The sequence below is a fragment of the Zhongshania aliphaticivorans genome (genome assembly GCF_902705855.1).
Lineage (GTDB): Bacteria > Pseudomonadota > Gammaproteobacteria > Pseudomonadales > Spongiibacteraceae > Spongiibacter > Spongiibacter aliphaticivorans_B.
Genome location: NZ_CACSIJ010000012.1, coordinates 403,700 through 461,370 on the forward strand (window position 1 = coordinate 403,700; position 57,671 = coordinate 461,370).

The 57,671-nt window shown below is 47.2% G+C and carries 51 protein-coding genes and 1 pseudogene (1 of these 52 cut by a window edge); 19 read left to right on the forward strand and 33 right to left on the reverse strand.

Going from position 1 to position 57,671, the window contains the following annotated elements:
* Positions 1-69: 69 nt before the first annotated feature.
* From GVJ32_RS08875 to GVJ32_RS08885, 4 genes are all read left to right on the forward strand, one after another.
* Entirely contained in the window at positions 70-831 is a 762-nt protein-coding gene (locus tag GVJ32_RS08875) for a class II aldolase/adducin family protein (RefSeq protein ID WP_159239692.1), read from the forward strand.
* A gap of 12 nt (positions 832-843) precedes the next feature.
* Positions 844-1,167: a DUF962 domain-containing protein gene (locus GVJ32_RS08880; RefSeq protein ID WP_159239693.1), complete on the forward strand. Its 324-nt coding sequence runs from the start codon at positions 844-846 to the stop codon at positions 1,165-1,167.
* 88 nt (positions 1,168-1,255) lie between these two features.
* Positions 1,256-1,501 (forward strand): DUF6868 family protein, encoded by a 246-nt coding sequence (locus GVJ32_RS18475; protein WP_353652899.1) that lies wholly within the window; start codon positions 1,256-1,258, stop codon positions 1,499-1,501.
* A 70-nt stretch (positions 1,502-1,571) separates the two neighbouring features.
* Complete coding sequence (locus GVJ32_RS08885; protein WP_159239694.1) at positions 1,572-1,979, forward strand: hypothetical protein; 408 nt, start codon at positions 1,572-1,574, stop codon at positions 1,977-1,979.
* 107 nt (positions 1,980-2,086) lie between these two features.
* Here the strand turns inward: GVJ32_RS08885 and GVJ32_RS08890 are convergent, their stop codons facing one another.
* The 6 genes from GVJ32_RS08890 to GVJ32_RS08915 form a co-directional block, all read right to left on the reverse strand.
* Complete coding sequence (locus GVJ32_RS08890; RefSeq protein ID WP_159239695.1) at positions 2,087-2,833, reverse strand: cupredoxin domain-containing protein; 747 nt, start codon at positions 2,831-2,833, stop codon at positions 2,087-2,089.
* Positions 2,834-2,926: 93 nt separating this feature from the next.
* Entirely contained in the window at positions 2,927-3,820 is an 894-nt protein-coding gene (locus GVJ32_RS08895) for a PepSY domain-containing protein (protein ID WP_159239696.1), read from the reverse strand.
* Positions 3,821-3,841: 21 nt separating this feature from the next.
* A complete protein-coding gene (locus GVJ32_RS08900; protein WP_159239697.1) occupies positions 3,842-4,441 on the reverse strand; it encodes an FMN-binding protein in 600 nt (199 codons plus the stop codon).
* A 17-nt stretch (positions 4,442-4,458) separates the two neighbouring features.
* Complete coding sequence (locus tag GVJ32_RS08905; RefSeq protein WP_159239698.1) at positions 4,459-4,920, reverse strand: group I truncated hemoglobin; 462 nt, start codon at positions 4,918-4,920, stop codon at positions 4,459-4,461.
* A 39-nt stretch (positions 4,921-4,959) separates the two neighbouring features.
* A complete protein-coding gene (locus tag GVJ32_RS08910; protein ID WP_159239699.1) occupies positions 4,960-6,009 on the reverse strand; it encodes a DUF3034 family protein in 1,050 nt (349 codons plus the stop codon).
* Positions 6,010-6,434: 425 nt separating this feature from the next.
* Positions 6,435-6,638: a hypothetical protein gene (locus GVJ32_RS08915; RefSeq protein WP_123181916.1), complete on the reverse strand. Its 204-nt coding sequence runs from the start codon at positions 6,636-6,638 to the stop codon at positions 6,435-6,437.
* Positions 6,639-6,907: 269 nt separating this feature from the next.
* On the opposite strand from GVJ32_RS08915, the gene GVJ32_RS08920 reads away from it, so the two are divergent.
* Positions 6,908-7,351 carry a hypothetical protein gene (locus tag GVJ32_RS08920; RefSeq protein ID WP_123181915.1) on the forward strand — a complete coding sequence of 148 codons (444 nt, stop codon included), beginning with the start codon at positions 6,908-6,910 and terminating at the stop codon, positions 7,349-7,351.
* A gap of 116 nt (positions 7,352-7,467) precedes the next feature.
* On the opposite strand, the gene GVJ32_RS08925 is transcribed toward GVJ32_RS08920, so the two are convergent.
* The 11 genes from GVJ32_RS08925 to GVJ32_RS08975 all read right to left on the reverse strand — a co-directional run bounded on the left by GVJ32_RS08925 (position 7,468) and on the right by GVJ32_RS08975 (position 19,518).
* Positions 7,468-8,445: a TonB family protein gene (locus tag GVJ32_RS08925; protein ID WP_123181914.1), complete on the reverse strand. Its 978-nt coding sequence runs from the start codon at positions 8,443-8,445 to the stop codon at positions 7,468-7,470.
* Positions 8,442-8,951 (reverse strand): ExbD/TolR family protein, encoded by a 510-nt coding sequence (locus GVJ32_RS08930; RefSeq protein WP_123181913.1) that lies wholly within the window; start codon positions 8,949-8,951, stop codon positions 8,442-8,444. Before GVJ32_RS08930 ends, GVJ32_RS08925 begins: the two co-directional genes overlap by 4 nt.
* Positions 8,948-9,529, reverse strand: coding sequence for an ExbD/TolR family protein (locus tag GVJ32_RS08935; RefSeq protein ID WP_435808072.1), 582 nt, complete (start codon positions 9,527-9,529; stop codon positions 8,948-8,950). Before GVJ32_RS08935 ends, GVJ32_RS08930 begins: the two co-directional genes overlap by 4 nt.
* 3 nt (positions 9,530-9,532) lie before the next feature.
* Complete coding sequence (locus GVJ32_RS08940; RefSeq protein WP_200841377.1) at positions 9,533-10,183, reverse strand: MotA/TolQ/ExbB proton channel family protein; 651 nt, start codon at positions 10,181-10,183, stop codon at positions 9,533-9,535.
* 49 nt (positions 10,184-10,232) lie between these two features.
* Entirely contained in the window at positions 10,233-10,544 is a 312-nt protein-coding gene (locus tag GVJ32_RS08945) for a hypothetical protein (RefSeq protein WP_159239701.1), read from the reverse strand.
* Positions 10,541-11,137: a tetratricopeptide repeat protein gene (locus GVJ32_RS08950; RefSeq protein WP_159239702.1), complete on the reverse strand. Its 597-nt coding sequence runs from the start codon at positions 11,135-11,137 to the stop codon at positions 10,541-10,543. The genes GVJ32_RS08945 and GVJ32_RS08950 overlap by 4 nt, the downstream gene beginning before the upstream one ends.
* Positions 11,121-14,048, reverse strand: coding sequence for a tetratricopeptide repeat protein (locus GVJ32_RS08955; RefSeq protein WP_159239703.1), 2,928 nt, complete (start codon positions 14,046-14,048; stop codon positions 11,121-11,123). Before GVJ32_RS08955 ends, GVJ32_RS08950 begins: the two co-directional genes overlap by 17 nt.
* On the reverse strand, positions 14,045-15,346 hold the full coding sequence (locus GVJ32_RS08960; protein WP_159239704.1) for a hypothetical protein: 1,302 nt from the start codon (positions 15,344-15,346) through the stop codon (positions 14,045-14,047). Before GVJ32_RS08960 ends, GVJ32_RS08955 begins: the two co-directional genes overlap by 4 nt.
* A 50-nt stretch (positions 15,347-15,396) precedes the next feature.
* Complete coding sequence (locus GVJ32_RS08965) at positions 15,397-15,840, reverse strand: hypothetical protein (protein ID WP_159239705.1); 444 nt, start codon at positions 15,838-15,840, stop codon at positions 15,397-15,399.
* Positions 15,841-16,295: 455 nt separating this feature from the next.
* The gene (locus tag GVJ32_RS08970) at positions 16,296-18,008 is read right to left on the reverse strand and encodes a bifunctional protein-serine/threonine kinase/phosphatase (protein ID WP_159239706.1); all 1,713 of its coding nucleotides are present in this window, start codon (positions 18,006-18,008) and stop codon (positions 16,296-16,298) included.
* 37 nt (positions 18,009-18,045) lie between these two features.
* Entirely contained in the window at positions 18,046-19,518 is a 1,473-nt protein-coding gene (locus tag GVJ32_RS08975; protein WP_159239707.1) for a NarK family nitrate/nitrite MFS transporter, read from the reverse strand.
* Between the two features lie 421 nt (positions 19,519-19,939).
* On the opposite strand from GVJ32_RS08975, the gene nirB reads away from it, so the two are divergent.
* Positions 19,940-22,489, forward strand: coding sequence for a nitrite reductase large subunit NirB (nirB, locus tag GVJ32_RS08980; protein WP_159239708.1), 2,550 nt, complete (start codon positions 19,940-19,942; stop codon positions 22,487-22,489).
* A gap of 69 nt (positions 22,490-22,558) precedes the next feature.
* Entirely contained in the window at positions 22,559-22,882 is a 324-nt protein-coding gene (gene nirD / locus GVJ32_RS08985; protein ID WP_159239709.1) for a nitrite reductase small subunit NirD, read from the forward strand.
* Between the two features lie 99 nt (positions 22,883-22,981).
* On the opposite strand, the gene GVJ32_RS08990 is transcribed toward nirD, so the two are convergent.
* Positions 22,982-23,566: a TetR/AcrR family transcriptional regulator gene (locus GVJ32_RS08990; protein WP_159239710.1), complete on the reverse strand. Its 585-nt coding sequence runs from the start codon at positions 23,564-23,566 to the stop codon at positions 22,982-22,984.
* A 251-nt stretch (positions 23,567-23,817) separates the two neighbouring features.
* Here GVJ32_RS08990 and GVJ32_RS08995 point away from each other — a divergent pair, with 251 nt between their 5' ends.
* From GVJ32_RS08995 to GVJ32_RS09005, 3 genes are all read left to right on the forward strand, one after another.
* Positions 23,818-24,615, forward strand: a complete 798-nt coding sequence (locus tag GVJ32_RS08995; RefSeq protein ID WP_159239711.1) for a crotonase/enoyl-CoA hydratase family protein — start codon at positions 23,818-23,820, stop codon at positions 24,613-24,615.
* Between the two features lie 107 nt (positions 24,616-24,722).
* Positions 24,723-25,577, forward strand: a complete 855-nt coding sequence (locus GVJ32_RS09000) for an MlaA family lipoprotein (RefSeq protein WP_159239712.1) — start codon at positions 24,723-24,725, stop codon at positions 25,575-25,577.
* A 14-nt stretch (positions 25,578-25,591) separates the two neighbouring features.
* Positions 25,592-28,015 (forward strand): efflux RND transporter permease subunit, encoded by a 2,424-nt coding sequence (locus tag GVJ32_RS09005; RefSeq protein WP_159239713.1) that lies wholly within the window; start codon positions 25,592-25,594, stop codon positions 28,013-28,015.
* Between the two features lie 457 nt (positions 28,016-28,472).
* On the opposite strand, the pseudogene GVJ32_RS18540 reads toward GVJ32_RS09005, so the two are convergent.
* Together GVJ32_RS18540 and GVJ32_RS09015 are read right to left on the reverse strand one after the other, a co-directional pair.
* Positions 28,473-28,648: pseudogene (locus tag GVJ32_RS18540) on the reverse strand (IS5/IS1182 family transposase); the annotation flags it as partial.
* 2,181 nt (positions 28,649-30,829) lie between these two features.
* Positions 30,830-33,253, reverse strand: a complete 2,424-nt coding sequence (locus GVJ32_RS09015; protein ID WP_159239714.1) for an efflux RND transporter permease subunit — start codon at positions 33,251-33,253, stop codon at positions 30,830-30,832.
* A gap of 210 nt (positions 33,254-33,463) precedes the next feature.
* Between GVJ32_RS09015 and GVJ32_RS09020 the strand changes: the two genes are divergently transcribed.
* The 3 genes from GVJ32_RS09020 to GVJ32_RS09030 are packed head-to-tail and all read left to right on the forward strand — an operon-like array spanning position 33,464 to position 36,509.
* On the forward strand, positions 33,464-34,258 hold the full coding sequence (locus GVJ32_RS09020) for an outer membrane lipoprotein-sorting protein (protein ID WP_159239715.1): 795 nt from the start codon (positions 33,464-33,466) through the stop codon (positions 34,256-34,258).
* 14 nt (positions 34,259-34,272) lie between these two features.
* Positions 34,273-35,472, forward strand: a complete 1,200-nt coding sequence (locus GVJ32_RS09025; RefSeq protein ID WP_159239716.1) for a hypothetical protein — start codon at positions 34,273-34,275, stop codon at positions 35,470-35,472.
* Positions 35,473-35,531: 59 nt separating this feature from the next.
* Complete coding sequence (locus GVJ32_RS09030) at positions 35,532-36,509, forward strand: alpha/beta hydrolase family esterase (protein WP_159239717.1); 978 nt, start codon at positions 35,532-35,534, stop codon at positions 36,507-36,509.
* 31 nt (positions 36,510-36,540) lie between these two features.
* Here the strand turns inward: GVJ32_RS09030 and GVJ32_RS09035 are convergent, their stop codons facing one another.
* From GVJ32_RS09035 to GVJ32_RS09055, 5 genes are read right to left on the reverse strand one after another with little or no spacing between them, the layout of a single operon-like run.
* Positions 36,541-37,071, reverse strand: a complete 531-nt coding sequence (locus GVJ32_RS09035; protein ID WP_159239718.1) for an MOSC domain-containing protein — start codon at positions 37,069-37,071, stop codon at positions 36,541-36,543.
* A gap of 18 nt (positions 37,072-37,089) precedes the next feature.
* A complete protein-coding gene (locus tag GVJ32_RS09040) occupies positions 37,090-37,764 on the reverse strand; it encodes a TIGR04282 family arsenosugar biosynthesis glycosyltransferase (protein ID WP_159239719.1) in 675 nt (224 codons plus the stop codon).
* Positions 37,757-38,476, reverse strand: a complete 720-nt coding sequence (locus GVJ32_RS09045) for a TIGR04283 family arsenosugar biosynthesis glycosyltransferase (RefSeq protein WP_159239720.1) — start codon at positions 38,474-38,476, stop codon at positions 37,757-37,759. Before GVJ32_RS09045 ends, GVJ32_RS09040 begins: the two co-directional genes overlap by 8 nt.
* Entirely contained in the window at positions 38,460-39,317 is an 858-nt protein-coding gene (locus GVJ32_RS09050) for a DUF547 domain-containing protein (RefSeq protein ID WP_235035097.1), read from the reverse strand. Before GVJ32_RS09050 ends, GVJ32_RS09045 begins: the two co-directional genes overlap by 17 nt.
* 1 nt (position 39,318) lies before the next feature.
* Positions 39,319-41,472, reverse strand: coding sequence for an FAD-dependent oxidoreductase (locus GVJ32_RS09055; RefSeq protein ID WP_200841379.1), 2,154 nt, complete (start codon positions 41,470-41,472; stop codon positions 39,319-39,321).
* A gap of 183 nt (positions 41,473-41,655) precedes the next feature.
* On the opposite strand from GVJ32_RS09055, the gene GVJ32_RS09060 reads away from it, so the two are divergent.
* Positions 41,656-42,777 carry a diguanylate cyclase gene (locus GVJ32_RS09060; RefSeq protein WP_159239721.1) on the forward strand — a complete coding sequence of 374 codons (1,122 nt, stop codon included), beginning with the start codon at positions 41,656-41,658 and terminating at the stop codon, positions 42,775-42,777.
* Between the two features lie 35 nt (positions 42,778-42,812).
* On the opposite strand, the gene GVJ32_RS18215 is transcribed toward GVJ32_RS09060, so the two are convergent.
* Together GVJ32_RS18215 and GVJ32_RS09070 are read right to left on the reverse strand one after the other, a co-directional pair.
* The gene (locus GVJ32_RS18215) at positions 42,813-42,935 is read right to left on the reverse strand and encodes a DUF1223 domain-containing protein (protein WP_200841380.1); all 123 of its coding nucleotides are present in this window, start codon (positions 42,933-42,935) and stop codon (positions 42,813-42,815) included.
* Positions 42,936-43,185: 250 nt separating this feature from the next.
* The gene (locus GVJ32_RS09070; RefSeq protein WP_159239722.1) at positions 43,186-43,656 is read right to left on the reverse strand and encodes a Dps family protein; all 471 of its coding nucleotides are present in this window, start codon (positions 43,654-43,656) and stop codon (positions 43,186-43,188) included.
* A 251-nt stretch (positions 43,657-43,907) separates the two neighbouring features.
* On the opposite strand from GVJ32_RS09070, the gene GVJ32_RS09075 reads away from it, so the two are divergent.
* A complete protein-coding gene (locus GVJ32_RS09075; protein ID WP_159239723.1) occupies positions 43,908-44,249 on the forward strand; it encodes a hypothetical protein in 342 nt (113 codons plus the stop codon).
* A gap of 83 nt (positions 44,250-44,332) precedes the next feature.
* On the opposite strand, the gene GVJ32_RS09080 is transcribed toward GVJ32_RS09075, so the two are convergent.
* A complete protein-coding gene (locus GVJ32_RS09080; RefSeq protein WP_200841381.1) occupies positions 44,333-45,631 on the reverse strand; it encodes an acetyl-CoA C-acetyltransferase in 1,299 nt (432 codons plus the stop codon).
* Between the two features lie 218 nt (positions 45,632-45,849).
* Between GVJ32_RS09080 and GVJ32_RS09085 the strand changes: the two genes are divergently transcribed.
* Positions 45,850-47,235 carry a 3-oxoacyl-ACP reductase gene (locus GVJ32_RS09085; protein ID WP_159239724.1) on the forward strand — a complete coding sequence of 462 codons (1,386 nt, stop codon included), beginning with the start codon at positions 45,850-45,852 and terminating at the stop codon, positions 47,233-47,235.
* Positions 47,236-47,430: 195 nt separating this feature from the next.
* Here the strand turns inward: GVJ32_RS09085 and GVJ32_RS09090 are convergent, their stop codons facing one another.
* The 4 genes from GVJ32_RS09090 to GVJ32_RS09105 form a co-directional block, all read right to left on the reverse strand.
* Positions 47,431-49,695: a TonB-dependent receptor gene (locus GVJ32_RS09090; protein WP_435808073.1), complete on the reverse strand. Its 2,265-nt coding sequence runs from the start codon at positions 49,693-49,695 to the stop codon at positions 47,431-47,433.
* Between the two features lie 153 nt (positions 49,696-49,848).
* Positions 49,849-51,420: a carboxylesterase/lipase family protein gene (locus GVJ32_RS09095; RefSeq protein ID WP_159239726.1), complete on the reverse strand. Its 1,572-nt coding sequence runs from the start codon at positions 51,418-51,420 to the stop codon at positions 49,849-49,851.
* Positions 51,421-51,548: 128 nt separating this feature from the next.
* The gene (locus GVJ32_RS09100; protein ID WP_159239727.1) at positions 51,549-52,319 is read right to left on the reverse strand and encodes a crotonase/enoyl-CoA hydratase family protein; all 771 of its coding nucleotides are present in this window, start codon (positions 52,317-52,319) and stop codon (positions 51,549-51,551) included.
* Positions 52,320-52,425: 106 nt separating this feature from the next.
* A complete protein-coding gene (locus GVJ32_RS09105; protein WP_159239728.1) occupies positions 52,426-53,868 on the reverse strand; it encodes a serine hydrolase domain-containing protein in 1,443 nt (480 codons plus the stop codon).
* Positions 53,869-54,007: 139 nt separating this feature from the next.
* Here GVJ32_RS09105 and GVJ32_RS09110 point away from each other — a divergent pair, with 139 nt between their 5' ends.
* Entirely contained in the window at positions 54,008-54,784 is a 777-nt protein-coding gene (locus tag GVJ32_RS09110; RefSeq protein ID WP_159239729.1) for a Crp/Fnr family transcriptional regulator, read from the forward strand.
* 110 nt (positions 54,785-54,894) lie between these two features.
* Entirely contained in the window at positions 54,895-55,773 is an 879-nt protein-coding gene (locus GVJ32_RS09115; protein WP_159239730.1) for a DNA ligase, read from the forward strand.
* A 19-nt stretch (positions 55,774-55,792) separates the two neighbouring features.
* Here the strand turns inward: GVJ32_RS09115 and GVJ32_RS09120 are convergent, their stop codons facing one another.
* Positions 55,793-56,845, reverse strand: a complete 1,053-nt coding sequence (locus GVJ32_RS09120; RefSeq protein WP_159239731.1) for an AraC family transcriptional regulator — start codon at positions 56,843-56,845, stop codon at positions 55,793-55,795.
* Between the two features lie 172 nt (positions 56,846-57,017).
* On the opposite strand from GVJ32_RS09120, the gene GVJ32_RS09125 reads away from it, so the two are divergent.
* Positions 57,018-57,671, forward strand: the 5' portion of a protein-coding gene (locus GVJ32_RS09125; RefSeq protein ID WP_159239732.1) for a MaoC family dehydratase. It continues 216 nt past the right edge of the window; the window shows 654 of its 870 coding nt (coding positions 1-654); the start codon lies at positions 57,018-57,020; its stop codon lies beyond the right edge, outside the window.

Here is a 57,671-nt window from a genome sequence, read left to right on the forward strand (position 1 = left end):
AGCTACAGAGCGCCGACAATTAGACTATAGATTAAACTCAAATACGCAAAACAATAAGGATAACGTTCCATGACGGCAATCACTTCACTTAAAGATCGTGTGTCTGCACAAGAGTGGCAGCTTCGCGTAGACCTCGCCGCGGCTTACCGGCTAGTCGCCTTATACGGCTGGGATGACTTGGTTTTTACCCATATTTCAGCGCGAGTGCCCGGCCCCGAGCATCATTTTCTGATCAACCCCTACGGGATGATGTTCGAGGAAATTACCGCCTCATCGTTAGTAAAAATCGACCTCAACGGCGAGAAGGTCGAAGATTCGCCCTACCCCGTCAATCCTGCTGGTTTCACCATTCACAGTGCGATCCACCAAGCGCGAGAAGACGCCCATTGTGTAATGCACACCCACTCGCTTAACGGCGTTGCGGTGTCGGCCCAACGGGATGGCGTATTGCCACTGTCTCAACAAGCCACACTGATACTGGCAAGCCTCGGCTACCACGATTACGAAGGCATTGCCTTGAACGAAGACGAAAAGCCCCGCTTGGTTGCCAATCTCGCGGACAACACCTTCTTGATGCTCCGCAATCACGGTTTGCTAACCGTCGGCAACAACCCTGCAGACGCGTTTTTGGCCATGTACATCTTTGAGGCCAGCTGTATGATTCAGGTACGCGCACTGGCGGGCAACCGCGAATTAATTCCGATCAACCCCGCTATCGTTGAAGGTGTAAAAGAAGCGGCAAAAATTGTGACGCGCGGTATGTTCGGCGGCTTAGCCTGGCCGGGATTACTTCGTAAATTAGACCGCCAAAACCCCGGCTACGCAGAATAACAGGAGCACACTATGTCCACGACAAACAGCGAATTACAGCATTTCAATAGCTTTGCAGAGTTCTATCCTTTTTATTTAAATGAACACGTCAATAAAACCTGTCGCCGCCTGCATTTTGTTGGTAGCACTCTGGTTTTGAGCCTGCTAGTTAGCACCGTAATAAGCCAAAACTGGGCCTTGCTTTGGCTGCTGCCGATCATTGGCTACGGCTTTGCGTGGGTGGGGCACTTCTTTTTTGAACACAATAAGCCCGCCACCTTCAAACACCCGCTATATAGCTTTATCGGTGACTGGGTAATGGCAAAAGATATGCTGATTGGCCGAATTCCTTTTTAAGGGCTCCGGCCCTACCCTGACAAAACCCGACTTTGCGCTATGCTGTTACTGAACACCAAGCCCTAAATCTTCTATAACGAGGCGCAAAATGGACATTATCCTACTAAGCAGTTTCCTTAAATGGTGCTGCATTCTTAATTTCAGCATCCTATTAGTCAGTACACTAGCCTTATCACTGCGGCCCGATTTTGTTTATCGCGTACACGGCCAAATTTTCCAACTCTCAAGAGAAGCATTCAACACCCAAATCTATCAATTTTTGGCGCTATATAAACTATTGGTTCTAGTGTTTAACCTCACTCCTTTTTTGGCATTATGGATTATCCAAATGTAAGATGATTTCCGCTCTGCCGCCGGACTGCGCTAGAATCACCTACCTTGTACTTACATTATTTGGACCTCAAATGAAAAAAGTTAGTCTTCTACTCATCAGTCTTGTTTTAGCGGCCTGCTCAGGAAAACCCAGTGACCGACAAATAGAGCAACTCGTTTCAGAAGCTATTCTTAGCGATGGTGGCGCTGAAACTTACAGCATCTCAGACTTTGAGAAAACCAATGGGCTGGCCAAAACCGAACAACTTTATATTGCTGATGTTCGCTACCAACTTACCTTTAAGAAGGGCTTTGAGGAGTTAAGCGATCAAGTCATTAACACCCCCAGCGACTCGCCGTTCGAGACCGTAGGTGCCGGCTTCAAACTCATGACTATGCGTATGCAGTTTGGCGACTTTAAAGCCGGCGACTCAATTACCAAAGAAGATCGAGTACAGCTAGTAAAAACAGAACAAGGCTGGCGTTTAGACGATTACTAAACGCGGGAATGACCACCACTGCGTAGTGCGAGCATTTATGCTGGCACTACGACTAGGGATGCGAATAAATACACGCCACCACAAAAGATCGAGATAGCATTTAATTACTACATAACAATAACTTTACCAGTCATCTTCTCGCCGTGAATAGCGCATATATAGGTATATTCGCCCGGCTTATCAAAGGTGTGAGTAAAGGTAGAATCGTGCTTAAGCCTTGGGCTACGGACGCTCCCCATCAAAATAATATGATTAGAACCATCATAGTTAGTCCATGTCACCGTGGTACCAGCTTTCACTGTCAGTACTGCAGGTGAAAATCGCATAAAATCGACAATCGAAACCGTATTCTCGGCCTGCTTGCCTGATGCAGCGGCACTACCAATCACCTTAATAGGCGACCCCACCTTTTTAATACCGGCAGATTCAACACGTTTTACTGGCACCGGTGCCGATTGCTGCGTTGGCACTGAGGGACCATGCAATGCGATGCCCGCACTCGCCGCCGCAGAGCTTGCGGAGCCTGCAACAGTAATAACACCTTTCATTGATGGGTGAAGACCGCACTGATATTTGTGAACACCGGGTGCAGAAAACTCTTGGCTGTAATCAGCCCCTTTAGCAAGACGAGGACTTTCTTTACCGTCAATTAAAATGGTGTGACTAGCGCCATCTAAGTTTTCCCAAACTACACTTTGACCCGGCTGAACGTCCACTGATTCAGGGCCAAACTTATAATTCTTAATTTCAACCTTTACACTTTCAGAAGCCGCCAGCACATCTGATGATATTGCAGCCCCTAAAAACATGGTTAAAGCAGCAAGTAGGGTATAAAGACAATAATATTTCTTCACAGTAAAACTCCTTCGCAATAATATTTCTTCACAGTAAAACTCCTTCGCAATGCTCTTTTAACACCTTAAAAAAGCATTACGATAAACGAGAAATTATTTTTTCTGACGTGAATTCCGCATACGGTTAGTACGCCACGTCATCCAAACCCCAGATATCGATAGCAAAACCGCAGCAACACCTACCAAATTAATAAGAGTGGAGCCGAAGGATCCAAACAAACGCCCGCTGTGCAAGTCGATTAATACCTGCTCCAAAGCAACCGTTGGGTGCGCATAGGGCTCAACATCTGCCTTTGCGCCTTCTGATAAGGTTTCTAATGCCGACCACCTTACTTGATCAGGCTTGTCGAACTCATTCCACGTGAGCCCGTCTTCGGTTATATAGGTATTCTCACCTTGCAATGCGAGATAAGACTCGCCACCCTGCTCGTATAAGCCTAAATTACGAATATGGCCTACCGGCAACATGAAGCCACTTTGCTCTTCAATTACCACCCCTTCGGTAGACAGCAGGGTCAATTTGTCATTAGTGGCAACATAGAGTGTTTCACCAAGACCGTTCTTTACATCCACAAACCCCAAGGGCGAAGGTATATGCTGTTCCAATGCAATATCATCTAAAACGGTATTTTCTGTGGTAGTGACCAGCCAATGCTCGCCCGAGCGATAACCGTTCTCGGGGACCTCAGCGTGAAGCCCATATAAAGACATTAACGCTACCGAATTAACTCGAATCGCATCCAGACCCATGCTGACACTTTGATTTAACAAAACACCACTAAATCCAAGCCAGCCCATAAAAATAAATGCAAACAATCCTATACGCTGATGCCATTTCCGCAACAGCATCGACACATTCATTTTGGGTTTACCTGCCGACGGTTTAAGGGTATTAACAACCGCCTTACGCTTCACTGTGGAACCAACAGGCGTCGCGGTCTCAGGCCCACGTACATCAGCCGCACGGAGCGCATTTTGATCACGCATAGTACCTCCTAGAAACTAATTTCATTTATTGCGCAATGAATCCAGGGTGATCGCAGTACGCGCCATCCGTTTCATCATATTCACAGACAAGGTCGCGCCCGTGATATTATCTACCGGCTTATCTAAGCCATTTCCTGCTGCTTTCGAGCCATTAATTTGATTTAAAAACGATGGCTCCGCAACCTGCTCCCCTCGAGACTCTCGATAAACCAAAACTTTAGCTGAATCAACGACACCATTATTGATAACAAAACCACTTGTGGTTGGTACATAGCCTTCTTTACCAATGTCATCAAATATCCATACCGTTCTTTCACCGTCTTCCCAATAGCGCACTCGCTGCTGTGGAAAGGACCGATTAAATACTGCTGCTATTTCACGCTGATCATTACTGTCAAGAATCAGCATCTTTGGTGCCGGAACATTGTTTTTAAATACCTCCGCTAAAAACACCTCCGGGGTCTGGAAGGTTTTATAAATTTCAAATGCCTTTACTGTTGCAGCGCTAAACAAACACAAACCTAAAACAGCAAATAGCGCAATGAACTTGGATTTTGGGGCTGGTACTGCGGCATCTAAAACAGATGCCGCCCCGCCCGCTTTGTCAAATTGATAAAGCATGCGTACTCCAAAATATATTAACGAGTTACAATCGCGTGTTTATAAGGAGCCAATCCTGCTATGAGCTGATTACACGCTTCATAAGTCAATTGAATCCGCTCACAGGAATTATAAGCAGCTTCAACTACCGCATTAAATTGAGTCAGAGTAATACCCAAATCTGCATGCGCCGCCGCCATACTCGCCCCCTGATACTCGACATCACCGCCAAGTACCAACTGAACCAACTGCGTATTTAAATATATCTGCCTCTCGATATTACCGAACTCACGAAACACGTGGTTAATACGATTGTCTAGCATAATGTAATAGAAAAGACCCTCGACCCAGTTCCGCACCCCCTCAGGACCACCAAACTGTTCAACCGCATCACTGTCGATTGGAGGATAGGTCCCCGTTTTACCCGTCTGGGAAAAACTCGGTGACGCAGCCACACACAACATAAAAGTTATCGCAATAGTACGAAATAGTTGTTTCATAATTCTCTCCTGATATTCAAAAAGTATTTTTACTCAACATTAGAAGCTGGCTTGCAACGACAAATAAAAACCATGCTGGTCAGGAGTAAGCGTAATATTACCTAACATCGCATATGCCATGGTGATAGAGAGGTTTTTATTTGGAAAAAAGGCGACGAAAGCATCATACCAATCACTTTCATTCTGAGTTAGTGTTCCCGCCACGTTAGAAAGCCCCAAAGTTTCTAAAGTAGGTTGCAAGGATGTTAAATCTAAACCTGCAATTTCAACGCTTTGCCCATTTAGATTGTCACCATGCTTTGCCCACTCCACACCGATAACGGTATCTTTGCGAAGTAAATATGCCAAAGATATTTCTGGGCGAATTTCTTTATCACTGCCATCTGGACCACCAAAACCGACCAAACCAGTTTGGTTAGCAGCAGTGTATCTAGCAGTTATATTGATAAGCGTATTAATTGGGAAGAATATTTTTGTCGCTGATATGTATGCCTCCCAATCCTTCGTTTTGTCTGCTCCAAGGGTTGTCAACAATTCATCATTCTTGTTGGTCTTATAAAACGCACCAACTGCGACCTGGGGAATAAAATTATCAGAATCGTAAATCGCCTCACCAAACACACGAACTTTTGCGCCAATTACTTCCATATCAATTGTGGTATTAAAGGGCTCTATACCGGTACTAATAGGTAGGCCAGCCACAGAGTCAGTTAATCCACCCACCGTGTCAAAAACAAGACCTAATGTATCAAATGTCGAACCCGTTGTTAGTGAACTAGATGTGTAAGACAGCTCAAATCTATCCCAAAAACCAACCGCCGCACCCACAGAGTGCAAGGTATAGTTCGCCAACGGCGCGTAAGTATAGTGAAGATCTCCGTTAATCCCCTCTTTAGTTGCGTAGCCGGTAATTGTTGCCCAAGGTGTAATACCGCCACCACCAGCACCATCGATCATGCTAACACCGCCGGTAGCCAACACCTTACCTGAGTCAAATAAGTCTCCATGAGATATACTACTCGCGAGCATTGCTACGAATAACGCCGCACCTTTACTCAAAGGAAACTTGTTTCTTTTTGCTTCTTCCATTTTGATGCTCCTAATCAATAGACAAACCACAATGCATAAATAAATGCCCCGCGTTCTCGCGAACCTTCTCTGTTCTTAAATTGCCAATCGCAAAGTTGTTTAAACTTAAAAAACTCAAGCAACCTATCTAGCAACTCAAAACACGAAATCCGTCTTTTTAAGGGTGCATTACACAACTAGCAACGGGTGTGCCATATATGAAAATCTGAACAAAGAGAGTTATGCAGAAAATATCGAGGCGCGCATAATGTGCATAAACAAACACCGACACACGACAAAAATGCGCGATTTATGGGCGAAAAATGGAGGGGTATGTCAATTTAGTTACATAATGGAACCAGTAAATCTGCAATATGAATAAATACAGTGCACAAAAAATAATTTATCCCGCCACCGCAAAAATCATCAATTTTATAGCTGCACACTTATGTAGCCACATCATTCAATACAATAATAAGTAGATTCGCACCAAGACAGAGCAAGCCATGAAGACTAGCAATAAACAAAATTCCATCGGCGACTAAAAGGTTAGATAATAAATAATATTGGTCACTTACAAAGCCAACATCGCCGCCAATTAATACCCACCTATCAATTACCGGCACATCCTGTAAAAAAATTACCAACATGGTGCCAAATTAATACAATAGCACCACAACAAATCGCTTGATTACGCACAGCTTTTAACCACACGCACAATAGCAATGCATAAGATGCGATTACTGCAATAGAATTACTTACATTTGATCTTAAATATGACAAATTTTATTTATTTTTATGAAATTTATTACTTATTAGACATATTAAAAACAATATTCTTGCTTGGCACCCTAATTGCAGACTTTTGAAAACAATAAGTTCATTAACACATTTAACCCTTAATCATCCTGGAGTCAAAATGAAACCATTAAATGCATTATTACTCAGCACTGCACTCACAGTGGCAAGTCACGCACACTCTCAAGCCGATTTAGCCAGCCTACCTGCCGGCTTGCTCGGAGGTATACTTCCGGGAGTACTTGACCTAACCAATCAAGCACTCCCGTTAGTAAATGGTCTTCTAAGTAACGATCTCGTTGGCGGCTTGGTGGGCGATTTGGTTCTTCCCCTTACCAGCAACCTATTAGATCCAGTATTAGGGGGCACGTTGCTAGGCCTTGATTCATCACTACCCCTTGTGAATGGACTTATAAGTAACGATCTCGTTAACGGCTTAGTAGGTAGCGTAGTTTTCCCTCTTACCAGCGGCTTGCTCGACCCTGTTTTGAACGGTGTATTGCCTATCGTTAATACTGCTGTAATTCCTCTAGTCGGCGGAGTGGTCTCTGGAGGCGTTCTCTAGTATTTTTTGCGCATTGCGGAGTTAGCTATCAGCTGTTGTTTCCCCCCTGAAAAGCAACAAGTTAACTCCGCCTTTTTTAATTTATAATTACAAAAAACTAAAATACCTATAAAGTCCTAAGGCACATAGCTGATAGGGTAATTACCATAAACAAATACCGGCACCGCCTTACTATCAAACTTCATCTGCTTAACGCGTTGAACCAGCTTATTCTTTAACTCGGGATTAAAAAAGCTAGACGACACAATAGTACAATCACTCACACTGCCATCCGGCTGAATCGTTAAGGCCACCACCACCGTCCCCGCGCCAATCGTTGAGTCACTTCTCGCCGCGCGATTAAATATGGCATAAAAAGCACTTTTGCTGCGATCAAAGGCTAATTGAATCTCCTCTAAACTACGAGTCTTCTGCCCGCCGCCGCTGCCACCTTCTGCCACCGCGACCTTTGGTTTACCCGAAGACACAGCCACTTTTTGAGTACTATGTTTACTTAAGGCAAGCTTATTCGCATCATCGCTAATATTCTCACCATCAATAGCACCTACTTCACTGCCCCGCGTATTGGCACTCATCAAATTAGACGAAGGTGACGCCACATCATCTACAACACTACCTCGATCCCGCAGCGCCTTTACAGACGCTAGAGATCGCGTGTCGGTGTCTCGCAATATTGCCAGCTGCTCACTAAAGGCCATTACACCACTGCTCGCGGCGACCTTTTTTGCCGCTGCGGTATCTCGCTGCACATTTTTTGGCGATGACGCCGGTGGCTCAATGGCTTTTACCGGCTCTGGAATTATTTGCTTAGGCACCTCAACAGCCTTGATAGGCTCGGGCTTGGTATCTGGAATGTCTGGCGATTTGGCTTTCGGCTTTTCTAATACCGCCGGAGGCAGTATCTCTAGGTAATATTCCTCCTCGATTTCCTTTAATTCCTCTAGGGGTTCTATCACCCAAAAAGGTAAAACAATAAAAAAGAATAGCGTTATGGCTAGGACATTGGCCAATATTTGGCGGAATCGCCTATCGGCATCCTGATGAATTCCCCAATTGTCGAATCCCAGCTGTGTATTATTAAAGCCAACATTCATAGACTAGCTCCTTGCTCTAGCGCCCTAACCGCTAATGACACTTTGCCATACTTTGCATCTACGCAGGTCGCCAATACTTTCTTTAGCAGTTCATACGGTGTTTTATAGTCTGCAACAATATTGACATCGAGTATTTCAGGCTCACCGTCAATTAGCGGCTTTTCATCATCTTTCTGCCTGCTACTCAATACCTGCGCCAAACTTTGCAAAGTTCGCTCATTTACAAGCAGCGCCTCATCCACACTCATAACCACATGATCATCTACCAATATACTGTGATCACTTATGGCTACAGCGACCGTCCGTTTAGCCTTATCTTTAGATACTGAATCAGGCAGCTTTAGGTTCTGATACTCGGGAATAACCTCTACGACCAAGGCATTAACAAGTAAATAAAATACTAATATGGCAAATATATCGATCAAGGAAACGACATTAATACTGACCTGTCTTTTCGACTGCTTAATTTTGCGAATAATGCGTCTTTCGCTTGCTGAATAACTCACTTAGCACCCACCTCAGCATCANCCATTGAAATTGCAGGGAAAAGCGGCTTTGACTCGCCTCCCTCTACCAATCGGTATTCACGAATACTGTCCATCACACGAATAATTTGCTCGTAGGAAACAGTATCTGCCACGAGTAAACTTACCCGTTCTTCATTTGGGTGCTCTGCCTTAATAGACCGCAGTAAACTCGATAATGAATCTGTATCTACCTGAGCGTCGATGTGATTAACACTGGAACGTACACCTGACTCAGCCACCACTACTTTGCTTTCATACAAGCTGATCGCCAACTGAAAGTCAGATTGAGTTGGACTGGGTGCATTACTCGCAACAGGAATGGTGAGATTTAGAGTATGTAATTTGCTAGCAGAAATAGATGAACCGACCAGCAAGAAAAATACCATTACCGCAAACACATCGATCATCGATACGATATTTAATTCACCGTCGCCATACCCTTTAAGCTTCCGCTTTAATCGCCGAGTTCGTTTTGATCGGCGCTGCTCTACTTCTTCATATTCCGGTTCTGCTTGAAATAATGAGGTCACAGCAAACTCCTTGAACGCCCATTGCACAAATTACGATTTAAAGTGCACGGCACTGCTATTACTAACTAAAGAAACAAATCGAACACAGGCGGACTCCAAGGTATTCACCAGCTCTTCTGCCTGACTCTGTAAATACGCGTGGGCAAACAAAGACGGAATGGCGACCATCAAACCAAATGCGGTGCAGCTCATCGCCTCTGAGATTCCCGCCGAGAGCAAATTTGCCTTCTCGACCGGATCTGCACCACCTAAGGCGCCGAAAGCCGTAATCAAACCGAAAACCGTACCCAACAAGCCCAGCAAAGTTGCAGCATTAGAAAATGTCGCTAAGTAATGTGTTCTTCGCTCAATAGTTGGCAATATAGAAATCAAGCTATCTTCCGTCGCCATCTCTAGCTCACTGCGTCGTCTTGCACTTGCCGCCTTATCTAAACCTTCGTTCAGAATGCGCGCCACGGCAACTTTAGACGCTCCTACCAGGGCTTGAGCCTCAGCCAAATCATCAGCTCCGAGCATGGGCGACACCTTTGCCCACAACTTACGATTTTCCCGTAACGATTTACCCAAAAACACAAAACGCTCTATGCTTATCGCCAACGACAACGCAAGCACCAACGCTATCGGATACATAAAGTGTCCGCCATTATTAAAAAACACAACAAAACTATTCATGGCTTCCATGTAACATCCTCACCGATAATCATAAAATTACGTTTACTAAAAGTCGCAGCTACCAATTATTTCTTTGCAATCGCCAAATCTGATATTCACGACGCATTTCATCCCACTCGGCTTGACGCTTAAAATCGCTCGCATCGACCTCTGCAATCTCCTCCTTCAACAATCGCGGAGGTCGGTCGATATCGCTAACTTGCTCATTACTCCATGGCATAAGGTATAAGCCCACCGCTGCCGCCGCATCACCGTGAATCGTCATTCCCATTGCGGTGTCAGCCGCCTTGGTAGATGCATTCTCTTCGTTCGCCAATACGCCGCCAACAATAAACATCAAACTTATGGCCGCGACACCAAGAAATCTCATCTCACCACCTCACTATTCGTCGCAAGGTAATTCATACTTTCTTCAAGATTACGAATCCACGCAGATACCAGCATATTTTTTCCACCAGTCTGCGCTTGGTAAACTCGGTAGTGATCTAAAGCTTCTTTGGGTCTGTGCAAATTTGCCTCGTATAACATGGCAAGATTCAAATGGGCTTCGGCGTACGTTGGGTCTATGGCAATGGCCCGCGAATACCACATTGACGCAGAGGAATATTCCTTCTTAACACTGCTAAGGTAGCCCAACCAATTCATCGCCACGGTATTCTTGTCTTGGCACTTAAGCGCCTGATTAAAGTAATTTTCTGCTTGATCATATTGACGCTGACCGGCGCTAATAATCCCAAGATTAGTCCACGGCCCAGAGTAATTTGGTGCCTTCTCGGTAATTGCAATGAGTGCCGATTTTGCAGACTCAATATCTCCCGCCTGCATAGATGCCAGCGCACTTTTAAACTCAAATGCATATCGAGATTTGGCACCGTCATTTTTCACCACTTGGTTTGTGCTTGAGCACGCAAGCAAGATAGATGAAATAAAAATAGCGAATAGTATTTTAATAAAGTGAGTCATAAACTTTCTCAAGATGAGGTTGTTTTCCATACTTTGCCGGTGCCAATGCCGCCAGTGCGATTAAGCTCTTCCGCACCCCCGCGGTCCATACGCCCTCGCCAACTAGAGCCATATTCGATTCGTATTCAGCAATGGCCTTTTCCTCAAAGGGATATGCCTGCTCTTCTAATAAAATCATATATTGCTCTAGAACATCGCCGTCCAATTTAGTGGGTACTTCAGATTCCATTAAAGCGGTGGCGAATTTGCGATACAGCTCACCCAACTCATAATTAGCGAGGGTCGTAATATCTGAAAACCCAAAGGAGGAGGAATTCACAAGTGAACTGATGGCTTTTTCCATTGCCGCTCGTCTACGCGGCAAACTCTTCTCGATAGGCAATGACAGCGGAATTGCATTTGCCGAGGCCACATCCACCATCGCCAGTTTGTAACTGGCGTCCGCAGCCATTAACTGGGACTGCGCGTTATTTTCTCCCGAGAGCCGATCTGCTTCGACGATATTACGCAGCCACTTATAGTGATTTGTGGCGCTTTCAGGATATAAACCGGCAAGCATCAAACGTGTTTTCTGCGCCTCATCTAGCGGCTTCGGAAATGCCTGCAAATATCGCGTTAACACCCGAATACCATCACCTGAAGCACCAGCCGATAGGTAGTGCTTACCTGCTGCCAATTGCGCCGTTCTGCGCAGCTCACTAGAAGCCGACGGGTACAAGGCGATGCGCTCGTAAACCTTTGCCGACTTCTCTAATTGTGACGACTTCTGATATGCCGTCGCCAGCATTTTGTCAGCGTCTAGCGCCATACCATGCTCACTAAACTGAGCATTAAAGCGCGTCAACACCATCGCAGTTTGCAACCATTCTTTTACTTCAAATAATTGCCCTGCTGCATTAAACATAGCCTCAGCAATAAGCTCTTTATCCCTAGATAAATCTGCCGCACGCTGAAATAAATTTGCCGCTAAGCGCGCCTGCCCCTGCTCTCGAGCTGCCTCCGCCTGACGATATACCGATATCGCCAGCCGCCGCTCGGCGATATCCTTGCGCTCACTATTGTCTAAGCCCAAACGTGGCACTAAGGCCGCATAGTAGGTCTCTGAATTTCCAAAATCTTCTTTAGCGAAATACGCATCGGCAAGTAAACCCAATGCCTTGTCTTGCAGTGCGGTATCAGACCAGTTTTTAGCATCCACCAAGGGTTGGCAAATCGCGATAACATCGTCATAGCGATTTAAGACGTAGTAATCCTCTGCACCCGTGAGTAAGACAAACGAGCGTTGCGGATGATTGAGAAAGCTCGCTGCAAATTTAGCGATTGCGGAAAACACCGTCTCACCTGCGCTGCTAACTTCCGCATTTGCGGCGCCATCCAGTTTTAGACTTTCATGCCAGTGGCGATATGACTTCACCTGCGCGAGAGCAGCGTCGCCGGCAGCCTTGGTGCCCTCAAGCTCATAAGCTAATTTGCCATATTGAGCAGCAGCGTCCGCGAAGCGAGCAGCGTCATACAGTGCATCCGCATAAAGGCTTATCAGATCTTCCTGCTCTTTGTCCTCAGGAAACGCCGAAATAATCGCGAAGTATTTATCTGCCACTTTTGAAAATTGTGGCATTGCCTTCTCTACGTCACTCTCAGCAAGCGCCTGCGCCGCTGCGTGCCTAAACTTTACAACCTCGCCCATATACTGCCTGACTAGGGATTTATGGCTGTCGCTTATTTTGTCACCTAACCACACTTCACTTTCTGGCCCGTAGTTGGCAATGTACTGCTCCTGCCCTACTACCGCTAACTCCTCAAAGCCACCGTTTTGATAAGACTTCACTGCCTGCTCACTAAAGCCCTGCGCCAATTCATGCTGCGGATGCAATGACGCAAACGATTCATAAACATGGGCAGCATCGGTATAACGTTTTTCTTCCGAAAATATAGCGGCAAGACCACTATAGATGAGAGGGGAATAATATTGGCTATTACGTTGATTGAAGTAGGCGTTGATGTCATTCGCTGAGGGGTATTTTGAAAATACCCTGCTCATACCACGCACGGCGTCTCTAAGTATTTCTTTCTTATCCTGTGGCGCAGCAAGAAGCATGTCATCTACGCTGCTAATCTCAGGCTTCAATTCCAATTGATCTAAAATATTGGCAAAGCCTGCCACCGCAGCGGTGTAATCACTGAGCTGATAATATGTCCATGCCTGCTTGTATTGGGCAAGCCACCAAAACTGGACAGTAGATTCACGACCGCTAATACGCTGATACTCTACCGCTGCCTCGCTATAGCGCTTGCGTAAATACAGCATTTCCGCTGCTCTAAATGACGATTCATTTAACCGTGTTGACTGCGAATACTCGACAGCTAAACGCCGCAATGTATCTATCGATTTATCGCCTTGTTCACTTAAATCATAGGCTCTTGCCAATTGATAAAGAACGAAATCTCCCGCGCTATAAGTGGGATACTCCTTCAGTAATTGTCTATACAAAGTTATGGCAGTGCTTAAATCCTGCTGTAGAGAGGCCTGACTAACGCCCGTGCCTTGATCAGAACCAATATGTGAGTCGACAAATTCTAGTCGTAAATCCGCCGCGCGACGTATTGACTCCGCCCGAACAGCCGGCGCGGCTGCTAAGGCAATCACCCGCTCGTAATGTTGTATCGCTGCGCGTCTTGCCGCCTCCATCTCCTTTGTTGCATCGTCAATATCTAATTTCGGCGCTGGCCTTACAAAAAGACGATCTGGATTCTGGGCATTGCGGTCCAAAAGGCTGCCGATGGTTTGTTTATCGCCCTCTATTGCCGAATAGGCGTGACTGGCGCTAAACACTATGGCAATAAGTAGAGCCAATGTTGCTCGGCGCGCGACCGTCGAAGTGACTTTCTTAGCGTGATCATTTCGGCTCATGATTCACCCCCACTCCAAACCACACCGGATAATTGCAGGCGAAGTCGTTCGTAGTTTCTTGCTAGGGCAAACTCGGCTTCCGCAGAATAAGCTTCGGTGCGATGACGCCGTTCCACAATTCGCGTCAATGCCAGCTTTTCTAGCTCACTAGCTAAGGTCGCACGTGCGTCGTCCACCTCCGCCAACGCCGCCTCAATCCTGCCACCACCTAGGGTATTTAAACGCTTGTAGATAAGATCGAGCTGTCTAAGCTCTTGTAGTGTGTTGCGGAACTCGGCGCTATCTAGCAGTAGACTCAGATAACCGCCCAAACGATTTGCGGTTAATTCGCTAAGCCAAATATCCCAGCCGTTGCTGTCTATATCTGCTGCGCGAATACTGCTGATTAAGCCACCACTGCGAATAGCTTTTTCAATCTTCGCCAAGTCCTGACTAGCCTGCTTTAAGCGCGCCACCGCAGCCCCATAATATTGTTGCGCCCGCGCTTCTTGGCCGTTCCAGTGAAGCATCAAATAAGGAAGTATTAACATGACTTCCTGCACCGCTGGATCAAGGGGGTCGCGACTTATTAATTCCATCCACGGCACTATAGCCGCGCGCAGATCTTCTTCCTTCTCGCCCTTGGCTATCGCCCACGCTCGCCGAAAAGGTGCCTCTCTCCGCGACCATGCAATATCATCCTCAGATCCCGACCATAGATAGCCTTCAGAAGACAAATCACTCGCGTTTAATTTATCCAGCGTTGTCGCGCTTTCTTTCCCTGTATTTGGGCTCAGCAACGCCCAACCCAAGCCCACCAAAGCCTTGTTGGCATACATACTTAAACGTCGAACTTGCCGGAAATAATGAACAGCGGAGCGATTATCTCCAGACTCTAAAAAGTAATACCCGAGCGTTAAATTAGTTTTGTCTTGCAGCAATACGGTGTCATTTTCTACATACTCACCAACTGAAATTTCTTTGAGCACGCTCACACCATCAAGCGGTGTATTTGATTTAAGCAAGGAGACACCGCGATTATAATTCGCATAAATATCTGCGGCGCTGCTCTCTATATTTTGCGATCTATTTTGATGTGAAATTTTTATACCCAGTTCCGACAAACTCACGCCCAACTCATTCGCTGCAGCCAGAAACGCCGCATTCATCTCAGAGGTGGCATCTATAGTTTGACCGCGTTTACTTGCCGCCATCGCCAACTCTATTAGGGCATCAAATGGCTTATGGGTACGTGCATTAAAATACGCCACTCGCAGTCGAGGGTCACGCCCTGTTCCCTGGGTGTACGTATCTGCCATTACATTTGATGCTATTGAAGACAGCATTAATGAAAGAACGATGAAGACTCTCATAATGTTGTGCGCCATTCATGTAACAAAACGTCTGCCTTACCGAGCACTTTCTTCATGCCATCGCTAAATAATTGCAACTCAATATGGCTTTCTTCGCTGACAGTCACCTGTTGATCTATGCTAGGAAATACCCTGTCGGTATTAGGACCTCCGTCACCTGCCATCGCAACAAATTCAGCACGAATTCTATGTTCACCAGATGCCAAACCCGCGCTACTTATAGCATGTAAACCACCCTCTAACAGAACCCGAGATTCCATTTCACTGTAGATATAACGAATAGGCTCAGCATCATCTATTTGAACTTTTGCTGCTTGAATAACAAAGCTCTCTGCACTCTGGCCTATATAAATATAAACATTATGTTGGCCCATAGTTGACGACTGAGAATACTCAGACGACAGATAGTTTTGCATGGCCTTAGTTTTAATATCAGCCATTTTTGTGTCGTTAGAGAATGAATTCATTGCGTTAAACATCAACAAAATCACTATCGAAATTTGTATTTTGTTCAAGTAAAAATGCGCCATGACTTAACCGCCTGAATTTGCACTCGTCGTCAACAACAAGAAATGTTCCAATTTACTTGCTCTCAACCATGACTTTGCAAGAGGCGCGCCAAAGAAATTTAGTCTTGGCATTTTTTTGAGATTCAGAGGGGGTTCTGTTTGGTAAAACAGGAAAAATGTGGCCTAGGCCACAAAATCGGTCTGGTCGCCTGTGCGTAAAACCAATAAGAGGAGAAGCATTCCGCCCAAATAGCTAGCAAACGCACCAGCCTAGAACACAAAATAATCGCACACTGATTTAGGAGCGCACCACAAAGACACGAATTTTAGAATTTGCGCACGCGATACCTGCCTGAAAATTAAGGCGCTACGAATTGATAGCGGCGCTAGCGCATCAAGCTCCACAGCAAGCATACGAACAGGAGTAGCGATATCCCCTGCCACGTTCGCACTGGATTGCGAGTTAATAGCGGCTGGAATTCATTCTTCATATATTCTGGATTGGGATGTTCCAGATTGTAAACAAACTCCGACACGTCGTTGTAACGCAGCTCGGGGCTTATGCTAAGTGCGCGACTCAATGCAGCATCCAGCCACAATGGCACATGGGGATTGTAGTGGCAGGCAGACACATACTCTAAGCGAGAAAACGCCGCCGTGGTTGTGCAATTTTCTAATCGACCTTGATAGGGCTGCTGCCCCGTCAGCATTTCGAAGACAATCACCGCCAGCGAAAATTGATCTACCTTACCGCTAGGGCGGCGCCCCAGCACATGCTCGGGCGCGGAGTATTGCGCTGTACCAAGCACCTTATCCCGCTCAATAGGCACGGCTATTTCGGCTAGACCAGCAACATAGCAAGAACCAAAATCGATTATTTTAACCCCACCGTCATCGCCGACTAAAATATTGTCTGGCTTCACGTCTTGATGAAAAGTGTCTCGTCGATGCATAGCCTGCAAACCCTTGGCAGCAGGTAAAATCACCTCCAGCATCGCCTGGGTTGCCGGTTTGGGATTTTTAAGCATCCACTGCCCCAGCGTTAAACCAGCGCAGTAATCAGACAAATAATATAAGCAACTTGGCACTTTCGGCGGTTCAACAACGTCGATTACGTATTCACTATTAATACGCCGACCAATCCAGCTCTCTAAGATGAAGCGTTCGATATAGGCTGGATCGTCATTAAAATTTTGCGATGGTGTCTTCATCACATAATGGCGATCTGCGCTTGCGTCATAAACTTTATAAAGCTGACTGCGGGGGCTGGCGTGAATCTCAGCCTCAATCACCAAGCCGTCCAACACCATGCCCACGCTCAGCGGCGGCGGGAATGGCAGCGCGGTTAATTTTCTGTAAACATCACCTGCGTCTTCAAGTGGCAGTGCGTCTACCCTGAGTAACTGACAGCTTACATTGTCATCACTGCCGGCCGCCAAGGCTTCGTCCAGCAAACATTGCGCTGCATGATCTAGCTCATTGTCGCTGATGATGGCCTGCATATGAGCACTGTTCAGCACGTCGTGAATGCCGTCCGTGCTTAATAAAAACACGTCGCCAACGGCGACATCGGCGGCGCGATAATCCACATCTAAATTAATATCTAAACCCATTGCGCGGGTGAGATAGGACTGCCCACGACCAATCGGCATGGCGTGATCGCGGGTGAGTTGCTCAAGAAATCCATCTCGTAAACGATATATTCTGCTATCGCCAACATGGAATATATGCGCGGTTTGAGACTTGAAAATGGCAATACTTAAGGTGGAAACATAGCCTTTTTCGGCTTGCAGATAATGCTGCCCCTGACCATACAACCAACGGTTCAAGGCATTTAATACCTGCTGAGCGGAACGCTTTACCGACCAAGAATCTGGCGTCGAAAAATAATCACTCAAGAATCCCGTTACACAGGTTTCTGCAGCTTCCTTCCCCGCCTCCGCGGCGGACACGCCATCGGCAATAACCGCCACCGCGCCCTTGGTGGTGAGCTGCTCGTCATCTGGCACCCGAATGCCAAGACTGTCTTCGTTAACCGATTTTTGCCCAGCACTGCTGTGCTGGGCAATCGACAATTTTAAGCCGCCATCAAAGTGCATCGGATAAATTCCAGAAACGAGTTTTTATTAATGCACTTTAACTTACTTCTATCAGGGCGACACTGCCGTCGTCATTCAATTCAGCAGTGTGACCTTGAGGCTCTTCCATAAACTGCACCGCAGCAAACACCACCGCAGCACAGGCCGCAATCACCATGAAGAAGTCTGCTGTACTAACAAAAGACAACACGGTTAGAAATATGACCGCCCCAACATTACCGTAAGCACCGGTCATACCAGCAATCTGCCCGGTCATGCTGCGCTTAACTAAGGGCACAATGGCAAATACTGCACCTTCACCAGCCTGCACAAAGAATGAACAGCACATAGTAGCAAGCACCGCCAAACCTACTGGCCATGCTGAATCTATCTGACTCAATACCATGTATCCGACTGCCAAACCTGCTACCAAAATAGACAGCGATTTACGACGCCCAAACTTATCAGATAAATAGCCGCCGCCCGGACGTGCCGCCAAGTTCATAAAGGCGAAACCAGACGCCAACATACCCGCTGAAACCGCACTTAAGGTAAAGGTTTCCATAAAGAATAATGGCAGCATCGACACCACCGCCAGCTCTGAACCAAAGGTGACAAAGTAAGCAACATTCAAAATAGCAACTTGTTTGAACTTGTATTGTTGCATCGGCGGGGTCGGCACATTATTCAGCACGTCACTATTTACCCGAAGGATCTGACTCACCTGCACCACAAATAACACGACCAAAACCACATACAGTGAAATAGAGGCAAACTCACTCAACAAACCTAAATTGACCGGCGACAATTTCCAAGTCAGTACCGCTAAGGCCAAATACATTGGCACACACATGGCGATATAAAAGACGAGGTCGCGCTTGCTGCTCACCACTAAACCACCAGATTTTTTCGGCTTAAAATACGTAGAGCCCTTTGGAGTATTACGAGCGCGCCAATAAAAGAAAAAGCCGTAGGCAAATGCCATGACGCCTGTTGTAGCAACAGCATAGCGCCAACCGTCATCGCCACCGTAAAACAGCGCAAGCGTAGGTAAAGTCATCGCTGCCGCGGCGGAGCCAAAGTTACCCCAGCCACCATACACACCCTCTGCTAGGCCAACTTGGCGAGCGGGAAACCACTCACCAACCAATCGAATACCGATAACAAAGCCGGCACCAATAAAGCCCATTAAGAATCGAAGTAGTGCGATCATCTCGTAGCTATTTGCCATCGCGAAGGCCACACACACTAAACCGCCCGAAATTAACAATGCACTAAAGACGATACGCGGCCCAAAGCGGTCAACCAGCATCCCCACAATGACTCGTGCCGGAATGGTCAGAGCCACGTTCAATATCATCAGCGCCTTGACCTGCTGCGTACTCAGATCAAAGGCTTCTTTAATTGCCGACAGCATCGGCGCAAAGTTAAACCACACAACAAATGTCAGAAAAAAGGCAAACCAACTAAGGTGTAGTAATCGAATTTTATCTTGCTTGAGATCAAGCACATTCAAGGTTGAGGAAGACATCAACAGCTCCAATAGCAACGTAAAGGTATCTACCATGCCCTGAGCAATCCCTGTGCCAAGCGCGAAATCACACCAACCAAAGACCTATTAACTTATTGTTTTTTATAACTTATTTTTATAATCGTGCCGCAATGCAAATTTATACGCACCGAAATGGGTCATAGCAACCCCGCTATCACCAGGAGATTCGTGCACTATTTTATTCCACTGCGCCCCACCAAACCCCAGCGCCTTCCCTGTTTTAACCCAAACCCCGCCCCAACAAAGCGCAAAACAAAATTTTTTCACTTAAAAATCAACATCTTAAATCATGAACCAAACAGTGGCACAGCTTTTGCTTTTACCGCTACAGATAGTATCCACACCCGCTAAACTGCTGCGGTAAAGACCAAAGCACGCGCAAGTATTAAAGGATGTAAACATGACTGACAAACAACGCCTGCTTATCGTTGGTAACGGCCCTGTAGGCCATCAATTTATCGAATCTATTGTCGAGAGCGGTCAGTCTGATCAATTCGACATTACCGTGATTGGCGAAGAACCTCGCCATGCCTACGACCGGGTACACCTAACCGCGTGGTTCGAAACCCGCGAAGCGGCATCGTTGAATATGGTAAAAGAAGGCTTTTATCAAGATAACGGCATTACTGCGCTAAGCAATGAAAAAGTCATCACGATTGATCGCGATGCAAAAATTGCCAGCACCGACAAAGGCCAACAATACGCCTACGACAAACTTATACTCTCCACTGGCTCATTCCCCTTTGTGCCGCCAGTTCCAGGGCATGACCGTAAAAACTGCTTTGTTTATCGCACCATCGAAGACCTCGAGGCAATTACCGCAGCGGCAGCAAATGCCAAAGTCGGCGCCGTCGTCGGCGGCGGCCTCCTCGGCCTTGAAGCGGCCAAGGCAATAAAGGATCTGGGTTTGAAAACCCACGTTATTGAGTTCGCGCCGCGCCTCATGGCTGTACAGGTCGACGAAGGCGGTGGTGCGCTACTGCGCCGTAAAATTGAAGATCTGGGCGTATCAGTACACACCCAGAAGAATACTCAACAAATTATTGATGGCGACGAATGCGTTCATAAACTGCAGTTTGCCGATGGCGCCGAACTAGAAACCGATATTTTGGTGTTTTCGGCCGGTATTCGCCCACAAGACGCGCTGGCCCGCCAATGTGAACTCGATGTTGGCGAGCGCGGCGGTATTGTCATTAACGATAGCTGCCAAACCTCTGACCCTGCCATTTACGCTATTGGTGAATGCGCCCTGTGGGGCGGTCGCATTTACGGTCTTATCGCACCGGGCTGGGATATGGCTCGCGTTGCTGCCGACCACGTATTGGGCGGCATTGAGCAAAAAACCTTCACCGGCGCTGACATGAGCACCAAACTTAAGCTGATGGGCGTTGATGTCGCCTCTATTGGCGATGCCCACGCCACCACCGCCGGCGCCAAGTGCTATACCTTTATCGACGAAAAGGCCGAAGTGTACAAAAAGATCGTTGTCACCAACGACGGTCAACACCTGTTGGGCGCGGTATTAATTGGCGAAGCCAATGACTATGGCACCCTGCTGCAATTTGCACTGAATAAAATCACCCTGCCCGAGCAACCCGAAGGCATGATTCTGCCGAGCTTAGATGGCAGCGCAGGCGTTGGTCTTGGGGTTGATGCCCTGCCCGATGTTGCCCAAATTTGCTCATGCAATAATGTCAGCAAAGGTGATTTATGCGCGGCCGTACAAGGCGGCGCCATGACCGTTGGCGATCTAAAAGCCTGCACTAAAGCCGCAACCACCTGTGGTGGCTGCACCGCACTAGTTGGCCAAGTGTTAAACGCCGAGCTGACCAAAATGGGCGTCGAGGTCAACACCGACCTCTGCGAGCATTTTCCCTACACCCGCCAAGAAATTTATCATTTGGTGCGGGTTGGTGAGATCAAGTCCTTTGACGAATTATTAGAAAAGCACGGCAGCGGCCACGGCTGTGAAATCTGTAAGCCCACCGCCGCGTCTATCCTTGCCTCGTGTTGGAACGACTACATTCTGGAGCCAAAACACGCCAGCCTGCAGGACACCAACGACCGCTTCTTAGCAAATATGCAAAAGAACGGCACCTACTCTGTCGTACCGCGTATGGCGGGTGGCGAAGTCACCCCCGATGGTTTAATTGCCGTCGGCCAAGTCGCGAAAAAATACAATCTCTACACCAAAATCACCGGCGGTCAGCGGGTCGATTTATTCGGCGCCACACTTGACCAACTGCCGCGCATTTGGGAAGAGTTGATCAGCGCTGGCTTTGAGTCTGGTCACGCCTACGGCAAGTCCCTGCGTACCGTTAAATCCTGTGTCGGCTCAACATGGTGTCGCTACGGCGTGCAAGACAGCGTCGGCAAAGCCATCGACCTAGAAAACCGCTACAAGGGTTTACGCTCACCGCACAAACTTAAAATGGCCGTGTCTGGCTGCACCCGTGAATGTGCAGAGGCACAGAGCAAAGACGTGGGTGTTATCGCCACCGAAAAAGGCTGGAATCTGTACTTGTGTGGCAACGGCGGCATGAAACCGCGTCACGCAGATTTGTTTGCCTCCGACATCGACACCGACACCATGATCAAGTACATCGACCGTTTCCTAATGTTCTATGTTCGCACCGCAGACCGGCTACAACGCACCTCGGTATGGATGGAAAACCTAGAGGGTGGCTTGAACTACTTGCGCAAAGTCATCATCGACGACTCACTGGGAATTTGTGCTGATCTTGAGGCCGAAATGGAACACGTGGTAGACACCTACCAGTGCGAATGGAAAACCACGGTTGAAAACCCAGAGAAGGTGAAGCAATTCCGCAGTTTTGTGAATGCCGACAAGAGCGACAAGGAAATTGTATTCATTCAAGAGCGCGGTCAAATTCGCCCGGCCTCTGAGGCCGAAAAAATCGCCGACACCGATTTGATTGCGGTCGCATAAGACACTTAATTAATAGACTGATCAATCCCGATTGATCGGTCAGTATTAAATTTATATGAGGATTACCCCATGTCGTGGACAACCATTTGCAAGCTCGATGACATACTACCAAATACCGGCGTCGCCGCCTTAATTGACGAAACCCAAGTGGCCATATTCCGCGTTAATGACGCCATTTATGCCCTTGCCAACAAAGATCCGTTCAGCAATGCCAACGTTTTATCTAGAGGCATTGTGTGCAGCATTCAAGGCACACTCGTCGTCGCGTCACCAATATACAAACAACACTTTAGTCTTGAAGCAGGCAAATGCTTGGAAGACGACAGCGTATCTATCGCCTCCTACGAGGCGCGCACCGAAGGCGATTCGGTACAGATCCGCATAAGCCATTAAACCAAATACAACGACGCGAAACGTCGGGTTTAAACCTAGTATCCCCCTCGTCCGGCTACCACTTCGGTGGTGCCGGCTTTTTTCAGCCCAACACTCTTACTAATTTGCAGTCGCAAATAACGGCAACAAACTCGCCACAATGCGCTCAGACCTTTCTGCGACCTTATCATTTAGAGCAACACTACCGTGCGCAACCACATTAAAACTACTATGCAAAGCGGCACCTAATAGAATGATTGCCAGCACCTTGGCATCAAGACGCGGCGCCAGTATGCCATCACGTTGAAACTCAAGCAGACGGGCCATAACCAATCCATGTAAGGGGTGGCGCTCACTTGCCATAGCACTATCGACCAGCTGCTCTCGCCCCCAAAGTGGTGCAGTCAGTGGAATAATAGCGCTATAAAATAACTCAGCGTGCTCATATACACTTTGCAGCCACACCGTTATATCGCCTTGCAACTCAGCATTAATTGCTGACTTCACCGCCTGTACTTCCGGCAGACGCTCGCCAATCAGGGCGTAAAGCAAACGCGCTTTATCGCCAAAATTATTAAACACACTCGCTTCAGTTGTGCCCGCACAAACCGCAATATGCCGCGTGGTCATTGCAGAAGCGCCTTCGCTCTGCAATAAGCTGTAAGCCGCGTCTAATATTTTCTCTCTCACTCTGGGTCTAGCCATACCTATGTCCCTTGCTGCATCGATTTTTGCACTAGGCTGAAAATCGATGAAAAATCCGTTTAATTATCTCGTCGTATACATAGCCACTACTATGAGGGCGAGGGTATCGCACACTGAGACTAACACTATCCCATTTAGTGCGATGCGCAATGGTATACCCTAAATAGCAATATAAGACATAAGCACCAAAAAGGTGCCACACTTAATGCTACTCAATAAACCTAGCATCCAAAAACAGAAGGTGAAATTTTATGTCTGCCTCCATAACAATAACAATCGAGCGGCATCCGCCCCTATTATGGATAACGATTAACCGCCCCGCTGTTCGCAATGCCGTCGACGGTAAGACTGCACAGGCACTCGCCAAGGCTTTCAGCGATTTCGACGCCGATCCAGACCTTGCCGTCGCCATTTTAAGCGGCGCAGAACACAATTTCTGCGCAGGTGCAGACTTAAAAGCCGTTGCCACCGAAGATCCCGCACGCCGCAACCCTTTAACGAGTGACGGTATCGGCCCAATGGGCCCAAGCCGAATGGAGTTAAGCAAACCCGTTATTGCCGCCATCGACGGCTACTGCGTTGCCGGAGGCTTAGAACTCGCACTGTGGTGCGATATGCGCGTTGCCACCGACCGCGCCATCTTCGGGGTATTCTGCCGTCGCTTTGGCGTACCACTTATCGATGGCGGCACCGTGCGCCTACCGCGTCTTATCGGCATGAGCCGAGCGATGGACATGATACTCACCGGCCGCCCCGTCGAAGCCTCGGAAGCATTTGCTATCGGCTTGGCAAACCGCCTAGTGTCGCCAGAACAACTTCGCAGCAGCACCGAAGCACTCGCACTGCAGATTGCCTCTCAGCCGCAACAATGCCTGCGCAACGACCGCCGCAGCGCCTATCAGCAGTGGGGAATGGACGAAATGACAGCTATTAGCAATGAATTCAATTGGGGAATGGAAACCTTATCCAGCGGCGAAACCCTCAGTGGCGCCAAGCGCTTTGAGCAAGGCGCAGGCCGTCACGGCAGCAGTGAAAACCAAGGCACATAACATCCGAACAAAACGAAGCAGGGGAACGAATACCACCACACCCCTTCTAAACATTGGCGCTAGCAAACCGAGATTGCCGGTAAAAACGACATAAATTAGGTGAATGGATGCCATTTATACTTCAACACTCAGCACAGCCGTCACGTCTTAGCGGCGTATATCATTTACCCGTACAGGTATTACTACGCGTATTTTTTTTACTAGCAATACTCAGTAATAATGCCTGCGCAGCAAACCAAGACAGTGAAACCGCCACGCCAGTTACCCGCGCTGAAAACACCCTCAGCGACGACGAAATCACCGTCGTCAGCTACGAAGAGAGCGAATACAAAGACCCCTTAATGGGCTTTAATCGCGCCATGTTTGCATTTAATGATTTCAGCTACCGCTACGTCCTGATTCCCGTTGCTAAAACCTATAACTACATCGCACCACAGCCCGTACGAACGGGGGTGAGTAATGTGTTTGCGAATATTAAGGCGCCCATTCACATCATCAATCACCTCCTCCAGTGGGAACCAAGCAAAGCCGGCACCACCACCGCCCGCTTCCTGATAAACACCACCGTTGGCATCGCCGGTATTTTTGACCCAGCCAACGATTGGTTTGATTTAAAAAAAGATGAAACCGGATTTTCTGACACGCTAGCCGATTACGGCAGCGGCTACGGCAGCTATTTAGTACTGCCCTTCATTGGCCCCTCTGACCTACGCAGCGGCACTGGCGTAGTCGCAGACTATTTTTTAAATCCCATTCCCTATATTACCGAACAGCCAGATACCACCTACATAATGGCCGCCGACGCGGCACAGGGTTTTGCACCTAAAGCAGAAACTTACGAAACCTTACGCGCCAAAAGCGACGACCCCTATTTATTTTTTCGCAATATGTATTTGCAGGGTTTGCTGCGGGACCAGCAGTTTAAAACCGACGACGCAAAAACCAATACCACAGAAAAATAACCGGGATCCAAGCCATGCTAGAAGCCCTATTCTCACGTCACAAATTAATACTGCTGGTTTTTGCGCTAATCGTCGGATTTTTCGCATGGCATAGCCGCAGTTTTGAAATAAATGCCTCTGCAGACACGCTAATCTCAGAAGACAACCGCGACTTCATAGAAAGCCAAAAGGTGAATCAAAAATTCTCGCCAGAGGAATTTCTGATTATTGCCTATAGCCCCAAAGAGGGAGATATATTCTCAAAGCAAAGTCTACAAAACATCGCTGAAATTAGCGCCAAAATACAGAAAATAAACCGTGTTAAATCTGTTCGCTCGGTAATGAATGTGCCGCTATTATCCAAAGCAGGGCAGGGTCTTAGCGCAGACATGAATCCGAATGACTTTACCCAAAGCAAACTACAGCTACCAGCCGCAGAATTGCGTAGCCTCTTCAAAGATCACCCAATTTATGACGGACTGCTAATCAATCACGAACAGACGGCCACCGGCATTCAAATACTCTTCAAAACCAATCTCATTCTACAAAACCTAGACGCAGCTATTCTCGCCATTCAAGCCAAGCGTTTAGACGGCCCGCTGTCAAAAGAAGATAAAGCTGAACTCAAACGCCTGAAAGCCAAAACTGCGCCATTGGAGAAAGCGCTACGAGAAACCCGCAATCAAGAAATTGAAAGCTTACGTAACATCATAAAAGACTATAGCGATGAGGCAGACCTTTACCTTGGCGGCGCTCATGTACTCGGCTACCAACTTATTAATATTATTCAGAATGATTTAAGTATATTTGGCAGCGCTATCGCGCTAGTAATTTGCTTATTAGTGTTTTTGGTGTTTCGGCGCTTTAGCTGGGTATTTATCACCGTGGTTTGCTGCGCGAGTAATTTGCTTATCACCGTCGGCGCGTTCGGCCTCCTAGGTTTAAAAGCAACTGTCATTTCATCTAACTTTATATCGCTTCAGCTTATTCTCAGCCTCGCTATCGTTATTCACCTCATTGTCCAATACCGAGAAGATGCCAAAGCCAACCCTGATCTCGAGCAGCGAGACTTAGTACTGCGTGCCTTAAAAAACAAAATAGCGCCCTGCTTCTTCGCGGGATTCACCACCTCCCTAGGTTTTGCATCCTTGTTACTCAGCGAAATTGAGCCCGTGATGGCTTTCGGCTGGATGATGATTGTTGCGATGGCCGTTACTATTTTATGCACGCTACTGCTGTTTCCGGCCTTGCTACTGCTATTCCCAAAGGGCAAGAACAGCCACGAGAATTCCACTCTTTTAAAACCCGTTAACGCCCTGCAACACAGCTGCATTAAACACGGTTCCGCCATTATCATTATTAGTATTTTATTCTTTATCGGCAGCGTATTCGGCTCACTGCAACTGAATGTTGAAAATAGCTTTATCAACTACTTTAGCGATGACACCGAGGTATACAAAGAACTGAGTTTTATCGACAAGGAGTTTGGCGGCTCAACACCACTGGATATTATTTACACCCCGCCCGAAGAACCCAGACCAGACAACGACCTAGTATTGCGTGCCAAAGACGTTCAAAACGTACAGCGTATTCAGAAAGCGTTGGGGGAATTCGAAGCAATGGGCACTCGTCTATCGGTGCTTAACTTTACCCAATTAGCCAAGCAAATTAACAATAACAAACCTTTAACCGAGTACGAGTTAACCGCCATTTATTGGACTTTAGACAAGAGTATTCGCGAAGATTTGCTGAATAGCTTCTTTATAGAACCACCCGCACAGCTGCGAATTAGCGCAAGAATAATAGACAGCACCGAAGGCCTAGACCGCGGTGCCATGCTTGCTGATATTCACAAAAAAATTCAAGCCTTAGGCATCTCTGCAGAAAACTACCAACTCAGCAATTTATTTGTGCTTTATCAGGCCATGCTAGAGCAATTATTTACCTCGCAAATACTGACCTTAGGCGCAGTCTTTATCGCCCTAGGCATCGCATTTTGCGTGATATTTCGCTCGCTTAAAATTGCCGCCATCGCCATTGTTCCCAATATTATTTCCGCCATTGCGGTACTGGGCGTTATGGGCTGGCTAAGAATTCCGCTAGATTTCATGACCATGACGATTGCCGCTATTGCAATGGGCATCGCCGTGGACGACACCATCCACTACACCCACCGCTATTTACAGGAACTCAAAAGCAATAGCGCAGAAAAGGCAATTGAACGCAGCCACCACAGCGTGGGCTACGCACTAATTTACACCTCCGTTATTATTGCAATCGGCTTTGCCCTGCTCGGCTTCTCTGATTTTGTACCCAGCGTATTATTCGGCTTACTCACCGGCCTGGCCATTATTATTGCGCTAATCGCCGATCTCACGCTGCTACCCGTGCTGCTGCACAAATTTGTGCGGGGCAGTATTCACGACCATGCAGCCACGCAGGATGAAATGAGCAAGTAGTTTACGTGAAGCACAAGTGGCGATTTATCTGGAAGATATTCGCTTTGCTCGTGCCGATGATAAAAGTTAACACTGGGCACCTTAAGATCTGAGCGTGCTCAGAGTGATCAACTGACGGCCGGTGTTGGTAAAAATTCGTCATCGAGTTAACTCGAGGCGTCCTGCCCCTCGGCCTAAAGGGCCGCCCGCCAGCGTTCAAAACGACTATCCCGCCGTTTTGTCTTCCGCGCGTCGCAAGTAACCGCGCGAGAAAAACTCGCCTGCGGCTCAAACAGTTTCCCGCTTAACCCGTTATTTACTGCAGTGCTCAGCGGTGCTGAAGGGATTGGTGGCCGCGGGGATTATTTTGGTAAAAGCTATCTCAACCGTAAGAGGAAAATTCTTTAGTACCTCGTCATACCCGACCCCGATCGGGTATCCAGGTGAACGGAGTGAATGCCTTTGTTTAGATACCTGATCCTGGACGACCAGTTGCTTTGCGGTGACGCTCTCAAAACCTAGGCTCAATAAATCAAGCTGGTCGACAAAAAAATCAATGACTCGAACTGGGTTGTCTTCAGTAACAAAGTTATCAATCACTTCTGGAAAAAATGTGGATTGGTGTCTTGATTGGCCTTTGATATGGTGAGTCATCGCAGATTACCTCTGGTTTGGCTTACCAATTTATTATACTAAATACGACCTTAAATTTGGATCGCCGGCTAAGACTGATTCTTCATAAGCAAGGGGTATCTAGATCAACCAGTGATCAGTAGTTTTCACACTGCCTGGGTAATAAGCGGACGCTCAGAAATCCCAAACCGGATAGAAGTTGGTAGGTTTTTTACAGCCTCAACGCCTTAAATAAGTCGCTGTTCGGTTCACTTGCTATCTTGCTAGGTTGATGCAAGAGGTTTTCTATACAACACCCTTTTTCTACTTCAGCTACACGCAACGCATATAATTTATGAGTATCAGGAGGTGTCCATATCCAGGGCACTGATACCGGCCTCAAAAGTAGGACAATACGGCGCAGCCTATCTACTAATAAAAATTTTAGAATAGCGCGGAGTCGTCTACTTTACCCAGGGAAGCCCAGTCCGCGCACTTTAGCTTGTAAGCTACTCCAGTGTTGGAATGATTTTTTCAATAGCTAAATCAGCAACCATCTGAGCTCCTTTTTCATTTAGATGAATAGTTTCAGCTGTCAACTGAAGATTATTCCTTGCCGCAATCTCATTCCAGCTATGACAGTGCCAGCCAATCCCAACGCAGATAGCAGCTGACGTCGTTTCATTATTGCAAGCCAGTGAGAATCAGAGCAAACCTAGCAATTTGAAGCCTAGCACGACAGGAAGGTCTAAGGTGGGCGGTAATTAGCCTGCGGCTTACTGCAATAATGTTTCGCATAATGGCAATTTCATAAATAGGATTAGGATATTGTCGAATTATAGGGAAACGGTCTCTGCCGTTCTTGACTCAAGCGTCACTGAATTTGACCGCAGCGCCTCTGCAGGTAAATTTGAGTATTTTGAAAATTGAATGGCCACGATTTGGGCACAGCCAAATTTCAGGCATATGAAATCCAGATCAAAGATCTATTTTTTATATAACTCAAATGCTTATGCTCGGTGGGCCCAGCACAAGACCTAACTCTAATTGAATCGCTAAGCAAAAGCCTGGGTGGAAATTCTTACTGGACTATCCCTGGAAAATTTATAGAGAAAAGCAGTAAATTCCTGACACATCAGGTATGTCGTGGGTAGATATTCTTCCGCAACGCGTATATATAATGAATGAAGGGAATCCAGATCTGCCTGTACATAATGACGCGCGTCGACGCCCCAGCTGATATGGGAGGAATACTCATCACAACAAATGAAATTTACTGAAGAATATAATAAATTAGATTACGGGGCTGCTTGTCCATCTGGCACACAAAAGAGCTGTGGGCTGGATAGGTTATTAGAATAACTGAATTAACTTGGCGACTTTCCACTAANTCCATATACACCTTCTAGTTAGGTAAACTAACTAGAAGGTGTAATTTCGACGCCCATGCCAGCGGCNGCCATCTACAGTTTAATCGAAACAGCAAAGTGAATTGCTTGGAGCCTTAAGGGCATTTTCGCACCACATGCTTATCCTAACCACAACTACTTAAAACCAGCTGTGTAGGTCTGTTCATGGTACAGACTGTGTGAAAACTACAAACGCACTGCCAAACGCCGTCACGAGCTTCGCTCATCTACCAAATGATATAACCACCGATTACGTACAGCGGGGGATTTGGTGTTTTAACCGGCCATATTCATAGCGTTTCCGCTTCGCTTTATCCAGTTAACCCGGCGCCTCCATTGCAGTGCCTCCAACAAAATCGATTGACGATCCGTTTTTTCACCTTGTCTTTTGGCAAAGCTATATATCGGGTACTGTTACTGGTCGTGGATTACTTTTGAACACGGGCGATTATGATTTCCATTGGGTGATCCTCCTATTGGCTATCAAACTCATAACCAAGTTAAATTAAGAAGCCAGCCTCGGCTCACTGCGGACGACGGGCCTGATGAAATGTCCGCTAATGTGAGAGGCTGTGTGAAAACTCCTATAACCAAATTAATCAAGCGATCCTGCGTGAAATGTGTATACGATTGGCTACAAAACTTGGTCAGATTTTGATGTAAAACACATATTCACATCAATCCTTGTCAAAATTATGACTTGAAAATAGTTTTCACACAGTCTGGTGACAACTGCGCCAATTTTAAGATGAATCAAAATACGCCCAAATTGTATTATGCTAGCAACCTACCTCAGCAATTTTAGGCATCAAGCCTACGAGCCAGTCTTACTCGCAGGCGTAAACTCCGGACCAAACGGCTTTGTTATCAAGAGCAAGGCTGGCATAAACAACATGTCGGCCAGTAATGCGACGCTAATGGCAACACCCAACAATACCCCAAAGCTAGAAATTATCGCGAGCTGAGAAAGTAAATAACATGAGAATGCACCTAGCAGAATAATCGTGGTAATCACCAGCGCTGGCCCCACATCGCGCATAGAGTCAGCCAAAGCCGTACGATAATTACCGCTAGCCATAAAGCAGCGCCGGAATCGAATAACCAAGTGCAAGGTGTCATCCACCGCGATACCGATGGCAATGGTTGCCAGCAGTAATTTCATATAGTCCAGATGAATTCCCAGCCATCCCATTAAACCTAGCACGACAACAACCGGCGCGAGGTTTGGAATCATTGCCAACATTCCGACCTTAACCGAACCGAACGCCAAGCATAGAAACCCCGCCACCATCACAAATATCAAGCTGTAACCAATCAACTGGGTGTCTGCAATATACTCCCCCATTTTGACCCACATTAAGCCTATGCCGGTTTTGCGTACCGTCGCATTGGGAATCGGGTTCTCGGCGATATAGTCGTCGATTGTGGAAAGCAGTTTAGTAATATCAGCCGAGCCGCTCATTTCAACTCGCATTTCCAGCACGGTGCGGCTATAGCCTTGTCCTACAAACTCCGCAAGCTCCTCGCCCCCAGAAATTTCATAGACCAAGAAATATTGCGCGGTCAGGTTTCTGTCGTCAGGCAGGCGATACCACGCCGGATCATCGCCGTGAAAACTGCGATTGAGATCTTTTTGAATATCCACCACGGAATAAGTTTTCTTAACCAAGGGCTGTGATTCGGCAAACTGCTGAATGCGGTCAATCGCGTGCAATATTTCAGGGTTTTTAACCCCTTCCGGCTCGTCGGTGTCAATAATATAAGTGACATTCAAAATACCGCCCATCACACTCTCCGCAAGCTCGGTGTGCTGACGCCACTCTACATCGGGTTTAAAGTCTTCTAGGAAATTAAAATCCACCTTAACAAGACTCAGCCCAGCCAAAAAGAACAGCAAGATCACGGTACCGGCACCAAGCAGTGCCTTGGGGTGATTTAAATTAAGCGCAATACAGCGCTCAACAAACCAGATAATACTTGGCTGAACCGCCGGCCCTTTCCTTTTAGTGGCCTTGGCCGTTCCTGACTTACCCGACGCTAAGGCAACCACCAATAAGGTCATCGATAAAATAAAGGTAAACATAACCCCAGAGGCCGCGTACAAGGCCATTTCGCTCAGTACTTTTAACTGCGATACGGTCATCACCAAAAAGCCAACCGCGGTGGTGATCGACGCCAACATACAAGCACCACCTACTTTTGAGATCGCGGTTTTCACCGACTCTTTACGGTCGCCGGTTTCCCCAAATGCGCGCTGGAATTCCAATAAAATATGCACGGACTGCGCCACCCCCACCGCACACAATAAGGTGGGGACAATGCCAAAGAACAATCCCAGTACCCAGCCAAAGGCGCCCATCACACCGAGCACCATAACAATGCTCAGCACTACCACCGCCAACGGCCCAAATAGCCCGAGCAAACTCACGCGGAAAAGTAAAAACGACAAGACCGCCAACATGACCAAGGTAATTAAGGTACCAATTGCGGAGTCTTCCATGAAAACATGGTTGTAGGCCGAGTTCATCGGCACATCGCCGGTAATAAAGAAATCGATACCAGCGTATTCTGGGCGCGCCATAATCTCGCGCAATTTATTATCACTGACCTGCGGGTAAAGGTTTTCTAGCTGATTGCCCTTGGCTTCGTCGTAAATAATGTCTTCGAGGGGATCAACGCTGCTGCGCTCCATTTCTAAAATAATGGCAGCGTAATCGGCTTTTGCATTTATAAGATAATCGACATACAGCGGACGACTTAACACTTCGTCCCGTAGCTTTAGCAGAGCCTCTTGATCTGCGGGGAAGTCCAACATCAATTCATCGACGTTGATTGAATCGCCGTCGGCGCGAATAAACTCCACCGTTGGTAAACTTATCACGTCGCGCACGTACGGCACTTCATCCTCAAAGGCCTGGGCTAATTTAGCAATCTGGCCCATTGCCTCGTAATTAAACGGCCCGTGTGGACGATCGGGTACACGATAAATAATGTAGGTCACTTCGTCTGACAAAAACTCATCCAAGTATTCGGTGTAAGACACATACACCGGATCGCTTTTATCAAAATACGCATCCAAACTATTGTCAGCCTGCACCTTGCCGGCAAAGTAGGTGCCCAAGCCCAGCATCAAAAGTGACAATAACAAGACAATGAGGCGATGATTCACCGCCCAGTTGGCGACACTGCCAAATACCGCGTCTACGCGATCTACAAATTTATTTTCCGTAACGGCCATTAGCGCTAGCACTCCCTATTATGCTTATTATCAAATATGTAAACTCGGTGTTCAGCTGCGCCACAAAATCTATAGCGCACCCTCTTACCGATACCATCACGCAATTTTCGACAAGAGGATTTGATTTATCAGGCAATTATGCTTTAACTTGGCGCACATAAACAATAAGCATTAGATTTAAGCAAACACCGACACTATGGAGCACCTAGCGTGACAATAAGAACATTTACCGCGAGTATCTTATGCTCACTGAGCTTACTTATTTCACCTCTGCTCAGCGCCGATGAGGCACAAGACAAGGGGCTAGTAATCGCCAAAGAAATGAAGAGCCGAGACCGCGGCTGGGTAGATAGCAGCGCGGAAATGGAAATGGTGCTACATAGCCGCGGCGGGCGGGAAACCCGTCGAGAGATGCGAATTTTGGCTTTAGAAGTTCAAAACGACGGCGACAAGTCGATGACCATCTTCGACAGCCCCAACGACGTTAAGGGCACCGCCTTTCTCAGCTTTACCCATAACAATGCCGACGATGATCAATGGCTGTATTTGCCGGCCTTAAAACGCGTAAAGCGCATCGCCTCTAAAAACAAATCTGGCCAGTTTATGGGCAGCGAATTCTCCTATGAAGACCTTAGCTCCTTTGAGGTAGAAGAGTACGACTACCGCTGGCTACGTGACGAAGAACTAAACGGCGCGCTGTGCTTTGTAGTAGAAATTATTCCCCGCGACAAATACTCCGGCTACACACGAGAAATTGTGTGGATAGATCAAGAGCACTATCGCGCCATGAAAATAGAGTTTTATGACCGTAAAGATGGCGTGCTAAAGACCCTTACCCTAAGCGACTACCAGCTGCATTTAGACAAATTCTGGCGGCCGGCGAAACAGACTATGGTTAACGAGCGCAACGGTAAAAGCACCGAAGTGCTTCTGCGCAATTATCAGTTCCGCAGCGGTTTAGACGAGCAAGATTTCACAGAAAATAGCTTAAAACGCGCACGTTAACACTGGCCTAAATGATGAACAGCAAACAACTCACGGCCATTTTGTTCGCCGGTCTAATCGCGCCGCCAAGTCACGCCGAATTTCTTGGCTACGTCGGCCTACAAGCACGCGCTTTTCCAAGCACGGCGGCTGACCCAGCACAGGGCTCAGAGACTATTTCGGGAGTGCTCGCTCCCGAGTGGTATCAGCAGTGGAATGACGGTGACGACAGTCTTAATGTAAAGGCATTTTATCGCTACGACAGCCAAGACGACGAGCGCAGCCACGCCGACCTGCGTGAGTTCTACTGGCAGCACGTGGGCAACAACTGGGAGCTAACAGTTGGCGTAAACACTATTTTCTGGGGCGTGACAGAATCCCAGCACCTAGTCGACATTATCAATCAAACCGATTTTATTGAAGCGCCAGATGGTGAAGATAAACTCGGTCAACCCATGATTCACTACGCCAGCATTCAAGACTGGGGCGTGGTAGATGTGTTTGTACTGCCCGCCTTCCGGCCTCGACAATTTGCTGGCGAAGAAGGACGCCTGCGCTCAATTCCTATTACCCAGAACGACACCGAGCAATACCAATCAGACAAAGAAGACAAGCACATCGACTACGCACTGCGCTGGAGTCATTATCTTGGCGATTGGAATCTCGGACTGTCGTGGTTTCAGGGCACATCGAGAGAACCTATTTACCTACCGCAGATTAGCACTACAAGCGTCACCCTGCTGCCTTATTACGCACTCATCGAACAGAGTGGCTTGGACGCTCAGTATGTGAGTGGTGATTGGCTGTGGAAACTAGAAGCTATTTACCGACGTGGTATCGGCCATTCGATTGCCGAGGACTTTGCTGCCAGCACCGCCGGTTTTGAATACACCTTAACGAGCATCAACAGCCTGTATTGGGATTTGGGTCTATTGTTAGAATATTCCCACGACACCAGAGACAGAATAAATGCAGGGCCATTCCAAAACGATGTGTTTGTCGGCGGTCGGCTCAGCCTGAATGATATTGCATCCAGCGAATTACTGTTTGGCTACAGCCAAGATATAGACGAACAAGCAAGCCGCTCTGCCTTTATGGAAGCCAGCACTCGGCTAGGGGACAGCACACGCATCACGGCTGAAATTTATCACTTTCACAGCGATAGCAATAATGATCCTATCTACTCGCTTCGCAGAGACAGTTATGTTGAATTAGGATTAGAGTTTTATTACTGAGCTATAATTAAACCTATGATCAAGCTCACAACCTCAATCCACCAATACAGAAGCACGCCGTGCGTATAACTCGCCTAAGTTTAATCGTCATTGCCAGTCTCGCCGTTATCGGCGCCGCGCTGTTTATCTACTATGGCTACAGCTCAGCGCCACCGCGACCTAAACTAAGCGGCGCACTCGGTGAGGACACTATCGTCATCGACGGTATAGAGCGCAGCTATACATTTTATATACCGACTGCACTGAACAAAGATACCGCATTGGTATTTATGCTACACGGCTCTTTACAATCCGTGGCCGACATACGGAAATTTACCGCCTACCAGTTTGAACAACTGGCCGATCAAAACGGCTTTATCGTGGTATACCCTGCGGGATACAAAAATAATTGGAATGATTGCCGGAGCGCAGCACGCTACCCCGCACGCGCAGAAAACATCGACGACCTGAAATTTATCACGTCGCTCATTACCCGCTTTCAGCAACGCTACGGCAGCGACACCGCTAAATCATTTATTGCAGGATATTCAAATGGCGGCCACCTGGGCTTTCGCTTTGCTTTAGAACAGCCCGACGCGGTTGCGGGTATCGCGGCGATCAGTGCCAGCTTGCCAACACCAGACAATCTCGCCTGCACTGATGTCGGCTTAGCCGTGCCGGTGCTAATAATGAATGGCACCGAAGACCCTATAAATCCCTATTACGGTGGCCAAGTTACCTTGTTTGGTTTTGGTGATCGCGGCGACGTTTTGTCATCTGTTGCTAGTGCAGAGCACTTTGCACACAAAGCCGGCTACCAAGGCGCACCTAGCGAAACCAAGCATTTTTCAAACAATCACGCAGATGATCCAACCGCAACAAAATATTATGCTTGGCGCGACGGTGCACATGCAGAAGTGATTTTATATACCATTACCGATGGCGGCCACACCATTCCGCAAGGGTATTTTCGGCCGCCACGCATCCTTGGCGCCACAAGCAAAGAGATCAACGGCCCCGCTGAAATATGGGCATTTTTCTCACGACAGATAAACTGATCGCAGGCATAAAAATTAAACACGCCAATTATTAATACAGGCTTAGCTGCCGTTCCTGAAATTTATCTGGCGGTATATAAACCACCTCATCGCCACACTTTATTTCGCCAGACTCTACAATTTTTGCGCATAAGCCACCATAGCCCAGCATGGCCACCAAACCACCCTTGCCCAGTGCGGTTTCCATACGCGAGCAAGGGTGGCATTGCGCGGTCGCTTGAAAGATCGCCGAACCAATTTGAAAATATTGATGCCGCAATGCATTTAGGTTGATTCCCGACACCAATAAATTACGCCTAAGGATATCTGCGGGAATATTCTCAATACCCAAATTATCGGCAATAGCGCGAATAAACTCGACGCTGATAAGACTCACCTGCCGCGCTGAGCCCTTGCTGCCCTCGATACGTCGATCACCCTGCAAACCACGATCGGCAATGGCGATGGTTTTTTCCACCGAAGTCATTGCAACTTTTCTAGCGGGACGCACGCCAATCCACTCCAGCTTCCCCGACGGTAGATCATTAAGAAAACGCGAGATTAAGCGGCCTTGTGCATTCATTGTTATTCCTAGATCCTCTTAAACGGCGGTGTTGCCAAACTTAGATTCTGGCCATTCTGATGGCAAATGAATAAGATCTTCCGCTTCATCGATATCATGAACGAAATAAAATTCACTGAAAGTCATTCCGCATTCCAGCAAGCGCTGCCGCGTTAACTCCGCGACCTTATTCGTACTCCACGGAATATCGGCAAATAATCGCGGCTCATGACGGCGCAAACCCAATAAAGCATAACCTCCGTCTGCGCTCGGTATTAGACAAGCATCATAGTCATACAGAGCCATCGCCGCCTGATGCAAAACTGTAGCATTAATTTCCGGACAATCGCTGCCAACGAGAATGATGGCATCGGCATTAGTTAAACCTTGCGCTGCGGCATAACTCATACGCTCGCCTAAATCGTCGCCCCGCTGCGAATGTAAGTTGATGCCAGTTGGTATATTCACTGACAGCCAACTGGGTGAGTCTGGCGATGGCGTCATCCATAAATTCACCGAAAACAGATAGCTTTCCTGCACGTCTGTTATTAACGCCACACTGTCTTGCAGTATTTTCCCGAGCATTTTTTTTGCTAAGCGCGCAGCGCCTTCAGCGCCTAAAGCGGGAATCAAACGAGTTTTCGCCAACCCCGCCACGGGGGCTTTAGCCATAATTTGAATACTTACCTTTAGTGGCGAAAGATCTTTACTCATAACGTCTCGCCAAGCTTTGCGGCGACACACCAAGCCAGTACAACAAGCGTAAACGCCACATAAGTAGAATGGTTGACCATATACCGCGACGCTCCCAGCGACGCCCTGAAGTCGTTATTTTTAAACGCAAACATACTGGCGCCGATATTTTACGAAGCATCGCTGACATGGCAATATCTTCCATCAGCGCTTGATCCGGAAAGCCACCTACTCTTTCAAAAGCAGCGCGCCGAACAAAAATACCTTGGTCACCTGTAGCAATACCGCTAAGACGAGATCGCGAATTTATAAAAAAGGCAATCACGGCAAACATCTTAGCCTTGCCACTTATACGAATATCAAAACGTCCCCAAAGCCGCGCATCAAGTGCAGTAATCACTGCATCCATTCCGGTATCAGGTAATTCACTATCGGCATGTAAGAATAATATTGCCGGCCCTGCTGCCACGGCAGCGCCGGCGTTCATTTGCCTTGCTCGTCCACACTCGCTAGATACGCAGCGAAAGCCCTGCGCCATGATAAGCTCTGGCGATCCATCCACACTGCCGCCATCAACAAAGATGACTTCAACACTATGTACTGTATTGGCAATTTCTTTGTGTAAATCCTCACACAACTGGGGCAACTCAAGCGCTTCATTCCGTACCGGAACGACCACTGACAGCGCGAGAGGGCGCGCCTTTTCTGGCTCAACATTATTCACCGATATCATTTAATTCCCAGTCATAGTCGGTGTAACTGATTCCCAAACTTCCATCCTTTAAATGAGTAGCTACGGGTTTGCCGTTCAGAATAATGCCGCCGCTCGAGCCACCCAAACCTAAGGCATCGGCATACTGCGACAAGAAAGCAGATACCGAATTTGCCCCACCCCAACCCTGCTCAAAATCGGTTTTATACCAATCAAAAATAGGCGACACATGTAATTCGCCATTCAAAAAATAATTGCGGCTGCGGTCACTTAAAAATTTTTCAGTAACCAACTCCAATTGCTGATTAAGTTTGGCGCCGGTAAAAGCCCGATTCAGCAAAGCGGGACAGCCAATGCTGGCGCAGTTCACGGCAAAATGAATACGAGGTTCATTATAACGACCAGAGCCACGAATCAAGGTGTGCTCGATGTTGTCGAGGCTGCGTGTTTCACCCAATAATTTAATAAATTCTTTCTTCCAAGGCGAGCCAAAGAATGAGCCTAGATCTTTTATTGAATCGATATCGGGATAACGTGTTAATACAAATTCTACTGTCCATGCGTTATAGGCATTAATCAAAAATGCCAGCTGCTGATCCTTTGGCCACGCATCAAAATCACTTTCAGTAACTCCAGACAAACTGGCCAAATATGCCTTAAGTATTTGTCGGTCATCTTTCATCCCAGCGTAATCTACCTGACTGGCCTGACCGTCCTGAATCATAACAACATGTTGCTGAAGCAATTTATCCCATGCTTTATGCGAGAACTCTGCCGCCATCGAAGGTATCGCCACACACAATAGAAATACGCCAATCCATACCCTTGATAATATTTTTATTATTTGAGATTTCACTGTCACTCTACCCTCTTCGCCATGCATGAAATTTCACCAACCATGCCAATGCCCACTGCGGCGTATGGGCCTTTTGCCACTCACCCGCCACATATTTATTGGCTTCCGACATGCTCGGATAACTATGAATTGTGCCCAATATTTTTTTCAAACCGATACCGTGCTTCATTGCCAACACATATTCTGCGAGCAATTCTCCCGCCTGCGCGCCAACAATAGTTACGCCTAAAATGCGATCTTTGCCCGGCTCGGTAAGCACTTTAATAAAGCCCTCAGCTTGGCTGTCACAGATAGCGCGGTCAAGATCATCAATACCATAGCGAGTGACTTCGTAGCTGACATTCTTCTCGTCTGCCTCTATCTCGCTTAAACCGACACTGGCAACCTCGGGATCGACATAGGTCACTCGTGGAATAAGCCTGTAGTCGACTTTAAATTTTTTAAAGCCACCAAACAAACCATTTACCGCGGCGTACCACGCTTGATGCGCCGCAACGTGGGTAAACTGATACGGCCCAACAACATCTCCGGCCAGCAATATATGCGGAAAGCTTGTTTCTAGGTATTCATTGCCTTTCAGGGCTGAGGTCTCAATGCCTAGATCTTCCAGACCGTAACCTTTGGTCCGAGGCTTACGACCCACTGCACACAATAGCGTATCAAATTCGATAGTCCGCTCTACGCCATCTGATCCACACACGATAATACGTTTCTGCTCACCATCTTGCTCACAGCGAATCGCCCGTGTGCTCGTCATAACCTTAACACCATCGTCGCTCAGTGACTTCGCCACCGCCGCCGCCACATCCTCGTCGTCACGCACCATAATTCTAGGCAGCATTTCCAGCTGCGTAACCTCAGACCCTAATCTGGCAAAACATTGCGCTAACTCGCAACCTATTGGCCCGCCACCCAATACCAATAAGCGACGTGGGGGCGACTCATTCTCGGCCAACGACTCCCATAGTGTGTCACTAGTAAGATAGCCGACCTCATCTAAGCCTGGTAATGGCGGTACCGCTGGCTCTGCGCCCGCAGCAATAACAATGGCTCGCGATGTTAAGCGCTGCACACCGCCGCTATTGAGTTTGATTTCAACTGTCCACGGATCAACTAGCCGCGCATAGCCCTGCAATACTTCAACGCCAAGTTCGGTGTAGCGCTCTACACTGTCGTGGGGTTCAATACGTGCAATCACATCCTTTATCCGAGCCATGATGCGCCGGAAATCGATTACAGATTCCGACGGACCGAGACCATAGCGCTCGCCGTGCCGCTGCTGCGCCGCCAGCTTGGCCGTTTTAATTAATGCCTTGCTGGGCACGCAGCCATAATTAAGGCAGTCACCGCCCATTTTATGCGCTTCAATTAAGGTGACCTTAGCCTTAACCGCCGCCGCGATATAGGCGCTGACCAAACCTGCGGCGCCGCCGCCAATGACAATTAAATTGCGATCAAACTGCTTGGGTCGAGACCACTTAGCGTTGGCTTTTTTCACACTTAGCCAAGCCAAGGCCTTCTTTGCGATCAAAGGAAATACCCCAAGTAACACAAAAGAAAACAGCAACGATGGCGAGAGGATTCCAGACAAACTTGTTAATTCACTCAGCTGGCTGCCCGCATTTACATATACCAACGTACCCGGCAGCATACCGAGCTGACTTACCCAATAGAACTGCCGCAGCTTAATGGGCGTTAATGCCATTAACATATTGATTAAGAAGAAAGGAAATACCGGCACAAGCCTAAGACTGAAAAGATAAAAACCACCTTCACGTCGCACACCATCGTTTATTGCTTTAAGGCGATCCCCAAATCGACGCTGCACTGACTCTTTTAAAATAAACCTGGTTATTAAGAATGCCAGCGTGGCACCAAGACTAGACGCAAAGGACGCAATCAACAGCCCCCATCCCAAACCAAAAACACCTCCTAGCAATAATGTCATTACTGCTGCGCCAGGCAGGGACAAGGCTGCAATTAAAACATAAGACGAAAACAATATTACTGCCAATATTAGCGGCTTCTCAAGTCGCCACACGGCCAAATCTAACTGTAATTGCTTCGCTCCCTCAAGGCTGAGATATTGATTCAGCCCCATAGTAAAAAAGCCGGCAATGGCTACCACAATGATTACTAAAAACCCTAACTTCTTTATCATCCCAATCCCTTATAAAGGTCGTGTTGCTTAGCACATCCAACTCAAATACTACGTCCAAAATACGCTTATTGGACTCATCCCAATACCATTTTATAATTCGCCTAAATTAAGCTACACTCAATACCGACGCCATATAACAATAAACTCTACGTCTACACTACTCATGCCAAGAAATGGATTCCGATGACCAATAGACGAGCTTCCCTTAAAAAGGCATTAATCGACCCGTGGCTACCGCGCAGACCTGGATCTACCAATATCCAGAAGTACCGCGACCAATTTGTTATCAGCACATTACTTAGCACTTTCTTATTTATTGTCATTGCCACCGCTCTCAACCACTTTCTTTTTAATTTTTCCGCAAGCGGTAAAACCTTATTCGGTATATTTTCAGTCCTTACTTCCGTCGGCACTGTGTCGGCCATGATGATACTTAAATTAACAGGGCGCCGCAGTTTGGCCTTAAACTTATTTATATGCACCCTAGGCGCGGCATTGTTACTCATCACGCTACAATCAGGCGGCCTACACTCTCCGGCAAATCCCAGCGCCATTATTTTTCCGGTACTGGCTACAATGGGTATTAGTGCTCGCGCCGGATTAATATGGACGCTACTGATTTTTATAACTGGCTGCTTACTGTTCTACGCAGATCTGCAGGGCATTCATTTCGACAATTTTATCACCCAAGAAAATCTCGGATTTGCCGTATTTAGCGGCTTATTTACCGCAAACTCCTTCATTATTTTCATCATTATTTATTCTGACATTTCCCTTCGGACACTTCGAATAAGATTTGAAGACGAACATAATAGATATATCCATTTAGCCCTGCACGACAGCTTAACCGGCATTGCCAACCGACGTCATTTTATTAACGAAATAGAGCGAGCTATATTCAACGCAAAATTAGTTGGTACACCTTTTAGCGTTTTATTTTTTGATCTCAACCATTTTAAAAAAATCAACGACAGCGTCGGCCATCACATTGGCGACGGAGTACTCATCGAGTTTGCCAAACGTCTACGTGAAAATACCCGTGCCAGCGATATAGTGGCTCGCCTTGGTGGTGATGAATTCAGCATATTACTTCTAGGCCTAAATGATATTGACGTTATTACACAAAAAATTTCGTCATATGCGGCAACACTTTTGCCACCGATACATATCGAAAACGAGGAGTATCAAATCAGTGCCAGCATTGGTTACGCTATTTACCCCAAACACGGCAGTGATTATGAATCCCTGCTAAAAGCAGCGGATCAAAATATGTACGCTGCAAAACGATCTTTCCAGCCCAGTTGATACCAGTAATCGACATGGAAAGCCAAGGGAACAACTCACGCAAATACTTCTGGATCACCACCTAACTCTGACAACCATGCATCTGCGTTCGGGCAACTGCTGCAACCCTCTGAGGTATACAGTTCTATGGTGGTCGCTGCCTCTCTGCCACTACGCAACTCTATCACCTGCGCAGACGAGACCCACAAGATGCCTATCGCCACCCCATTGCCATAAGAAAACGCCCAAACCTCATAAGCTCCCCCTAGCTGGTATAAGCTTTATATCCGCCGCCAGCAGAAACGGCGACGTATAATAATCAGACGCACGACATTACACGGCGTTACAGATACCACTAAAATAACAAGGACGAGGTCTTAGAAATTGGAAAGAAGCGACACCTAAGCCGGTGTCGCCAGAGATAAAATACTATTTATTGATAGCGCGTAACATCCACGCGGTTTTCTCGTGAATTCTCATACGATCTGATACTAGCGACGCGGTAGACTCATCATCACCCTCTTGCGCTAGCTTCAGCACCGAACGACAAGCTTTAACGACTTGCTCGTGGCCTTTAGTAAGAATATCTACCATAGACTCAGCGTCTGGCACGCCGTCGGTTTCTTCAATAGAGCTTAAACGAGAGAACTCTTTATACGTACCGGGAGCAGCCACATCGAGGGTCCGAATACGCTCAGCGATATCGTCTACTGCGGTAGCTAATTCGGTGTAGTGCTCTTCAAACATCAGATGCAGGTCACGAAAACGCGGGCCAGTCACATTCCAATGGAAATTATGAGTTTGCAAATAAAGCGTATAAGAATCTGCCAGTAAGACTTTTAAACCGCCGGCAATTTGTTCACGATTCGCTTCGTTAATACCTATATCGATAGCTTTCACACACATTCTCCCTTTGGTGGTTTTAATCATTCATGCCCTGTTTTAAACAGCTTATTAAAGCTTAACAACAGCACATTCATATTTAAAATGTTTGTTTTAAATACAATTGATAGTCAGTGACTATGACAAAACCTGCAAGAAGGAGTTCATTATCAAAGGCGCATTCTAAAATATCGACCTTGAGCCCGCGGCCTAAGGCCGTTAAGCTGATGGCACACATTATGATTAAAACNGAATATCCGGGGTACAACATGGCTTTATTGAACGGATGCAATAACCGACGCAAGCGACTCTCTCTATTTGGCATCAGCCTTATCGCACTATTTGCAATTAGCGCCTGCACGAACACACCCAAAGACGGCACCTCACCCCCAGGAATGCAAACGGGATTCACCCAATGTGAGTCGCCGCGACCACAAATGTGTACCCGAGAATATCGCCCCGTATGCGGCCATGTGGATACCGGCATACGCTGCGTAACGGTACCATGCCCGTCTGAGCGTCATAAAACCTATGGCAATGCCTGCGGCGCCTGTGCCGATGAAAAAGTGATTGGTTATGAAGTGGGTGATTGCGCTAGTTACGGTAAATAACAGGCCCATTTACCAGTAAACAAAAAGGCCCCAAGCTTGTGCTTGGGGCCTTTTTTATTGGGTAGCACTTATAGGCGGAAGGTTTAACGCTCAATAATCGCCGTAATACCCTGCCCACCAGCGGCGCAAATTGAAATCAATCCACGACCACTGCCTTTCTCTTCCAGCATTTTCGCCAGCGATGCAACGATACGGCCGCCGGTCGCGGCAAAGGGGTGACCTGCTGCTAGCGAGCTACCGTTCACATTTAGCTTATTAAGATCAATGCTGCCTAGAGCGCGATCAAGACCCAGCTTTTCTTTACAGAAAGTTTCGTCTTCCCATGCTTTCAGTGTGGCTAAGACCTGAGCGGCAAAAGCTTCATGAATTTCGTAATAATCGAAATCCTGTAATGTCAGCCCTACTTTTTCTAACATACGCGGCACTGCGTAGGCTGGCGCAAGTAATAGCCCCTCTTTCTCAGACGCACCGTCTTTACCAAAGAAGTCCACCGCCGCCGTTTCCACAATGGTCAAATACGCACGCACTGGTAAACCGCGCTCTTTAGCCCACTCTTCGCTGGCAAGTAATACCGCCGAGGCGCCATCGGTCAGAGTAGAGGAATTACCCGCCGTTAAGGTGCCTTTGCCACTCTCTTTATCGAAAGCGGGCTTTAAGCTAGACAGCTTCTCAATGGTGGTATCTGCACGCAAAATATTGTCTTTGTTTACACCGTTAAAGGGTGTAATCAAGTCATCGAAAAATCCACGATCGTAAGCTGCACCTAAGTTCTTATGGCTAGCGCAGGCCAACTCGTCCTGCTGATCGCGGGGAATTTGCCATGCTTTTGCCGTCACTTCAGTGTGCTCGCCCATAGACATGCGAGTGCGGGGTTCAGCGTTAGCAGGAATCAACACACCCACATCTTTAGGACGTAGTTGCAAAAAGGGTTTTATACGGTCACCAAAGCTACGTGCTTTATTCACCTGCAATAAGATTTTACGTAAGCCCTCACTTACACCGATAGGTGCGTCAGACGTGGTATCTACACCGCCCGCAATCCCTGCATCGATTTGACCAAGAGCAATTTGATTAGCAACTATATTTACCGCTTGCAGACCGGTACCGCAGGCTTGCTGAATATCAAAGCATGGCGTATTTGGGTCAAGCGAGGTACCTAATACTGATTCGCGAGTTAAATTGAAATCACGACTGTGTTTCATCACCGCGCCGGCAACCACGTCGCCAAGACGCACGTCTTGCAAGTTATAGCGCTGTACCAAGCCTTCTATGGCCGCCGTTAACATCGCCTGATTGCTCACGCCAAAGTAGGCCGTGTTGGAACGGGTAAACGGAATTCGGTTACCGCCAATGATCGCAACGCGTTTAATTGCCTGTGACATAATCTGACCTCAAAATCGTACTAGGAGTAATAGGGGCGCAGTTTAGCAAGCCTGTCCGCGCCGGCATTGGCTGAATCGACCGCCCTGCAGGTCTACACTGTCAATCACCTTGTGGTGCAGTAAGGCTACAATGCAGCAATAAGGGAACTGTATGCCCTTCCCACAGCCACAATGTAAACCGAATTTATGTCATTAACACCCCTGACGGAGATCTGAGTATGAGCGATAGAATCGAAAAGCTGATTAATTCGGCGGCAGGCAAAAAGCTGCTTGGCGCAATGGGTGTCACCGTAGCAACGGATTTACAGCGCTACAACACCAGCCAAAGCAGCTACTTCGCAGGCACCGTGCTAATAGGAGCCGGCGAGAATGCAAAATTGCTCAACAATATTCAGACCAATCTTAGCGATAGCGACGCACAAATTTTTTATAGCCCAGACGCTGCGACGCAACTTGGAGGCGAAGCCGACAGCAACGCAAGCAGCGAGCGTTATCAAGCACTGATATTTGATGGCAGCGGTTTTGTAGACGCAACTGAGCTGGTATCTGCCTATCGCTTTTTTAATACCAATATCCGCAAATTAAAAAGTAGCGGCCGCATCGTGGTACTCGGTCGCCCGCATATGCAATGCAAGACCCCAGAAGCCGCTGCTACTCAGCGTGCACTAGAGGGCCTAAGCCGCTCACTCGCCAAAGAAGTTGGCGGCAAGGGGGCAACCGCGCAATTAATTACCGTTGCCGAAGGTGCGGAAGGCAACCTCGACAGCAGCCTGCGTTTTATTTTATCGCCCAAGTCCGCTTATATAAGTGGCCAAGTTATTAAAGTACGCTCCGCCGACACCGCTGCTGTTGCCGATTGGCACAAGCCACTAGCGGGTAAAATCGCCTTGGTGACGGGCGCCTCACGCGGCATTGGTGAAGCCATTGCCGACACCTTGGCCCGCGACGGCGCAACAATTGTCGGTGTAGATGTGGCGCCGATGGAAGCTGACTTAAACAAGGTCATGGCGCGCTTAAACGGCAAAGCCGTTATTGCCGACATTACCAGCGCTGATGCACCGGCTATTATCGCTAAAGCCCTTAGCGATCTTGGCGGCGCAGACATTATTGTTCACAACGCCGGTGTGACCCGCGACAAAACCATCGCCAATATGAGCGAGCAGCACTGGCAGATGACCTTAGACATTAACTTAGCGGCGGCACAGCGCATTACCACTGAGCTACTCAAAACCAACACCATAAACGATGGTGGCAGTATTATTGGCGTCTCATCGATGAACGGCATTGGTGGTCAACGCGGCCAAACCAATTACGCGGCATCGAAGGCCGGCGTCATTGGCTATGTCGATTTCATGGCACAATCTGCTGAGTTAGCCGCTAAGAACATCAGCGTTAACGCGGTTGCTCCCGGCTTTATCGAAACCGCCATGACCGCAGCGATTCCCCTATTCACCCGCATGTTTGGTCGCCGCCTTAACTCACTGTCGCAAGGTGGTTTGCCGGTAGATGTAGCAGAAACGATTTCCTTCTTCGGCAACCCCTCTTCACGCGGTGTGAGTGGCAATACAGTTCGCGTGTGCGGTCAGTCTTGGTTTGGTGCTTAATCCGCACAATATCTACCTAGACTTAGACGTCAAACGACGCCCTGCTATTTCTCGCAGGGCGATCAAAAAATTACGTCAATTTGAAGAAAAACAACTTGCGCGAGGGTAAAAATAATCAACTGCGTAACTGAGCTAACTAATCAAAAAACATCCAGAAATCAGCCACCGCCCTGCAAGCATAGCTACTATTTGATTCTAAAACTCAATAGACAACCTAGTATTTAAGGTACGTGGCGCATTAAATATATAAATAGATTGCACCTCGCCAGTTAGCAGATCTCGCGAACCACCACCAATCGGCGCAGTTTCATCACGAATATTCGTCACATTAATAGACAGTTGCGGCCGGAAGCTCCAGCTATCCACTGAGAGAGAAATGCCAGCATTCAATGTAGCAAAATCATTTACCGGCTCAGTCTGTGCAAGATCACCGAAGTTTTTCCCGATGTAGCTATAGCTTAGGTAGACATTATAATTCACATCAAAAATATCATTAAAATACGATGCCGTTGCAGAGTATTGCGATTCCGCCGCACCCGGCATCTGAGTGCCTGCAGCGATGGTATTTCCTGCAGAATCAACAAAAGCTTCCGATGTATGGGAGTCTACCTCACCACCATCAAGGGTAATAGCTAGTCCGTCTATTGGGGTTAACCATCGCAAACTTACTTCATAACCAGTACTTTCTGCGGAACCCACATTGTTTTTAAATGCGAGATTGCTAGTTTGAGTTTTCTGCTGGATTTGCGGATCTTTGTAATCGATTTTGAAAATAGCGGCATCAAACTGAAAAGTATTATCTAACCAAGCCGACCTAAGACCCAGCTCGTAATTCCAGAGTTTGTCAGACTTATAGGTCTCTGGCACACCATCCGCTTCATTCGCAGGAATAGTTTGTATACCACCAAACCGAAAACCCTTGGCCGCCTGAGCATACACAGACAAATTCTCAGCAACGTCATATTTAATCGAGTATCGTGGGCTCACGCCATTTTCAATAATCTCTTTAAAAATATCGACTTTCTGGCCATTGTTTGCCGCTCTAGCTAACACTCCTACGCCGTCATATCCTCCTTTAACAACTGTCTCGTAGTAACGCGCACCAACTGACAGATGTAAACTTTCCCATAAAGTTTTTGTTAAATCGAAGAAGACGGCTTCTTCCGTCGCAGTTGCATCATTGAATGCGTACAAGAGTGAACTCTCTCTTGTTAAGCTAGGAATACCAATCGGAAGCAAGGACGTGATATCACCAAGCCCACCTGTCGCCCTATCTTGAGCAACCGTATTAATATAAATATCAAAGTACATTTCATAGTCATAGCTATACACCCCAGCAATCCAATCTACCCACCAATCTCCGGTAGATTGAAAACGCAACTCCTGCGAAATAGNTTCAGAGCTGTGACTAGACGTGGAAAATATCGCAGTAGCTTCAGGAGCACCAGGCGGTGGCGAAAAGAAAGTCGCTGAGATATCCGCAAATGAATGTCTATCTTTAGTCGTTAAAGAGCTCAATGACATAATACTAAAGCGGTCAAAATCGTAGCGTAGCTCCAAGCTCGTCAATGAAAACTCATGGCTATTGGGTTGCTTTAAAAGGAAGTCATCTAAGCTTCTTGCTTGACGGTTGTCAGCAATAAAAACCCCGTCATCGACCGAATAATCCTGTTCCAAATAAGTAAGCTTAATATCTAGCTTGTCTGTTGGCAGCCAGCGAAGAATTGCCCGCATCTGATCGCCACCACCATCATTAACGTCGTTTTCACCAGACCGTCGATTATCGTAGAGACCGGGGTATTCACGTGACACTAAGCCAAGACGCAGAGCAAGCTTGTCTTCGTAAAGTGGAATATTGGCGGCAACACCTGAGGTAAACGCTTCTCCACCATAATCGACATCCGAGAGCTGAGTAAATGCTTTGAGTTCAAAGCCCTCCGTATGCGGAGCCTCAAGCACATAGCGCACCGCACCTGACAAGGCAGCACCACCAAATACGGTACCTTGTGGGCCCTTTAAGACCTCTACACTTGCCAGATCGAAAGCACTAAGATCAGGTGTGATATTCCCTATATAAGGGTCGGTAAAGGAGGTATCGCCTATTAAAATACCTACCGCTGAGGGAATGGTCGCATCGGGGCTATTATCTACGCCAATCCCCCGAATCGAGATGCGCATTATCCCCGGAGCAGCATTGTTCACCACAACACCCGGTGTTTCCTGCAAGTAGTCCGCCAGATTTAGTTTACCCTGCTCTTCTAAGGTGGATCCGTCGAAATGCGCTATCGACGCGGGAATATCTCGCAGGCTTTCCGAGCGTTTGGTGGCGGTAACAATAATCTCTTCTAGTTGACGCTTATCACCCTCAGCAGACATAGCCACGCTACTAAACGAAGTGAGTGAGATAGCCAAAAGACACAAACGACAAGGAGCTAAAACTTTACTAAACGCATTATTCATTATATTTCTCGCGGTTACTTTTTTCTAAGCCATATTGTCACAACTTATTCACACAAGGTCAGTCACCTTTGAGACAACAATAGCAACTCACCGGCAAGCACTTGTACTCATTTAGAACAACTCCAGCTCAGGTACGACTGCGCTGGAATTCGGCTAACGCAGGATTAAATCGTCATCCTCACTGTTCCAAGGCGACCACCCAAGCTGAGGGACGTATTTATTTGGATCAGCAGACTCAACAAACCCACGCAGTGCCTTAGAAAACGTGTTATGAATATTTTCACGTTGCTCTGCGCTGCTACCACGCCACGTAAAATCAGTAAAACTAGGCGTATCCATTTCGAAATTACCAAATACAAATGGAACATCAATACCGTGATATGAACCGATTATTGATTGCCAGGGTTCCGGCGTGTCTTTCCATTCAAAATGATAGCGATACAAAGGCGCAGCGCTAGATTTAAGAAGTTCTGTTGAATTATCAACAATATGCAGTAGTACCGGATCAACGATCCACACAGTCATTTTAAATTTTATATAATCCAGAATATTACTAAAGAAATCATCGCGACCAAGCTGTTTGTCAGCGTGTATTAACCCCCACAATTCCGAATAGCTTTTCTTACTAATCCCCCCCAAATAAAGCAATCCAGCTTCATCATCAGTGGTTCCCACTATGGTTGCTACAGCATTAACTAATGGTTCATCTTTACGAGTAGTAATAACGTAACCGTCAACTGCCGGCGGGTTAATTGCCACCCCCTCCGACGCATTCAGAATGTCTAATGAAGATTTACTGTATAGGTACTCACGACGCTGCTCTGGCCTTGTTCTTTTAATATAGTCCTTAAATTCACTCTTAGATTTAATCGAGCCGTCAGCGACAAGCAAATTAGTCAGCAAAGCCTGACCCGCGTCGTCTAAATCGTCGCGGCTGCTTTCATTTGATATTCCCGACATACAAAACGTCTTATGAAATTTCCCAGACGCCAGCGGTGAGCGCATCAAATGCCATATATTCCCACAACCTGCCGAATGCCCCATTAAAGTCACATTAGCTACATCGCCACCGAAACGAGCTATATTATTCTGAACCCAGTCCAAGGCTTTTATCTGATCTAACACCGCAAAGTTTCCCGAGTCGCCCGCGGGGTCACCCTGACGTAAATCAACCGAACTCATATTCCCGTAAAATCCTAAGCGATAGTTGATACTGACAAAAACGGCATTTAACTCCTTAGCTAGCCTCAAGCCATTATAAAGAGGTAAGGATGCGGCACCGTGGACTGAGCCACCGCCGTGAATAAAAACAACAACAGGACGCTTTTCAGTAATGCCTTCGGAGGCCCACACGTTCAAGTACAAACAATCTTCGCTGCCGTAGGGACGATCAAAATCATCTGCATTATTACTGGTATAAAAATTACCGATTTGGTAACAGGCACTGCCGAATTCAGTGGCTTTACGCACTCCACTCCACGGCGATGGATCCTGGCTAGGCTGCCATCTCAGGCTTCCTATTGGTGGTTTAGCATAGGGAATGCCAAGATAGCTATTCACACCGTTTTCGCTTACGCCACTTATCAAACCTTGCTTAACTCTAACTACAGTATTTTTCTGCATTTCATTATTACTATATTCTTCAGCGCTTACCGATACCGACGCTAAAAAAAGTAGCGCGATTAATGAAGACGCTATAATTCGAATACTTTTGAAGCCAACCATAATGCCCTCACTCAAATAGCGATAAACCAGTTTTTATCATGATGTTAATTGTCTGCGGTGGTCGCTTTTTTCGCTATCACTTAAGTGACACAAAAACTAACGCCTAAATATTCTTCAGATTAGTTACATTAGGAACCTGTAAATTTCGCAGTTCTGCGTTCGACAAATGAATTAACACCTTCTTTAGCGTCTCTCGAACTCATCAGTTTATGCAGCTGTGGTAGCAAATCCTCTTTCGCCGCTTCATAGCCTTGCTCAAAGGTTTTACGCGCACTGATTAACGTGGCCTGTACACCAAGCGGTGCTTGCTCAGCGATGGTATTCGCAATCTTCAATCCAGCTTCATAGGGTTTGTCTGACACTTCCTGCACTAAACCTATTCTTAGTGCCTCATTCTCATCGAATGAATCGCCGGTAAGCAGGTAGCGCATGGCATTTCCCCAACCGCATCGCTGCGCGAACCGAATGGTTGCTCCGCCAAAGGGAAAAATACCGCGCTTGATTTCTATCTGTCCGAATTTGGTATCTCTGCCTGCAATACATATATCATTAGCGAGTATTAACTCTACAGCGATAGTGAGAGCATGCCCTTGCACCGCCATAACCACGGGTTTCGTTCTTTTTCTCCCCATAAGTTGCAGCGGATCAACCGTGTCATCGCCAATCAAAGCAGCGCCACGCTCAATGTTCACCGCCACATCCACCAGGTCTAAGCCTGCGGAGAAATGCTTGCCTTTTGAAAATAAAAATCCGCATCTCAGCTCGCTATTCTCTTCCAACAAAGTAAATGCCTGAGCCAGCTCCTGAAGCATTTGAAACGTAAAGGCATTCATTTTCTCATTACGATTGAGCTCGATAAGAAGAACATGTTTTCTAATTTCGGTTTTAATATAATCCATATTAAAATTTTCCATCTATCGTCAATAAGAAAACACTTTTATGAGCAACGAAGCGGCGAGTGCAGTTCAGAGCCTCTAGCTCATCCACCGCAAACACCAAAACGCACTAATTAATTATTTTCGACCAAAACCCTGATCTTTCATTAGGCTTAATATCATCGGTATAACTGTCAGTCATTGCCTGGTAACTCAAGTATTTAAAATCAACACCTACTCGGCTCCGATGCGGCACGCTTTGGGTCATAAAGATGCCTATCATATTTTCCTTGGGATCAATCCAAAATTTTGTACCCGCTGCACCACCCCAGTTATATTCACCGTCGGTACCGATTTCGCCAATAGCGGCCTGATCTATAGAAACTGCGACCCCCAAGCCAAAGCCTATACCGCTCCGCCCAAACACCTCACCAGAGCTATCTAAATGATTGCTGCTCATCAGCTGAATTGTCTTTGGTGAAAGCAGTCTTACTCCGTTCAATTCTCCGCCATTTAAAAGCATCTGACAGAATCTAAAATAATCATCCACCGTGCTCACCAAGCCACCGCCACCACTTTTGAATTCAGCACCTGGTTTAAAGTTAATATCAAAACTTGCCGGCGCCTCTACAAGAGCTGGGCCGCCCCCACTTAGAAACGCGGTGCTTATATCGCTTGCGGTGCCTTCGGGGGCATATAATTGCGCTAGTCGTGGCCAGCTCGCATCACTCACTGTAAAGCCGGTATCGTTCATTTCTAGCGGTATGAATATGCGTTGTTTTAAAAACTCATCAAACGGCATTTTGGAAATCACTTCTACCAATCTACCCAGCACATCTGTTGCTACGCTGTAATGCCAACGTGTTCCAGGTTCGTACTGTAATGGCAACGTGCCCAGCCGTTGAACAAACTCTTTAACATTAAGGTTTCCCATTGACAGTCCTTCTTCACGGTAGCGCTTATCGACTTCGGTATTGCCAAACAGTCCATAGGTAAAACCGGCGGTATGCGTCAATAGGTCACGAATAGTCGGCTGCCGGGTTGGCGCCCGCGTTTGCCCCACTTTTGCTTGGTCACCGTTACCAAGATGCTTGCTAGAGGTACCGTCTGATAGCATGAGCTGATCTTTACTGTCTGCCGTCGACAGCGCGAGCTGAAGGTTTGCTAGCTCAGGTAAATACCGCGCAATGGGGTCATTCAGAGAGAAATAGCCTTCTTCATAAAGCATTAATACTGCAACACTGGTGATGGGCTTACTCATAGAATAAATACGGAACAAGGTGTCTAGACTTATTTCCCTTAGCGGCTGCTTATCTGCATCGCCATAGCCTTCCAAATAAATTACTTTGCCGTTGCGAGCGATCAGGCCTAAGCCACCAATCATCTCCCCACTTTCTAGGGCTTTCTCCATGTAATGAGAGATCCTAGTTAACCGTTCTGAGGAAAAACCCACTTTTTCTGGCGAATCAAGAAAAATAGGCTCAGCATTCAACTGTGAGGCCATTAAGGAAAAACAAAGCCCCACAGCAAAACTACTGCCACGGTGAGTGTACTTAGCAATAACTGACAACATACTGATCTCGCATTACCGTTTTTTATTGGATGACACCGCCGGTAGTCTCATCGTGTCGTAGCAGCTAATTTACCTGTACGATATGAGCAATGCTGTCCTCTTTGAGACAATTGCAAGGCGATCAACAAGGATAATAAGAGTGAAATCCCAAGCATTAGATCTGATCAATTGCTGGAGCTGGTTCCAGTTTTTACCGGACGAGGCAAAATCTACACTTGCAGAACAGGGTCGGTTAACGACCGTCGATAAAGGCGAGACACTATACCGTCACAACGATCCACTCACCCACGTGTACGGGCTCATCAGTGGCGGGGTTAGAATTTACGTCGCCTCAGCCGAGGGTGCGGAAATGACGCTAGAGGAAGTCGCAGCCGGCGCGTGGTTTCCGCATTTTCATCCCCAGCCAGTTCCCACGTACTTTGGTAACTGCAGCGCGACCAATGCAAGCACATTAATCGCTATCAGCAAGAAGGATTTTCTCGACGTAGGCGAGCACTGGCCACAATTGTATCGCGGCTTATACAGTGAGTTTGTCGCCCGCGGTGCAGTCACAATAGGGCGAATGGAATTACTTACACTCCACAGCCTTAATGTTCGAATGGCGGTTTATTTGCTCAGATTACTCGTCACACGTGGTAAGGCCGAAGCAGATAATAGCTACTATATAGAATCTTTTGGTAGCCAAACTGAAATTGCAAATCGGGTTGGCGGCGCTCGTCAACGGGTCAACAGCATCCTCAAGGAATGGGAGCGCAATGGGATTATTAGCATTGAACGAAATGGCCTACTATTAAAAAACCCAAACCAACTTGTGCACATTGCCGGTGAGAGTGGCTTTGACGTAGAGGCTTATTTAGGTGCATGGCAGGGCGGATGGAAAAGCCCCTTTTACAAAGATTCTGGATTCTCAGTCTAAATCTTACGTAGCTTCGCTCCATGCAAATATCCACCCTCGCCCTCTTATTGTATCCACTTCTATTAACGGTATGATGATCAAAGCATAGTTTGAGTCAGGGAGGATTCACAATGCCTACGCTTTGGCCTTTTCATACATGTCGCATCACGTATTCAACAATATTTACCGCGCGGCTGCTCTTATTCTTATCACTTTCATCTATCGCACAGGCCGAACCCAACCCCAGCCTGATGCTCGCCAACACCTATCGCAGCGATCTCAAACTAGAGAACTACTGGGTAAGCGAAAAATTTGATGGCGTACGAGCCTACTGGGATGGTGAAAAGCTTCTGTCTAGGCAAGGCAATATCTACCACGCCCCACGTTGGTTTACCGCCCAATTTCCAGCGACACCATTAGACGGTGAATTATGGCTTGGTAGACAACGCTTCGACGAACTTTCTGGCGCGGTTCGTAAAGACACGCCAGATGATTCCGAATGGCGAGAAATACGTTTTATGGTTTTCGATCTTCCGGCGGCGGAGGGTAGCTTCGACCAGCGCTTAAATAAACTTAAAAACATTATCAGCCAAAGCCAGTCGCCCTATTTGGTCTTGGTAGCGCAGCAGAAATTTAGCGATGAAAACACCTTGATGGCGCATTTAGACTCACTGGTAGCTAAAGGTGGCGAGGGACTAATGCTGCATTTGGGCACAGCGCCCTACCGCTCCCACCGCAGCGACGACTTACTCAAGCTAAAACCTTATCAAGATGCTGAAGCCATTGTCATTGGCCATGTTGGCGGCAAAGGTAAATACGAAGGTATGTTAGGCGCATTAGTGGTGAAAACGAGCACGGGAATAAAATTCAAAATCGGCAGTGGCTTGTCAGACGCCCAACGTCAGTTACCGCCAGCCATAGGAACAACAATCACCTATAAATACTACGGCTTGACTGGGAGTGGCACGCCGCGCTTTGCGAGTTTTTTAAGAATTAGGGACGAGCAGTAAGCAGATCACCCGAGGGGCGCTAATCTTTGTCACTAAGCTGCGCCGCTTTTTTCATCTGCCGATATTCGATGGGCGTTAGCTCTGTCCAGCGCTTAAATGCGCGATAAAAAGTACTGGGTTCAGAGAAGCCGGTGAGGTAAACCACATCGGCAATACTTTCGTCGGTGCGCGCCAGCAGGCGCTTTGCTAACACGCAGCGATAATCTGCCAATACCTGATTAAAGCTGGTACCGGCTTCGGTCAAACGGGCGCGCAATATCCGCTCATTCATATCTAAACGCGCCGCGACGTTTTCTAAGCTCGGCTGACCTAGCTCTAACATTTCGGCAATTATTTGCCGCACATCGCCAACCACATCCTGGCGCGACAAACGCTCCAGTTGCTTACTAGCCAACTTTTCATGGAGCTTAAGTAAATCTGGTTCTGCATGGGTAGACGGCGTGGCGAGTATGGAGGTGGCGAAGACTAACGATGATTCCGAGCTATTAAAGTTTACTGGGCATCCGAATACTTTTTCGTATTCAGCTACATCGCCAACCGCTGCATGGCTTAAGTTAACCGCATCGGTGACGAACGCACCATCGGTCACCGCCTGAAAATAGCGAATTAAAAACCGCGCAAAGCATTCATTGCGATGCCGAAAGCTTGGGTCATCACCACCGGCGAACTCTAATATCATCCGCGATTGTAGCTCGCTTATTTGCAGTTCAAACTGCATGGCATCAGTCACTAGGCGCTGATAATTTTGCGAGCGCTTTAAACCTTCGCCAAAATTAGGACTACTGAGAAAAAGGTATTCCAAAACCTGACCACGATAAACCTGTACCGCGTCGGCCAAGTGCAAACCAATATTCTGATCACCACTGACTTCTTCAAGTACACGCCAAAATTGCAGCTGTGCGGTATGAGGGAAGCGCGCGCTGCGATCCTGTAGCAAGGTCGGTGAAATTCGGCATTCGTCTACGATGCGTTCAACATCCAAGCCCATACTTTGCATGGCCGGATAAACCAGCTGAATTAAGAAACTGGAGTCGCTGAGGTCAGAAAAATTTTTAGGATTTGATGCTGTCATTCAAGTTGGTATCTGTTGTACAAAAATATCAACACTGGCATGCATTGACCGAACTGCCGTAAACGACACTGAAGCCGGCAAATTCCTGATGCCGTGTTTTTCATTATACTCTAGGGTTTGTTGACGTGTATTACAAACCACTGTGCCAAGCTCAGTATGGAGATAGAGTCGAATGACCGCAAGCAATGAGTTAAGGCTAAACGCGCTGCCAAGTACCCCGCCTATGCTGCTAAAGGCGGCGATTACTCGGAAAAGGCCCAGTAGCAACCCCCAGTTCCCAAACTACGTGCTAGAAGTCGCCAATATTCGCAGTAATAGCAAGCAACTGCGTCGCTACAATCAAGCCTGTGGTTTTGATGAAAACACCGGCACCCTGTCGATGAGCTTTCTGCATGTGCAGGTATTTCGTCTGCACATGAAAATGATGTTAGACAAAGCCTTTCCCTTGGCGCCTATGGGCTGCGTACACTTAAGCAATACCATTGTCCAACACCGCCCCATCGCCGCAACTGAGGTATTGCGACTGCGCTGTACTATTGCCGAGCATAGCGTTACCGACAAAGGTTATGAATTCGCCTTTCACTGTGAAGCCTATAGTGGCGACGAATTGATTTGGGAAGATGACAGCCGCTACTTGTCCCGCGCCAAAACAGGCATTCCCAGCGTACCCAAGCCCCCCCGAGCAGAGCCGCGCACTTACGCGCAATCTCGCACAATTACGATTAGCCGTAGCGATGCCCGCAGCTATGCTCGCGCCTCTGGTGACTTTAACCCTATCCATTTACACGACATCAGCGCCAAAATTCTTGGGTTTAGGCGTATGGTC

What these genes read in the sequence shown, in the direction of transcription:
- GVJ32_RS08875 (WP_159239692.1), top strand. Translation starts at nt 70, where the DNA reads ATGACGGCAATCACTTCACTTAAAGATCGTGTGTCTGCACAAGAGTGG.
- GVJ32_RS08880 (WP_159239693.1), top strand. Translation starts at nt 844, where the DNA reads ATGTCCACGACAAACAGCGAATTACAGCATTTCAATAGCTTTGCAGAG.
- GVJ32_RS18475 (WP_353652899.1), top strand. Translation starts at nt 1,256, where the DNA reads ATGGACATTATCCTACTAAGCAGTTTCCTTAAATGGTGCTGCATTCTT.
- GVJ32_RS08885 (WP_159239694.1), top strand. Translation starts at nt 1,572, where the DNA reads ATGAAAAAAGTTAGTCTTCTACTCATCAGTCTTGTTTTAGCGGCCTGC.
- GVJ32_RS08895 (WP_159239696.1), bottom strand. Translation starts at nt 3,820, where the DNA reads ATGCGTGATCAAAATGCGCTCCGTGCGGCTGATGTACGTGGGCCTGAG.
- GVJ32_RS08900 (WP_159239697.1), bottom strand. Translation starts at nt 4,441, where the DNA reads ATGCTTTATCAATTTGACAAAGCGGGCGGGGCGGCATCTGTTTTAGAT.
- GVJ32_RS08905 (WP_159239698.1), bottom strand. Translation starts at nt 4,920, where the DNA reads ATGAAACAACTATTTCGTACTATTGCGATAACTTTTATGTTGTGTGTG.
- GVJ32_RS08910 (WP_159239699.1), bottom strand. Translation starts at nt 6,009, where the DNA reads ATGGAAGAAGCAAAAAGAAACAAGTTTCCTTTGAGTAAAGGTGCGGCG.
- GVJ32_RS08915 (WP_123181916.1), bottom strand. Translation starts at nt 6,638, where the DNA reads ATGTTGGTAATTTTTTTACAGGATGTGCCGGTAATTGATAGGTGGGTA.
- GVJ32_RS08920 (WP_123181915.1), top strand. Translation starts at nt 6,908, where the DNA reads ATGAAACCATTAAATGCATTATTACTCAGCACTGCACTCACAGTGGCA.
- GVJ32_RS08925 (WP_123181914.1), bottom strand. Translation starts at nt 8,445, where the DNA reads ATGAATGTTGGCTTTAATAATACACAGCTGGGATTCGACAATTGGGGA.
- GVJ32_RS08940 (WP_200841377.1), bottom strand. Translation starts at nt 10,183, where the DNA reads ATGGAAGCCATGAATAGTTTTGTTGTGTTTTTTAATAATGGCGGACAC.
- GVJ32_RS08945 (WP_159239701.1), bottom strand. Translation starts at nt 10,544, where the DNA reads ATGAGATTTCTTGGTGTCGCGGCCATAAGTTTGATGTTTATTGTTGGC.
- GVJ32_RS08950 (WP_159239702.1), bottom strand. Translation starts at nt 11,137, where the DNA reads ATGACTCACTTTATTAAAATACTATTCGCTATTTTTATTTCATCTATC.
- GVJ32_RS08955 (WP_159239703.1), bottom strand. Translation starts at nt 14,048, where the DNA reads ATGAGCCGAAATGATCACGCTAAGAAAGTCACTTCGACGGTCGCGCGC.
- GVJ32_RS08960 (WP_159239704.1), bottom strand. Translation starts at nt 15,346, where the DNA reads ATGGCAGATACGTACACCCAGGGAACAGGGCGTGACCCTCGACTGCGA.
- GVJ32_RS08965 (WP_159239705.1), bottom strand. Translation starts at nt 15,840, where the DNA reads ATGGCTGATATTAAAACTAAGGCCATGCAAAACTATCTGTCGTCTGAG.
- GVJ32_RS08970 (WP_159239706.1), bottom strand. Translation starts at nt 18,008, where the DNA reads ATGCACTTTGATGGCGGCTTAAAATTGTCGATTGCCCAGCACAGCAGT.
- GVJ32_RS08975 (WP_159239707.1), bottom strand. Translation starts at nt 19,518, where the DNA reads ATGTCTTCCTCAACCTTGAATGTGCTTGATCTCAAGCAAGATAAAATT.
- nirB (WP_159239708.1), top strand. Translation starts at nt 19,940, where the DNA reads ATGACTGACAAACAACGCCTGCTTATCGTTGGTAACGGCCCTGTAGGC.
- nirD (WP_159239709.1), top strand. Translation starts at nt 22,559, where the DNA reads ATGTCGTGGACAACCATTTGCAAGCTCGATGACATACTACCAAATACC.
- GVJ32_RS08990 (WP_159239710.1), bottom strand. Translation starts at nt 23,566, where the DNA reads ATGGCTAGACCCAGAGTGAGAGAGAAAATATTAGACGCGGCTTACAGC.
- GVJ32_RS08995 (WP_159239711.1), top strand. Translation starts at nt 23,818, where the DNA reads ATGTCTGCCTCCATAACAATAACAATCGAGCGGCATCCGCCCCTATTA.
- GVJ32_RS09000 (WP_159239712.1), top strand. Translation starts at nt 24,723, where the DNA reads ATGCCATTTATACTTCAACACTCAGCACAGCCGTCACGTCTTAGCGGC.
- GVJ32_RS09005 (WP_159239713.1), top strand. Translation starts at nt 25,592, where the DNA reads ATGCTAGAAGCCCTATTCTCACGTCACAAATTAATACTGCTGGTTTTT.
- GVJ32_RS09015 (WP_159239714.1), bottom strand. Translation starts at nt 33,253, where the DNA reads ATGGCCGTTACGGAAAATAAATTTGTAGATCGCGTAGACGCGGTATTT.
- GVJ32_RS09025 (WP_159239716.1), top strand. Translation starts at nt 34,273, where the DNA reads ATGAACAGCAAACAACTCACGGCCATTTTGTTCGCCGGTCTAATCGCG.
- GVJ32_RS09035 (WP_159239718.1), bottom strand. Translation starts at nt 37,071, where the DNA reads ATGAATGCACAAGGCCGCTTAATCTCGCGTTTTCTTAATGATCTACCG.
- GVJ32_RS09040 (WP_159239719.1), bottom strand. Translation starts at nt 37,764, where the DNA reads ATGAGTAAAGATCTTTCGCCACTAAAGGTAAGTATTCAAATTATGGCT.
- GVJ32_RS09045 (WP_159239720.1), bottom strand. Translation starts at nt 38,476, where the DNA reads ATGATATCGGTGAATAATGTTGAGCCAGAAAAGGCGCGCCCTCTCGCG.
- GVJ32_RS09055 (WP_200841379.1), bottom strand. Translation starts at nt 41,472, where the DNA reads ATGATAAAGAAGTTAGGGTTTTTAGTAATCATTGTGGTAGCCATTGCC.
- GVJ32_RS09060 (WP_159239721.1), top strand. Translation starts at nt 41,656, where the DNA reads ATGACCAATAGACGAGCTTCCCTTAAAAAGGCATTAATCGACCCGTGG.
- GVJ32_RS09075 (WP_159239723.1), top strand. Translation starts at nt 43,908, where the DNA reads ATGGCTTTATTGAACGGATGCAATAACCGACGCAAGCGACTCTCTCTA.
- GVJ32_RS09080 (WP_200841381.1), bottom strand. Translation starts at nt 45,631, where the DNA reads ATGTCACAGGCAATTAAACGCGTTGCGATCATTGGCGGTAACCGAATT.
- GVJ32_RS09085 (WP_159239724.1), top strand. Translation starts at nt 45,850, where the DNA reads ATGAGCGATAGAATCGAAAAGCTGATTAATTCGGCGGCAGGCAAAAAG.
- GVJ32_RS09095 (WP_159239726.1), bottom strand. Translation starts at nt 51,420, where the DNA reads ATGGTTGGCTTCAAAAGTATTCGAATTATAGCGTCTTCATTAATCGCG.
- GVJ32_RS09100 (WP_159239727.1), bottom strand. Translation starts at nt 52,319, where the DNA reads ATGGATTATATTAAAACCGAAATTAGAAAACATGTTCTTCTTATCGAG.
- GVJ32_RS09105 (WP_159239728.1), bottom strand. Translation starts at nt 53,868, where the DNA reads ATGTTGTCAGTTATTGCTAAGTACACTCACCGTGGCAGTAGTTTTGCT.
- GVJ32_RS09115 (WP_159239730.1), top strand. Translation starts at nt 54,895, where the DNA reads ATGCCTACGCTTTGGCCTTTTCATACATGTCGCATCACGTATTCAACA.
- GVJ32_RS09120 (WP_159239731.1), bottom strand. Translation starts at nt 56,845, where the DNA reads ATGACAGCATCAAATCCTAAAAATTTTTCTGACCTCAGCGACTCCAGT.